This is a genomic window from Enterobacter sp. JJBC (assembly GCF_036936505.1).
Taxonomy (GTDB): domain Bacteria; phylum Pseudomonadota; class Gammaproteobacteria; order Enterobacterales; family Enterobacteriaceae; genus Enterobacter; species Enterobacter hormaechei_C.
This window is the reverse complement of record NZ_CP136935.1, coordinates 1,209,301-1,265,898: the sequence shown is the minus strand read 5'-3', so window position 1 is coordinate 1,265,898 and position 56,598 is coordinate 1,209,301. Positions and strand designations below refer to the sequence as shown.

At 56.8% G+C, this 56,598-nt stretch carries 55 protein-coding genes and 1 tRNA gene (2 of these 56 cut by a window edge); 27 read left to right on the top strand and 29 right to left on the bottom strand.

What is annotated here, in order from left to right:
* Nucleotides 1-996, bottom strand: the 5' portion of a protein-coding gene (locus tag RY075_RS06055; protein WP_058659366.1) for a cation-transporting P-type ATPase. 1,713 nt of this gene lie to the left of the window's left edge; 996 of the gene's 2,709 nt are visible here — the first part of the coding sequence; its start codon is at nt 994-996; its stop codon lies off the left edge, out of view.
* A gap of 488 nt (nt 997-1,484) precedes the next feature.
* Between RY075_RS06055 and RY075_RS06050 the strand changes: the two genes are divergently transcribed.
* On the top strand, nt 1,485-1,733 hold the full coding sequence (locus RY075_RS06050) for a DUF1158 domain-containing protein (protein WP_003858875.1): 249 nt from the start codon (nt 1,485-1,487) through the stop codon (nt 1,731-1,733).
* Here RY075_RS06050 and RY075_RS06045 read toward each other — a convergent pair.
* A complete protein-coding gene (locus RY075_RS06045; RefSeq protein WP_170851300.1) occupies nt 1,719-3,287 on the bottom strand; it encodes an alpha/beta hydrolase-fold protein in 1,569 nt (522 codons plus the stop codon). The genes RY075_RS06050 and RY075_RS06045 overlap by 15 nt on opposite strands.
* 123 nt (nt 3,288-3,410) lie before the next feature.
* On the opposite strand from RY075_RS06045, the gene RY075_RS06040 reads away from it, so the two are divergent.
* Entirely contained in the window at nt 3,411-5,555 is a 2,145-nt protein-coding gene (locus tag RY075_RS06040; protein ID WP_022650540.1) for a TonB-dependent siderophore receptor, read from the top strand.
* A gap of 106 nt (nt 5,556-5,661) precedes the next feature.
* On the opposite strand, the gene RY075_RS06035 is transcribed toward RY075_RS06040, so the two are convergent.
* Both RY075_RS06035 and RY075_RS06030 read right to left on the bottom strand, forming a co-directional pair.
* Nucleotides 5,662-6,003, bottom strand: coding sequence for a RamA family antibiotic efflux transcriptional regulator (locus RY075_RS06035; protein WP_003858880.1), 342 nt, complete (start codon nt 6,001-6,003; stop codon nt 5,662-5,664).
* Between the two features lie 32 nt (nt 6,004-6,035).
* Complete coding sequence (locus RY075_RS06030) at nt 6,036-7,139, bottom strand: RomA family MBL fold metallo-hydrolase (protein ID WP_050870367.1); 1,104 nt, start codon at nt 7,137-7,139, stop codon at nt 6,036-6,038.
* Between the two features lie 191 nt (nt 7,140-7,330).
* On the opposite strand from RY075_RS06030, the gene RY075_RS06025 reads away from it, so the two are divergent.
* From RY075_RS06025 to nfsB, 3 genes are all read left to right on the top strand, one after another.
* Entirely contained in the window at nt 7,331-7,921 is a 591-nt protein-coding gene (locus tag RY075_RS06025) for a TetR/AcrR family transcriptional regulator (protein WP_003858882.1), read from the top strand.
* Entirely contained in the window at nt 7,911-8,279 is a 369-nt protein-coding gene (locus RY075_RS06020) for an MmcQ/YjbR family DNA-binding protein (RefSeq protein ID WP_063864144.1), read from the top strand. Before RY075_RS06025 ends, RY075_RS06020 begins: the two co-directional genes overlap by 11 nt.
* Before the next feature lie 120 nt (nt 8,280-8,399).
* Nucleotides 8,400-9,053 (top strand): oxygen-insensitive NAD(P)H nitroreductase, encoded by a 654-nt coding sequence (gene nfsB, locus RY075_RS06015; protein WP_023324270.1) that lies wholly within the window; start codon nt 8,400-8,402, stop codon nt 9,051-9,053.
* Between the two features lie 36 nt (nt 9,054-9,089).
* Here nfsB and RY075_RS06010 read toward each other — a convergent pair whose 3' ends face one another.
* Genes RY075_RS06010 through RY075_RS06000 form a run of 3 tightly spaced genes read right to left on the bottom strand, consistent with a single transcriptional unit; the run spans nt 9,090 to nt 10,482 of the window.
* Nucleotides 9,090-9,377, bottom strand: a complete 288-nt coding sequence (locus tag RY075_RS06010) for a helix-turn-helix transcriptional regulator (RefSeq protein ID WP_015571209.1) — start codon at nt 9,375-9,377, stop codon at nt 9,090-9,092.
* Nucleotides 9,358-9,564 carry a hypothetical protein gene (locus RY075_RS06005; RefSeq protein ID WP_045329167.1) on the bottom strand — a complete coding sequence of 69 codons (207 nt, stop codon included), beginning with the start codon at nt 9,562-9,564 and terminating at the stop codon, nt 9,358-9,360. The genes RY075_RS06010 and RY075_RS06005 overlap by 20 nt, the downstream gene beginning before the upstream one ends.
* Before the next feature lie 48 nt (nt 9,565-9,612).
* Nucleotides 9,613-10,482 carry a helix-turn-helix transcriptional regulator gene (locus tag RY075_RS06000; RefSeq protein WP_063864143.1) on the bottom strand — a complete coding sequence of 290 codons (870 nt, stop codon included), beginning with the start codon at nt 10,480-10,482 and terminating at the stop codon, nt 9,613-9,615.
* Nucleotides 10,483-10,589: 107 nt separating this feature from the next.
* Between RY075_RS06000 and RY075_RS05995 the strand changes: the two genes are divergently transcribed.
* Together RY075_RS05995 and RY075_RS05990 are read left to right on the top strand one after the other, a co-directional pair.
* The gene (locus RY075_RS05995; RefSeq protein WP_061855933.1) at nt 10,590-12,026 is read left to right on the top strand and encodes an MFS transporter; all 1,437 of its coding nucleotides are present in this window, start codon (nt 10,590-10,592) and stop codon (nt 12,024-12,026) included.
* Nucleotides 12,027-12,093: 67 nt separating this feature from the next.
* Entirely contained in the window at nt 12,094-13,338 is a 1,245-nt protein-coding gene (locus RY075_RS05990; RefSeq protein ID WP_058652745.1) for a mechanosensitive ion channel family protein, read from the top strand.
* Here RY075_RS05990 and RY075_RS05985 read toward each other — a convergent pair whose 3' ends face one another.
* From RY075_RS05985 to RY075_RS05945, 9 genes are all read right to left on the bottom strand, one after another.
* A complete protein-coding gene (locus RY075_RS05985; RefSeq protein WP_003858889.1) occupies nt 13,339-14,310 on the bottom strand; it encodes a LacI family DNA-binding transcriptional regulator in 972 nt (323 codons plus the stop codon).
* 75 nt (nt 14,311-14,385) lie between these two features.
* Nucleotides 14,386-15,528: a Gfo/Idh/MocA family oxidoreductase gene (locus RY075_RS05980; protein WP_338628296.1), complete on the bottom strand. Its 1,143-nt coding sequence runs from the start codon at nt 15,526-15,528 to the stop codon at nt 14,386-14,388.
* A complete protein-coding gene (locus RY075_RS05975) occupies nt 15,521-16,546 on the bottom strand; it encodes a sugar phosphate isomerase/epimerase family protein (protein WP_109948477.1) in 1,026 nt (341 codons plus the stop codon). The genes RY075_RS05980 and RY075_RS05975 overlap by 8 nt, the downstream gene beginning before the upstream one ends.
* Nucleotides 16,547-16,561: 15 nt before the next feature.
* Nucleotides 16,562-17,797 carry an MFS transporter gene (locus tag RY075_RS05970; RefSeq protein WP_063864141.1) on the bottom strand — a complete coding sequence of 412 codons (1,236 nt, stop codon included), beginning with the start codon at nt 17,795-17,797 and terminating at the stop codon, nt 16,562-16,564.
* A 253-nt stretch (nt 17,798-18,050) separates the two neighbouring features.
* On the bottom strand, nt 18,051-19,439 hold the full coding sequence (gene pheP, locus RY075_RS05965) for a phenylalanine transporter (RefSeq protein WP_023324264.1): 1,389 nt from the start codon (nt 19,437-19,439) through the stop codon (nt 18,051-18,053).
* Nucleotides 19,440-19,541: 102 nt separating this feature from the next.
* Nucleotides 19,542-21,515, bottom strand: coding sequence for a PhoX family phosphatase (locus RY075_RS05960; RefSeq protein ID WP_045896324.1), 1,974 nt, complete (start codon nt 21,513-21,515; stop codon nt 19,542-19,544).
* A 127-nt stretch (nt 21,516-21,642) separates the two neighbouring features.
* On the bottom strand, nt 21,643-23,826 hold the full coding sequence (locus RY075_RS05955; protein ID WP_109948476.1) for a TonB-dependent siderophore receptor: 2,184 nt from the start codon (nt 23,824-23,826) through the stop codon (nt 21,643-21,645).
* A gap of 200 nt (nt 23,827-24,026) precedes the next feature.
* A complete protein-coding gene (yahO, locus tag RY075_RS05950) occupies nt 24,027-24,302 on the bottom strand; it encodes a DUF1471 family periplasmic protein YahO (protein ID WP_003858898.1) in 276 nt (91 codons plus the stop codon).
* Between the two features lie 225 nt (nt 24,303-24,527).
* Nucleotides 24,528-24,604: transfer RNA gene (locus RY075_RS05945), tRNA-Arg, on the bottom strand.
* Between the two features lie 303 nt (nt 24,605-24,907).
* On the opposite strand from RY075_RS05945, the gene RY075_RS05940 reads away from it, so the two are divergent.
* From RY075_RS05940 to fimZ, 3 genes are all read left to right on the top strand, one after another.
* Nucleotides 24,908-25,570: an EAL domain-containing protein gene (locus RY075_RS05940; RefSeq protein ID WP_032608685.1), complete on the top strand. Its 663-nt coding sequence runs from the start codon at nt 24,908-24,910 to the stop codon at nt 25,568-25,570.
* A gap of 24 nt (nt 25,571-25,594) precedes the next feature.
* Entirely contained in the window at nt 25,595-26,311 is a 717-nt protein-coding gene (locus tag RY075_RS05935; protein WP_302378215.1) for a DNA-binding response regulator, read from the top strand.
* 809 nt (nt 26,312-27,120) lie between these two features.
* Entirely contained in the window at nt 27,121-27,753 is a 633-nt protein-coding gene (fimZ, locus tag RY075_RS05930; protein ID WP_003858901.1) for a fimbria biosynthesis transcriptional regulator FimZ, read from the top strand.
* Between the two features lie 50 nt (nt 27,754-27,803).
* On the opposite strand, the gene sfmF is transcribed toward fimZ, so the two are convergent.
* The 6 genes from sfmF to fimA form a co-directional block, all read right to left on the bottom strand.
* Nucleotides 27,804-28,325 carry a fimbria assembly protein gene (gene sfmF / locus RY075_RS05925; protein WP_023315556.1) on the bottom strand — a complete coding sequence of 174 codons (522 nt, stop codon included), beginning with the start codon at nt 28,323-28,325 and terminating at the stop codon, nt 27,804-27,806.
* A gap of 9 nt (nt 28,326-28,334) precedes the next feature.
* On the bottom strand, nt 28,335-29,342 hold the full coding sequence (fimH, locus tag RY075_RS05920; RefSeq protein WP_003858903.1) for a type 1 fimbria D-mannose specific adhesin FimH: 1,008 nt from the start codon (nt 29,340-29,342) through the stop codon (nt 28,335-28,337).
* The gene (locus tag RY075_RS05915; RefSeq protein ID WP_032657435.1) at nt 29,335-31,893 is read right to left on the bottom strand and encodes a fimbrial biogenesis usher protein; all 2,559 of its coding nucleotides are present in this window, start codon (nt 31,891-31,893) and stop codon (nt 29,335-29,337) included. The genes fimH and RY075_RS05915 overlap by 8 nt, the downstream gene beginning before the upstream one ends.
* 14 nt (nt 31,894-31,907) lie before the next feature.
* A complete protein-coding gene (gene fimC, locus RY075_RS05910; RefSeq protein ID WP_022650522.1) occupies nt 31,908-32,600 on the bottom strand; it encodes a type 1 fimbria chaperone FimC in 693 nt (230 codons plus the stop codon).
* Nucleotides 32,601-32,634: 34 nt separating this feature from the next.
* The gene (fimI, locus tag RY075_RS05905; RefSeq protein ID WP_003858910.1) at nt 32,635-33,177 is read right to left on the bottom strand and encodes a type 1 fimbrial protein subunit FimI; all 543 of its coding nucleotides are present in this window, start codon (nt 33,175-33,177) and stop codon (nt 32,635-32,637) included.
* Between the two features lie 69 nt (nt 33,178-33,246).
* Nucleotides 33,247-33,810, bottom strand: a complete 564-nt coding sequence (fimA, locus tag RY075_RS05900; protein ID WP_003858911.1) for a type 1 fimbrial major subunit FimA — start codon at nt 33,808-33,810, stop codon at nt 33,247-33,249.
* 310 nt (nt 33,811-34,120) lie between these two features.
* On the opposite strand from fimA, the gene folD reads away from it, so the two are divergent.
* From folD to RY075_RS05875, 5 genes are all read left to right on the top strand, one after another.
* A complete protein-coding gene (folD, locus tag RY075_RS05895) occupies nt 34,121-34,987 on the top strand; it encodes a bifunctional methylenetetrahydrofolate dehydrogenase/methenyltetrahydrofolate cyclohydrolase FolD (protein WP_006809817.1) in 867 nt (288 codons plus the stop codon).
* A 2-nt stretch (nt 34,988-34,989) separates the two neighbouring features.
* Nucleotides 34,990-35,202 (top strand): ribosome-associated protein YbcJ, encoded by a 213-nt coding sequence (gene ybcJ, locus RY075_RS05890; RefSeq protein ID WP_022650521.1) that lies wholly within the window; start codon nt 34,990-34,992, stop codon nt 35,200-35,202.
* Nucleotides 35,203-35,435: 233 nt separating this feature from the next.
* Entirely contained in the window at nt 35,436-36,935 is a 1,500-nt protein-coding gene (locus RY075_RS05885) for a PTS transporter subunit EIIC (protein ID WP_003858916.1), read from the top strand.
* A gap of 83 nt (nt 36,936-37,018) precedes the next feature.
* Nucleotides 37,019-38,035, top strand: a complete 1,017-nt coding sequence (malI, locus tag RY075_RS05880) for a Mal regulon transcriptional regulator MalI (protein ID WP_047654105.1) — start codon at nt 37,019-37,021, stop codon at nt 38,033-38,035.
* A 73-nt stretch (nt 38,036-38,108) separates the two neighbouring features.
* Nucleotides 38,109-38,636: a metal-dependent hydrolase gene (locus RY075_RS05875; RefSeq protein ID WP_109948438.1), complete on the top strand. Its 528-nt coding sequence runs from the start codon at nt 38,109-38,111 to the stop codon at nt 38,634-38,636.
* 89 nt (nt 38,637-38,725) lie between these two features.
* Here RY075_RS05875 and cysS read toward each other — a convergent pair whose 3' ends face one another.
* Complete coding sequence (gene cysS, locus RY075_RS05870) at nt 38,726-40,111, bottom strand: cysteine--tRNA ligase (protein ID WP_022650518.1); 1,386 nt, start codon at nt 40,109-40,111, stop codon at nt 38,726-38,728.
* A 175-nt stretch (nt 40,112-40,286) separates the two neighbouring features.
* On the opposite strand from cysS, the gene ppiB reads away from it, so the two are divergent.
* From ppiB to mnmH, 5 genes are all read left to right on the top strand, one after another.
* Nucleotides 40,287-40,781, top strand: coding sequence for a peptidylprolyl isomerase B (ppiB, locus tag RY075_RS05865; RefSeq protein ID WP_000256009.1), 495 nt, complete (start codon nt 40,287-40,289; stop codon nt 40,779-40,781).
* A gap of 3 nt (nt 40,782-40,784) precedes the next feature.
* Nucleotides 40,785-41,507 carry a UDP-2,3-diacylglucosamine diphosphatase gene (gene lpxH, locus RY075_RS05860; RefSeq protein ID WP_022650517.1) on the top strand — a complete coding sequence of 241 codons (723 nt, stop codon included), beginning with the start codon at nt 40,785-40,787 and terminating at the stop codon, nt 41,505-41,507.
* A gap of 118 nt (nt 41,508-41,625) precedes the next feature.
* Nucleotides 41,626-42,135, top strand: coding sequence for a 5-(carboxyamino)imidazole ribonucleotide mutase (gene purE, locus RY075_RS05855; protein ID WP_003858921.1), 510 nt, complete (start codon nt 41,626-41,628; stop codon nt 42,133-42,135).
* Nucleotides 42,132-43,199, top strand: coding sequence for a 5-(carboxyamino)imidazole ribonucleotide synthase (gene purK / locus RY075_RS05850; RefSeq protein ID WP_003858922.1), 1,068 nt, complete (start codon nt 42,132-42,134; stop codon nt 43,197-43,199). The genes purE and purK overlap by 4 nt, the downstream gene beginning before the upstream one ends.
* A gap of 84 nt (nt 43,200-43,283) precedes the next feature.
* Nucleotides 43,284-44,354, top strand: coding sequence for a tRNA 2-selenouridine(34) synthase MnmH (mnmH, locus tag RY075_RS05845; RefSeq protein WP_022650516.1), 1,071 nt, complete (start codon nt 43,284-43,286; stop codon nt 44,352-44,354).
* A 125-nt stretch (nt 44,355-44,479) separates the two neighbouring features.
* On the opposite strand, the gene RY075_RS05840 is transcribed toward mnmH, so the two are convergent.
* The 3 genes from RY075_RS05840 to ybbA form a co-directional block, all read right to left on the bottom strand.
* A complete protein-coding gene (locus tag RY075_RS05840) occupies nt 44,480-45,625 on the bottom strand; it encodes a porin (RefSeq protein WP_022650515.1) in 1,146 nt (381 codons plus the stop codon).
* 182 nt (nt 45,626-45,807) lie between these two features.
* On the bottom strand, nt 45,808-48,222 hold the full coding sequence (gene ybbP / locus RY075_RS05835; RefSeq protein ID WP_232967600.1) for a putative ABC transporter permease subunit YbbP: 2,415 nt from the start codon (nt 48,220-48,222) through the stop codon (nt 45,808-45,810).
* Complete coding sequence (ybbA, locus tag RY075_RS05830; RefSeq protein ID WP_023315548.1) at nt 48,219-48,905, bottom strand: putative ABC transporter ATP-binding protein YbbA; 687 nt, start codon at nt 48,903-48,905, stop codon at nt 48,219-48,221. Before ybbA ends, ybbP begins: the two co-directional genes overlap by 4 nt.
* Here ybbA and tesA point away from each other — a divergent pair.
* The 3 genes from tesA to RY075_RS05815 are packed head-to-tail and all read left to right on the top strand — an operon-like array spanning nt 48,876 to nt 51,211.
* Nucleotides 48,876-49,508, top strand: coding sequence for a multifunctional acyl-CoA thioesterase I/protease I/lysophospholipase L1 (gene tesA, locus RY075_RS05825; RefSeq protein ID WP_003858933.1), 633 nt, complete (start codon nt 48,876-48,878; stop codon nt 49,506-49,508). The two genes, ybbA and tesA, sit on opposite strands and share 30 nt — an antisense overlap.
* Nucleotides 49,489-50,298, top strand: a complete 810-nt coding sequence (locus RY075_RS05820; RefSeq protein ID WP_006809829.1) for an SDR family oxidoreductase — start codon at nt 49,489-49,491, stop codon at nt 50,296-50,298. Before tesA ends, RY075_RS05820 begins: the two co-directional genes overlap by 20 nt.
* 58 nt (nt 50,299-50,356) lie before the next feature.
* The gene (locus tag RY075_RS05815) at nt 50,357-51,211 is read left to right on the top strand and encodes a co-chaperone YbbN (protein ID WP_003858935.1); all 855 of its coding nucleotides are present in this window, start codon (nt 50,357-50,359) and stop codon (nt 51,209-51,211) included.
* Between the two features lie 51 nt (nt 51,212-51,262).
* On the opposite strand, the gene fetB is transcribed toward RY075_RS05815, so the two are convergent.
* Entirely contained in the window at nt 51,263-52,045 is a 783-nt protein-coding gene (gene fetB / locus RY075_RS05810; RefSeq protein WP_017383223.1) for an iron export ABC transporter permease subunit FetB, read from the bottom strand.
* A complete protein-coding gene (gene fetA / locus RY075_RS05805; RefSeq protein ID WP_015571235.1) occupies nt 52,038-52,709 on the bottom strand; it encodes an iron ABC transporter ATP-binding protein FetA in 672 nt (223 codons plus the stop codon). Before fetA ends, fetB begins: the two co-directional genes overlap by 8 nt.
* A 142-nt stretch (nt 52,710-52,851) precedes the next feature.
* Between fetA and RY075_RS05800 the strand changes: the two genes are divergently transcribed.
* The 3 genes from RY075_RS05800 to RY075_RS05790 all read left to right on the top strand — a co-directional run bounded on the left by RY075_RS05800 (nt 52,852) and on the right by RY075_RS05790 (nt 55,224).
* Nucleotides 52,852-53,706: a hypothetical protein gene (locus tag RY075_RS05800; protein WP_023324252.1), complete on the top strand. Its 855-nt coding sequence runs from the start codon at nt 52,852-52,854 to the stop codon at nt 53,704-53,706.
* Between the two features lie 154 nt (nt 53,707-53,860).
* Nucleotides 53,861-54,775, top strand: a complete 915-nt coding sequence (locus RY075_RS05795) for an SPFH domain-containing protein (RefSeq protein WP_003858941.1) — start codon at nt 53,861-53,863, stop codon at nt 54,773-54,775.
* Nucleotides 54,772-55,224 carry an NfeD family protein gene (locus RY075_RS05790; protein WP_022650512.1) on the top strand — a complete coding sequence of 151 codons (453 nt, stop codon included), beginning with the start codon at nt 54,772-54,774 and terminating at the stop codon, nt 55,222-55,224. The genes RY075_RS05795 and RY075_RS05790 overlap by 4 nt, the downstream gene beginning before the upstream one ends.
* Here the strand turns inward: RY075_RS05790 and cueR are convergent.
* Complete coding sequence (gene cueR, locus RY075_RS05785) at nt 55,221-55,631, bottom strand: Cu(I)-responsive transcriptional regulator (RefSeq protein WP_017383222.1); 411 nt, start codon at nt 55,629-55,631, stop codon at nt 55,221-55,223. The two genes, RY075_RS05790 and cueR, sit on opposite strands and share 4 nt — an antisense overlap.
* A gap of 108 nt (nt 55,632-55,739) precedes the next feature.
* Here cueR and copA point away from each other — a divergent pair, with 108 nt between their 5' ends.
* Nucleotides 55,740-56,598, top strand: partial view of a copper-exporting P-type ATPase CopA gene (gene copA, locus RY075_RS05780; protein ID WP_109948436.1) — the 5' portion only. The gene runs 1,640 nt beyond the window's last position; only the first 859 of its 2,499 coding nucleotides appear in the window; the start codon lies at nt 55,740-55,742; its stop codon lies off the right edge, out of view.

Sequence of the window (56,598 nt, the reverse complement as noted above, 5' to 3'; positions counted from 1 at the left end):
CGCGCCCAGGGTTTCAACCGTCGGCAGCTTGCGGATAATCGCCCGCTTGCGCGCCATCGCCTGCACGCCCAGAGAGAGGATGATGGAGATAATTGCCGGCAGACCTTCCGGTACGGAGGCGACCGCCAGGCTAATCAGGGAGAGCAGCAGCTCGCCCATCGGGATCTCGCGGAACACCAGGCTGAAGACAAACAGCGCGGCCATCATCGCCAGAATGATGGCGAAGATCGCTTTGCCCAGCTTGTCCATCTGCACCAGCAGCGGGGTGCGGTGTTTTTCAATGCCCGCCATCATCTGGTTGATGTGGCCGAGTTCGGTCTCCTGGCCCGTGGCAATGACCACGCCCACGCCGCCGCCCGCGCTGACCGTCGTACCGGAAAAGACCAGGTTCGTACGGTCGCCCAGCGGTAATTCGCCGCTCAGCGGGTTCGTGTGTTTATCCACCACGGTGGATTCACCGGTCAGAATAGCCTCTTCCACGCGTAAATTATGCGCTTCGATTAAGCGCATATCCGCCGGAATACGATCTCCTGCGCGCAACACAATAATATCGCCCGGGACGATTTCCGTCGTCGGGATAGTTTCATGGTTGCCGTTACGAATAACGCGCGCCTCGCTGGAGAGCATATTGCGAATACTCTTCAGGGATTTTTCCGCGTTACTTTCCTGAATGTGGCCAATTAAGGCATTGATTACCGCCACGCCCAGAATAACCAGCGTATCAACCCAGTGTCCCATTACTGCCGTTAATACGGCGGCTGCCAGCAGGACGTAAATCAGGACATCGTTAAAATGCGCGAGAAAACGCAGCCAGCCCGGCTTGCCTTTTTTCTCCGGCAGCGCGTTCGGGCCATGTTTCTGCAAACGTGCCTGCGCCTCGGCGCGGTCCAGGCCATTAGCCTGGCTCTGCGCCTGAGCAAGCACCTGCTCTACGGTCTGCTGGTACGCCTGCCCGCCTGCGGGTGGCATATTCTGCGAGAAATTTTTTTTGGTCATGGTATTTTTCCTTCAATATCCGGTGGACGGAAGCCGGAATTCCTTTCTGGCTTTAAATAATTCATTTTTAAGTCTTGCGGGTTAAATTGATCTACCGCAATATATTGACTACCCGGTTATTCAAAACTGATTAAAATTATTTCGACGCGTTGATTTTTACAAAATATTTCTAAACCAACACTAAACGAGGAGGAAGCATGTTTGGTATTTATCGCGCACGGCGCCTGGCGTTATACATTGTCGCAGCCATTGTTATTGCGACGTTAATTGGATATAGCACCTATAGCTTTGTAAAATTATTTTCATGAGAAAGACGTTTATTTACATAACGCGATATTAATTTAATCGCCCCGAAAATATTATCTGTTTTCTGTTATTAATTCGCAGAATAACGGTGGCCTTTCACCCAATTTTGCCAGCGGGGATGATATTGCTTTACGTTTCAGGATGCCGGACAATGACATTTTTAACTGACGTTTAACATTACGATGAAACACCCGTTAGAATCGCTGCTCACCGCAGGGGGCATTTTGCTGATGGCCCTGCTCTCCTGCCTGCTGTTACCTGCGCCGTCGCTGGGTCTGGTGCTGGCGCAGAAGCTGGTTCAGACCTTTCATATGGTCGATCTGAATCAGCTGTACACCATTCTGTTCTGTCTGTGGTTTTTGGTGCTCGGCGCCATCGAATTCTTTATCCTGCGTTTCATCTGGCGCCGCTGGTTTTCACTGGCGTCGTAAGCCAGTGAGATCGCGCATCCCGTGGATCAGCGCTTCACACCAGGCCGCGTAGTCGTGGCCGCTGGATGAGGGGTGGAAGCTGACGCGGTAGCCTTTTTTCCTCAGCACCTGTTCAAAATCCTGCGTGGTGCGATAGATGCCGCCGCCCGGCCCCGCGGTTTCAAACTTCCCGGCCTGTAACCAGAAGCGCACCGGATACGGTGGAGACTGTTGGTACTGACGCGTCAGCCAGCCCGGGGCGTCACCTTCCGGCGCCCACCAGTAAGAACCGGAAAGGCTCAGCACGTTGCCAAACAGGCGCGGATAGCGCAGCGCCACCCATGAAGAGGCAATTCCCCCGTAGCTGGATCCTGCCAGTACGGTTTTCTGCCGCTGCATGCCGATGCCCTTCCCCCGCAGCCACGGCAGCAGCTCGTGCGCCATAAAGTCAGCAAAATCCGGGTTCGGCGGCAGCTCGTTGCCGCGACGGGCGTGATCGAGGCTGTCGATAAACACCACGTTAATCGGCGGCAGGTGATGCCGGGCAATCAGACCGTCCAGCACGTTGGCAAAATGGTATTCGTCCTGATAAACCTGTCCGTCGAAAAGGATGAGCGTCCAGCGTGCAGGCTGTGCGCCGCGCGGTTGGTAGATCATCACGTCGCGGGCGTTGCCAAGGATGTGGCTGGAAAAACTCTGACGGCTCAACGTCCCGTGCACCAGCGGCTTTGCCGTGGCCTGAACGGAGCAATAGCGCGCCGGGCTGAGATCGAGCAGAGAAAAGCGATTCCAGCGATCGGTCTTCTGCTCCCCGAAGGTATTCGGGTTAAGCGGATCGGCCTGCGCGCTTACCAGGATGGCGCGGCGTTGATCGCGTGTGGAACCCTCGACGATCGGCACATCGGGCGCGAGCTTGTACTGCATTACCGTATCAGCGGGGACTACATAGCTGCGGAACCAGACGTCGCTGTTGCCCAGGCGGAACAGCGGATCGTGATCCCCCGCCGGAGAGCCGAGAATGAAGACGTTATCCCGCGCGCCGCGCCACAGAAAGGTCACGCGCTTATGGCTCGCATCTACCGGCTCCACCATCGGCGTTCCCTGTCGACGCTGCGCCTGCCAGAACGCCTCGGTACTTCCACCGGCAGAAATGACGCTTGCCAGCGCCTTCAGCGTCGGGCTTTCAGGCGCCAGCATCTGCACGCGTGGTAACGGAGAGGTCTCTTTCATCCGCCACTGAAAACGCCACGGCTTACCGGCTTCTCCGTGTAGCACCAGCGAGGTGTTCTGTTTCACCGGCAGGGCAAACAGCAGCGTGTGTTCCCCGTCCGCAGGACCATTTTCGATCAGCGTGCGGATGCGGCGGTTTTGCCCATCAAGCAGGCGCGCATCCGTCACGCCATTCAGCGTGGCGGTAACGTAGTTTTCACCCAGTTCAGGCAGGGAGAAGCAGACTTCGCCGCTGGCATCAAACTTTCCCTGAATATCGCCCTGCCGGGACGTCTGCTCGCACGTTGCCGCCACGGCGGGCAGCGCGCCGATCCCCAACAGCAACCCACTCCATACCCTCTTCATTACCGCTTGTTCCCCAACGAAATTTGTTAACAACGCTAATGCAAATGGTAATAATTTGCAATATCATCAACGGCGATTTACCGGTGATTTTATGGCGATAGCAACCAAGGACGTTCAATAAAAATGTTTAAAAATAATAAGATAATGCGGCTCTGGCTACTGAGTCTGGCGACGACCAGCGTCGCGGCTCAGGCAGAAACGAAAGAAGAAACGATTACGGTGACGCAGGGCGTGAGTGAAGAGCCCACTGCGCCCGTAAAAGGCATTGTGGCGACGAAAACGCTCTCCGCCACCAAGACCAGCGCGGAGATCGTGAAGACGCCGCAGTCGGTATCGGTGATCACCCGCGATCAGATGAACATGCAGGACGTCACCTCCGTTTCGCAGGCGCTGCGCTACTCGGCGGGCGTGTTTACCGAGTACCGGGGCTCGTCTAACCGTAACGACGAGGTGTTTGTGCGCGGCTTTAGCTACGTGCCGAAATTCCTCGACGGCTTAAGCTTTGGCGCAACGGCCTCATCACAGACGGGCACAGTTGACCCGTGGCTGCTGGAGCGCGTGGAACTGGTGCGCGGCCCGGCCTCGGTCCTGTTTGGACAGGTCAATCCTGGCGGGTTAATCAGCATGACCAGCAAGCGCCCGACGGCGGAGGCCATTCACAACGTGCAGTTCCGCACCGGCAATAACGATCTCGCCGAAGGTGCGTTTGATTTCGGCGGCAGGCTGAGCGACGACGGGCGCGTACTGTATCGCGTGAACGGTATCGCCCGTACGCAGCATAATCAGGTGGACGATTATAAAGAGACGCGGATGGCGATCGCCCCGGCAATCACCTGGTACCCGAACGATCAGACCCGCTTTACGCTGCTGACCAGCTACCAGAAAGATCCGGATGCCGGATACCGCAACTTCCTGCCCGCGTATGGCACGGTGAAAAGTGCCGACGGGAAGTACATCCCGCGCGATTTTAACGTCAGCGATCCGAATTACAATCAATCCTGGCGCGAGCAGACGATGATTGGCTACGAGCTGGAACACCAGTTCGCCGACAACCTCACCTTCCGCCAGAACGCCCGTTACGCCACCATCAAGCAGAAATATCGTTATCTGGTTTACGCCAACAGCGCGGCCAACAGCACGGTGTTGACCCGTCGCGCCCAGCGTGAAGCGCGCACGACCAACGAATTTGGCCTTGATAACCAGCTGGAATATCAGCTGGAGACCGGAAGCGTCAGCCACACCCTGCTCGGCGGGTTTGATTACAAGACCAGCAAGGATAAACAGCTGCTGGCGCGCGGGAGCGGCTCACAGTATGACCTTGACTGGACAAACCCGGTTTACGGCGTGAACGTGGATGAAAGTACCTTCAAAACGGCGTCCGACGAGCAGCAAAATCTCGACCAGATGGGCCTGTATCTTCAGGATCAGATGAGCTGGAATAACTGGGAGTGGCTGGTTTCCGGGCGCTACGACTGGAGCGAAGTGCGTACCAGCGACTTCACCGATAACAGCGTTACGCAGCAGAACGACAGCAAATTTACCTGGCGCACTGGCCTGCTGTACGCGTTTGATTCTGGCCTGTCGCCGTACATCAGCTACAGCACCTCGTTTGAACCGAACCTGCAAACCAACCGTGCGCCGGGCGTTGCGCCCTTCAGGCCTACTACCGGGGAGCAGACCGAGATTGGCGTGAAATATCAGCCGGTCGACACCACGCTGATGACCCTGGCGCTGTACGATTTAACTCAGAACAACGTCGCGACCTATAACAGCGCTGAAGGCTGGTTCGAAAATGCGGGCAAGGTGCGTTCGAAAGGCGCTGAAGCGGAAATCCACGCCACGCTGATGGATAACATCAACCTGATTGGCTCCTACACTTACACCGATGCAAAAACCGAAAGCACCACGGTGGCGGGAACTGAAGGCAAAACGCCTGCGCGCATTCCGGCACATATGGCATCGGCGTTCGCCAGCTATACCGTTCCGGGCGGCGCGCTGAAGAGCCTGACCGCTGGCGTGGGGATGCGCTACATCGGCACCAGCTACGGCGATGCGAAGAATACCTTCAAGGTGCCATCGGTGGATCTGTATGACGCGATGCTGCGCTACGACCTGGGCGAGATGAACCGCAGCCTGAAAGGGGCAAGCGCGCAGTTCAACGTCAATAACGTGGCAGACACAAAGTATGTGGCGTCGTGCGCAAGCGATACGGCGTGCTTCTACGGGATTGGCCGGACGGTGACGGCGACGGTGAATTACAGCTGGTAAGCATGGTGCGGTCTGATCCCCTCACCCTAACCCTCTCCCCAAAGGGGAGAGGGGACGATTACGCCCTCGCCCCTTTGGGGACAGGGCCGGGGTGAGGGGATGTTTTTCAGTGCGCCCGACCGTGATTTTCTTTGCGGTACGCCCCGGGCGGCTGGTTGAAGGTGCGGGTAAAGATGCGGGTAAACGTCTGCTGCGAGTCAAACCCGTAGCGCAGGCAGATATCGTACACGCGCTCGTCTGACTCACGCAGATCGCGCGCCGCCATCAGCAGCTTGCGTTCGCGGATGTAGCGCCCCAGACTTTCGCCTTTGTACTGCATAAACAGCCGCTGTAAATGCCATTTTGAGTAACCCGCATGGCGGGCAATCTCTTCGATGCGTAACGGCTGGTGTAGGTTGTCATCGATCCATTCGACAATCGTATCAATGACCTGAGCGGAAATCGTCATACTGCTCTCCCCCTCTGCTTCTCGCTTAAACATTATTCCCACCACTCGCGAAATTGTTGCGTGGTATCACTCACCCGCACGGGCTCGCCCAGCTCCGGCGTCAGCAGCCGGTAGTTTTTATCCTTGCTGGCTTTCGCCAGCTGGATCAGTGGATCGTTCCAGGTATGTTTCGCCAGCACAAAACGCCCGTTATGTCCCGGTACGACCGCTTTGGCATTGAGATCTGCCGAGGCCTGCGCCGTTTCCGCCGGATGCATATGGATGTACTTCCAGTCCTGGTCGTACTGCCCGTTTTCCATAATGGCTAAGTCCACTCCGCCAAACTGCTCGCCAATAGCCTTGAAGTGCGGGCCGTAACCGGAGTCTCCGCTGTAGTAAATCTTTCGCTCTGGGGTGACAAACATAAAGCTCCCCCACAGGGTCTGGTTACGCTTAATGCCGCGCCCGGAAAAATGGCGCGCGGGCAGAACATGTACCGTCAGCGCATCGCTGATATGCACCGATTGGTTCCAGTCCCGCTCGTCGATTATCTCCGGGGTCATCCCCCAGTAGCGCAGATGCGAACCCACGCCCAGCGGCGTGACCACGCGCTTAACCTTCGGCAGCAGCGCCTTGATGGTGGCGTAATCCAGATGGTCATAGTGATCGTGGGAGATAATCAGCAGGTCGATCTCCGGCATGCTCTCCGCACGCCACGGGTACTCCCCCGCAAATGCTTTATTGAGAAACGAGAACGGTGCGGCGTAGCTACTCAGAACCGGATCGATCAGGATGCGTTTCCCTGCAAGCTGCATATACCAGGAGGAGTGGCCGAGCCACACCAGCGTGTCCTGTTCAGGCGACAGGCTCGCCAGATCGGTTTTCACCAGCGGCAGCGGCTGCGCAGGACGGGCGTTTTCGGTTTTACGGGTAAGGAACTGCCACCACGCCACCAGCATATTTTGTTGCCCGGTAAAGCCCGGCGTAGGGAGCGTGTTATGGAATTGCCCGTCGCGATAGTGCGGAGAGGCTTCCACTTCAGAGAGCTGCGCACCCTGCGGTGGCTGGCCAAATCCGGCATTCAGTACAAACGGTAAACTGGCAGCTGAAGCAATAATCATGACTAACACCACGCAGATGAATAGAGGCTTTTTCATTTCCTGACCCGCCTACGCGCCCCATCCGATGGTTTGCGTGGGTGATACTTGATTATGAGTGAGTAAGCACTCATTATAGATAGGATGATTACGCCGTCAAGAAGGTTTTCGATCTTTGACATTCCGCGTTGCAGCGTATCAAGGCTCGTGTTTCAATCAGGGCTTTTACAATTGACGGGAGGAAAAATTTAGTGGCACGTCCGAAGAGTGAAGATAAAAAACAGGCCTTACTGGAAGCAGCAACGGCTGCGTTTGCGCAGTCAGGTATTGCCGCCTCAACGGCGTTAATTGCCCGTAATGCGGGCGTCGCTGAAGGGACACTGTTTCGCTACTTTGCTACCAAAGACGATCTGCTGAATGCCCTCTACCTGCATCTGAAGCAGGATCTCTGCCAGACCATGCTGGCGAATCTCGATCGCACCATCACCGAGCCAAAAGAGCATACCCGCAATATCTGGAACAGCTATGTGGACTGGGGCATTCGTAACCCCCTGGCGCATGCGGCTATCCGTCAGATTGGCGTCAGTGAAAAGCTGAACGCCGAAACCGAGCAGGCGGTGAAAGACATGTTCCCGGAACTGCATGAACTGTGTCGTCGTTCGATCCGCCCGGTGTTTATGTCTGACGAGTTTAAGACCTTCGGTGATGCAATGTTCTTATCGCTGGCTGAAACCACCATGGAGTTTGCCGCCCGCGATCCGTCCCGTGCCGTCGATTTTAAAGCGCTGGGCTTTGAAGCCATGTGGCGCGGGCTTGCTGAGGAAGATAACCATGGACAGTAAATCCTTGCAGGAACATGCCAGACGCGTCGCGCTGGAGATGCCTTTTACCGAACATTGCTGGCCGTTTGGCCCGGAGTATGACGTGTTTAAGGTGGGCGGGAAAATTTTTATGCTGATGGCGACCGCACACGGTCGGGCCCACGTCAGCCTGAAATCCGATCCGGAAAAATCGCTGCTCAATCAGCAGATCTACCCTGGCGTGGAGCCCGGTTACCATCTGAATAAAAAACACTGGATCTCCCTTTATGGCACGGACGACATCACGCCTGAACTGGTCACCGACCTGATTACGGATTCGTGGAATCTGGTCGTTGATAAACTGCCGAAAAAAGATCAGAAGTGGATTCGCCCAGCCTGATTGTTCGTCTCAGACGAACAGAATAAGCGCTCGAATCGCACTTATCTTTTCCCGCTTCGCGCGGTAATCTGCTTTCCTTTCACGCCCGCCCGCGGGCGAATTTCATTACCAGGAGTTGTTATGGATATTATTTCTGTCGCCCTGAAACGCCACTCTACCAAGGCGTTCGACCCAGCCAAAAAACTGACCGCAGAAGAAGCGGAAAAAATCAAAACGCTGCTGCAATACAGCCCGTCCAGCACCAACTCCCAGCCGTGGCACTTTATTGTTGCCAGCACTGAAGAGGGTAAAGCGCGCGTGGCAAAATCCGCGGCGGGCACCTATGTGTTTAACGAACGCAAAATGCTGGATGCCTCTCACGTAGTAGTGTTCTGCGCGAAAACCGCGATGGACGATGCCTGGCTTGAGCGCGTTGTCGATCAGGAAGAAGCCGATGGCCGATTCAACACGCCAGAAGCAAAAGCCGCGAACCACAAAGGCCGCTGCTATTTTGCCGACATGCACCGCGTGGATCTGAAAGATGACGACCAGTGGATGGCGAAGCAGGTTTACCTGAACGTCGGCAACTTCCTGCTGGGCGTGGCCGCGATGGGCCTGGATGCGGTACCAATCGAAGGGTTTGACGCCGCGATCCTCGACGAAGAGTTTGGCCTGAAAGAGAAAGGCTTCACCAGCCTGGTGGTGGTCCCGGTCGGGCATCACAGCGTGGAAGATTTCAACGCCACGCTGCCGAAATCTCGCCTGCCGCTGAGCACGATTGTAACTGAGTGCTAAGCGCTTCTGGCACGCCGGCTATCGGCGTGCCCGTTTTCAGTAAAGCGTTATCTGCGGATGCTTTACCCCGCACACCAGCGCATAACGCGTTAATGTATCGAGACTCGCCCGGGTAATATTTGCTTCCATTCTTGATACCGTCGGTGCGCTGACGCCCATCCGCTCCGCCACCTGGGCGCGCGTCAGACCAGCATGATTGCGCCATTGCGCCAGCATCTCCCGCAGGCGTTCCTTGCGCTCTTCTGCATCAAAGGAAGCCTGAACTTCTGAATCGCTTAACAGTTCAGCTCTGAGTTCGTCCCAGTCAATAATCTTTTTGCTCATCCAACATCTCCTGTTGTCGTTTCAGTGCCAGACGGAGTTCAGCAGAGGGCGTTTTTTGCGTCTTCTTGATAAATATCCCCATCGCCGTCGGGTTAGCGAGAAATTTATCAAGCTGGCGGTCAGCTTCGCCTGTACTCCTGAAGGCAGAAAAAGGCTCCCTGATATTAGCATATAAGGCAATTTGCATTAAAGGCTAAGTCACGCGTTGATTCCCTGAAAGCCTCTCGCAAAAAACTTACTTCCCCTGCTCCGCCAGCCACGCCATCGCCCTCTCCCCTGCCTCATCCACGGGTAAATAGACCAGCAGCCGCGATCCGTTTCGCGGGGCGGAGTACCAGTACATCTGCTGGAGATGAAAATCCCCCAGCTCGGGATGGGTGAACAGCTTGAGCTGGTTCTCCACGCCGCGCACGTCGTTACGCTGGTGCCACAGGGTTTTGAACTCTTCGGACACCGCAAAAAAACGCGCCAGCTTCGCTTCCCAGAGCGGGTCGCCACGGTGCTCAGCCATTGCCGCGCGGAAGTAGGAGACGAAAATCGGCAGCACGTCGTCACGTTTGCCGAGCCGCGCGCGCCACGCCGGATGGGTGAGGAACAGGTAAATACAGTTGCGATCTTCCGGCGGAATACCGTTGAAATCGACGCCCATCAGGTGTCCGAAGCTGTCGTTCCACGCCACGATATCAAAGTTCGGTTTCTGAATGCTGGCGGGTTTCGGCATCAGGGTATCCAGCAGGCGACGCGTGCCTTCGCTGATCCCCTCGCAGCACACCGCCTGCGGGGCTTCGCCCGGCGGCAAACCGGCAAGCACAAAAAGATGCCGGGCTTCGGTCGGGGTGCATTGCAGCGCTTTTGCGATGGCGGCCATCACCGCGCTGGACGGATTGACGTCCCGGCCCTGTTCCAGCCAGGTGTACCAGGTCACGCCGACATCCGCGAGCATCGCCACCTCTTCCCGGCGCAGGCCCGGCGTGCGGCGGCGGCCGCTGCGCGGTAAGCCGAGGCGCTGCGGATCGAGGCTTTCGCGCCGGGCACGCAAAAACGCGCCCAGCTGCTTGCGGGTGTCATCCTGGAGAGAGGTGACAGGTTCAGACATCAGCGCCATAACATCTCCTGCATGGTAGTGCCAGTACCAGTATAAGTAAGAACTGGTACCCGTTTATCAGATGATTGATGCTACGACTCTACGCTGTTTGACGCAATGGAGTCACCATGAATACGTCAGTTGTTTCACCGGGTCGTGCGGGCCTGATATTGCTGTTAACCGGCCAGATGCTGCCGCTGATTGATACCTCAATCACCAACGTGGCGCTGGATTCCATCACCCATTCGTTACACGCCACCGCCACCGAACTGGAGCTGATCGTCGCCCTCTACGGCGTGGCCTTTGCCGTCTGCCTGGCACCCGGCAGCAAGCTGGGCGATAACCTTGGCCGCCGTCGCCTGTTTATGTGGGGCGTGGCGTGTTTTGGCCTGGCCTCACTGCTGTGCGGCATGGCGGGCAATATCGAACAGTTGCTTGGCGCGCGCATTATTCAGGGTGCGGGCGCCGCGCTGATCATGCCGCAAATTCTCGCGACGTTGCATGTGACGTTAAAAGGAACGGCACACGCCAAAGCGATCAGTCTGTTCGGCGGTATCGGCGGAATTGCGTTTATCGTCGGCCAGATGGGTGGCGGCTGGCTGGTGTCGGCGGACATCGCCGGGCTTGGCTGGCGTAACGCCTTCTTTATCAACGTGCCGATTTGTCTGGTGGTGCTGGCGCTGAGCCGTCGCTACGTACCGGAAACCCGCCGCGACACGCCGTCGCGCATTGACTGGACCGGGACTGTCCTGCTGACGGCAATACTGTGCTGTCTGCTGTTCCCGATGGCGCTCGGCCCGCAGTGGCACTGGTCGTGGCCGCTGAAGGCCGCACTGCTGGCGATTGTGCCGCTGGTCTGTGTAATGGTGCTGAACGCGCGCAAAAAAGAGCGTGAGAATGCCCACCCGCTCATCGCGCCGCGCCTGTTGCAGCTGCGCAGCATCCGCTTTGGCGTGCTAATCGGGATACTCTTTTTCAGCGTCTGGTCCGGGTTCATGTTCTGTATGGCGCTGACCATGCAAAGCGGTCTGGGGATGGCGCCGTGGCAGTCCGGGAACAGCTTTATCGCGCTTGGCGTCACCTATTTTATTTCTGCCTGGTTCGCCCCACGCCTGATTGCCCGCTACAGCACCAGCGCCATCCTGCTGACCGGACTTGCGATTCAGCTTGTCGGTCTGGTGGCGTTGATTGCCACGTTCCGTCACTGGGGAACGCAGAATACCGCGCTGACGCTGGCCCCGGCCACCGGGCTGGTGGGTTACGGGCAGGCGCTGATTGTAAACAGCTTCTACCGTATCGGGATGCGTGATATTCAGCCTGACGACGCGGGGGCCGCGAGCGCGATTTTAAGCACGCTGCAACAGGCTGCGCTGGGGCTTGGCCCGGCCATTTTCGGCGCGATTTTGCTGCACGGGCTGCAAAATCATCACGGAGATTACACCCAGGCGGTCAATGTCTTCCTGATGGTGGAAACGGCCATGATGGTGGTGCTGGCGCTGGCCACGCTGCGTATGCGCCATCGTCTGTGTTTACCGGTCGTCAAGGCCTGTCCGGCGACAAAATAAAACTGCCTGAATTTGCATAATAGATCCGCAGCCGCCATTATGGGGCTGCATCAATACAGGAGACGTTATGCAGGAATTAATTGCTCAGGTTGAAGAGTTAGGGATTGAAATTAATCACACCACCTCTTTAGTGATTATCTTTGGTATTATTTTTCTTACGGCCATTATCGTTCATTTTATTCTGCACAAAGTGGTGCTGCGCGCATTCGAGAAACGCGCCCAGGCCAGCAGCCATTTATGGTTGCAAATCATTACGCAGAACAAGTTATTTCACCGTCTGGCGTTTACCCTCCAGGGGATAATCGTCAACGTTCAGGCGGTTCTGTGGCTGCAAAAAGGCAGCGAAGCGGCGGAATTACTTACCACCTGCGCGAAATTGTGGGTGATGGTTTATGCCCTGCTCTCCTTCTTCTCGTTGCTGGACGTGATTTTCAATCTGTCGCAGAAAATGGCCACCGCGTCACAGCTGCCGCTGAAGGGGATATTCCAGGGCATCAAGCTGGTGAGCGCCATTCTGGTGGGGATACTAATTATCTCCCTGCTGATCGGTCAGTCACCCGCCATTCTGATAAGCGGCCTGGGTGCGATGGCTGCCGTTCTGATGCTGGTCTTTAAAGACCCGATACTCGGCCTGGTGGCCGGTATTCAGCTCTCCGCCAACGACATGCTCAAGCTCGGCGACTGGCTGGAGATGCCGAAATACGGCGCCAACGGCACGGTGACCGACATCGGCCTGACCACCGTTAAAGTGCGCAACTTCGATAACACCATCACCACCATCCCGACCTGGGCGCTGGTGTCCGATGCGTTCATCAACTGGAGCGGCATGTCCGCCTCCGGTGGTCGCCGCATCAAGCGCAGCCTGAATATCGATACCACCAGCATTCATTTCCTCGACGAGCAGGAGCAGCAAAAACTGATTCAGGCGAAACTCCTGAAGCCTTATTTGGCCGCACGCCATGAGGAAATTAGCCTGTGGAATCAGAAAAACGGTGAAGGGGAATCGGTATTAAACCTGCGCAAGATGACCAATATCGGCACCTTCCGTGCCTACCTGAATGAATATCTGCGTAACCACCCGCGTATTCGTAAAGATATGACGCTGATGGTGCGCCAGCTCGCGCCGGATGCCAACGGGCTGCCGATTGAAATATACGCCTTCACCAACACGGTGGTCTGGGCGGAATATGAGGAAATTCAGGCCGACATCTTCGACCATATTTTCGCGGTGGTGGATGAATTTGGTCTGCGTATTCACCAATCGCCAACCGGAAACGATATTCGCTCGCTGGCTGGCGTCATCGCCAGATAATCAGGTGCTGGCGCGGGAAATAAAGCGCCAGTCCATCATGACCCTCTCCGTGGGCGCATCCGGGTTGTCGATCTTATTTAACAGCAAATTGACTGCCTTGCGCCCGATATCCCGCGACGGTTGTTCAATGGTGGTGAGAGAAACCATCTCCGCCAGCTCGGTGCCGTCAAAGCCGACCACGGCAATATCCTCCGGCACCCGAAGACCTGCCTGCTGAATGGCGCGCAGCGCCCCCGCCGCCAGCGTATCGGAAACGGCAAACACCGCATCCGGCGGGTTTGCTTTTAGCAGGTTTTGCATCGCCGCCATGCCCGCCCCGGAGCTGAGCTCACTGGCGTACTCCACCGCCTGATAGTCCAGATCCCGCAGGTGTATGACGCTCTTATAGCCGCGTTCGCGCAGGCGGGCATATTTGTAGCTGAGATCGTGGTTGATCATCGCGATACGCTTGCGGCCGCCGTCGGCCAGCTGGCTGACGGCATGCTGTGAAGCGTCCACATCATTGATGCCGACGCAGGAGACCGCGCCCGCATCGGCATATTCGGCGCACTGCACCCACGGTGCAGAACCAATCAGCGCGGCAAGTTCCGGCAGCTTCGAGAAGGCGTCCATGGTGATAATGCCGTCGACGATTTTGCCGGAGAGCAGGCTTAAGCCCGAGCGGGAGCGCTCAATATCCGAGCCGGAGTTGCACAGCAGAATGCGATAGCCGTTCTTTTCCGCCTCGGCTTCGATGCCCTTCACCACTTCGGCGCAGAACGGGTTGGCGATGTTCGAGACCATCACCAGGATCATATAGCTGCGGGCAGTGCGCAGCTGACGCGCCAGCAGATTGGGCTGGTAGTTACTCTCCTGGATCGCCTGCAAAACGCGCTCGCGGTTTTTCGCCTTTACGGTATCGCTGTTATTCAGTACGCGGGAGACCGTTGCCACGGATACCCCGGCCAGTTGAGCGATTTTCTGAATTGACATAGCGACGATACATCCTGCGGTTAGCGTTTTGTGCAGGCTACCATAAATTGATTGCCCGGCGAACCGGGCAATGCGTCAGTATTCCACGCGCACCCAGCGCTGCTGCTGATGACTTTTCACAATTGCATCAATGATATACATCACACTGGCGCCATCGTAAAAGGTGGCAAACTGCGGATTATCCGGCATCGCGCCCGCCTGCACGGCACGGTAAAACTGCGCCATCATATTTTTAAAGGCATCCGGCCACCCTTCAATGTGCCCGCCGGGGAAGTGGGCGCTGTCGGCCACGTCAGGGTTCATCAGGCCTGGATCGTCGGTGAGCGTCTGGTTTGCCCGGGCGCGATGGCCGATCCACAGCTGCTGCGGGATTTCCTGATCCCACGCCACCGACTGCTCGCTGCCGTTAATTTCAAAGGTCAGGCGGTTTTTTCGCCCCGCGCTCACCTGCGAGACGCTAAAGCTGCCCTTGCTGCCGTCGTCAAAACGGAACAGCACCGAGCCAAAATCTTCGGTGGTGACCGGTTTGACTTCATACTCCGCCTGCTCGTCATGGGAGAAGGTCTGGTGACCACCCGCGCTGGCCTTGCGCCTCGGCCAGACGGTGGATAAATCAGCCATCACCTCGGTAATGCGCCTGCCTGTCACATACTGTACCGTATCGCACCAGTGGGAGCCGATATCCGCCACCGCGCGCGATGCGCCGCCGAGCGCGGCATCCACCCGCCAGTTGTAGTCGGTTTCCAGCAGCATCCAGTCCTGCAAATAGCTGCCGTGCGAGGCGAACAGCCGCCCGAGGGTGCCCGCGCGCATCATGCTCGCCGCCTGTCGCACCATCGCAAACTGACGATAGACAAAGCTCACGCCATGCACCACGCCCGCCTGCTCCGCCAGCGCCACCAGCTCGCGCGCCTCGTCCGGCGTCATGCACAGCGGCTTTTCGGAAAACACGTGCTTGCCCGCGCGCAGGATCTGGCGGTTAATCTCCGCGTGCAGGTGGTTCGGCGTGCAGTTGTGCACCGCATGCAGATTGGGGTGCGCGAGCAGTTCTTCCACGCTGGCGTAAGCATGCGGGACATTTAGCTGGCGCGCCTTTTCCTGCGCCTTAACGAGCGAACCGTCGCAGAGCGCGACCACCTGCACAAACCCGAGACGCCTGAGCGCCTCGATGTGTGCCGGGCCAATAAACCCGCTGCCGATAATCCCGACGTTAATCATGGCTGCCCCCTGCGGCGAAATCATCAAACGCCCGTCCGGAAACGGGAATAATGTGGCGGCGGATAAATTCGCTGCCTTCACTCGCCCCGGTATCGCCATCCTTCAGGCAGCACTCCCACTCCAGCACCGCCCAGCCGTCATAGTCGTACTGGGTCAGCTTGCCGAAAATGCCTTTGAAGTCGATCTGCCCGTCGCCGGGCGAGCGGAAGCGTCCGGCGCGGTTGATCCACGGCTGGTAACCACCGTAGACGCCGCTGCGCCCGCTGGGGCGAAACTCGGCATCCTTCACGTGGAACGCTTTAATACGCGCATGGAAGATGTCGATAAAGGTCAGATAGTCCATCTGCTGGAGCAGCATATGGCTTGGATCATAGAGAATGTTGCAGCGCGGATGGTTGTCCACCAGCGCAAGAAAACGCTCGAAGGTGACGCCGTCGTGCAGATCTTCCCCCGGATGCAGCTCAAAGCAGACGTCCACGCCCTGCTCGTCGAAGGTATCCAGAATCGGCCGCCAGCGGGTCGCCAGCTCCTCGAACGCCTCCTGAAAGCGCTGCTCGTTATGCGGCGGCCACGGATAGAAAAACGGCCACGCCAGCGAGCCGGAGAAGGTGGCGTGTGCTTTCAGACCTAATCTTGCCGAGGCGACCGCCGCCTGTTTCAGCTTCTCCGTGGCCCACGCCCGGCGCGCCGCATCGTTACCGCGCACGGACGTGGGCGCGAAGTGATCAAACGCGTCGCTGTAAATCGGGTTTACCGCGACAAGCTGCCCTTCCAGATGGGTCGACAGTTCGCTGATAACCAGCCCGTGCGCGGCCAGCTTAGCGGTGATGTCATCGCAGTAGGCCTGGCTCTCAGCCGCTTTCTCGACGTCAAAAATATGCGGATGGTTGCAGGGGATCTGCACCGCTTTATAGCCCTTTGAAGCCGCCCACCCTGCAAGCCCGTCGAGCGTGTTGAACGGTGCTTCCTCGCCGATAAACTGCGAGAGAAAAATGCCGGGTCCTTTTATCGTCCTCATACCACCTCCTGAACATTACGCCTTGTCATCGTCATACTTAAACGTGAGAAGGAAAATCAGCGCGATCGCCGCGGCCGCTACCGCCGGGATCCACCAGAATGTGACCCACGCCTGCGGCACGGTCTGCCCTGCCACCAGGCGGTTATAGAGCGCGCCGGAAATCTGCGAGCCGAGCAGCATGCCGATGCCGTAGGTGAACATCACGATCATGCTCTGGGCCTGGCCTTTCACCTTTTCGCCCGCCACGCGGTCGGTGTAGATAAAGCCGACGACAAAGAAGAAATCGTAGCAGACGCCGTGCAGCAGGATGCCGAGATACAGCAGAATGCGCCCCTCCTCGCTGACGCCCAGTGCGAACATGGCGTAACGCACAAACCACGCCAGCATGCCGATCAGCAGCATGACCTTCACGCCCAGACGGCGGAACAGCAGCGGAATAACCAGCATGAAGACGATCTCGGACATCTGCCCGAAGGACATGGCGGTGCTGACGTCGGCAATTCCCGCATCCGCCAGATACGAGGCGGTGTAGGCGTAATAGGTGCCGAGCGGGACGGAGATCAGCATCGCGCAGACGGAGAAGACGAAAAAGTGGCGGGTTTTGAGCAGCGCAAAGGCATCCGCGCAGAAAAGATCGCGCACCTTCACCGGCAGGCCTTTCGCCGGAGCAGGCGTGTGCGGCAGCGTCAGGCTGTAAAGCGCCAGCAGCACGGAGCTGGCCGCCGCCACCTGGAAAATGGTCACGCTGGACGCCACGCCGGTCACGCCGATGAAAATGCCCGCCACGATCCAGCCGATGGTGCCGAACACGCGCACCACCGGGAAGGTTTTATCCACGTTTGCCAGGCTGTGAAACGCGATGTTGTTGGTCAGCGCCAGCGTCGGCATGTAGCAGAGCGTGTAGCCAAACAGCAGGCCAATCAGCAGCGCGCCGTTCTCGGCAATCAGCGCCCCCGGCACGAACCAGAGGATCGCCGCGCCCGCCAGGTGCATCACCGCCATCACCTTCTGCGAGGCGAAGAAGCGGTCCACCAGCATGCCGAGCACGAACGGCGAGAGAATGGAGGCGATAGGCCCGGCGGAGAACGCATCGCCAATCAGCAGAGACATGTTGTGCTGGGTCATCACCAGGCCGAGCGTGACCGACCAGCTACCCCAGATAAAAAATTGCAGAAACATCATCAGCGACAGCCGCGGCACCAGCAGCCGGTGTTGCGTTATCGCCTTTTCACTACTCTCAGTTGACACCATGATAAGCCTCACCCGGAAAAAGTAATCGATTACAAATTAGTTCAAATAAAAAGTAATCGATTACAAAATAAAGATCCTGTGGATCGAAACGGAATTGGGAGGGGGGTCACGATAAAGGTGGAGTGATACTTTGTAGGCCCGGTAAGCGCAGCGCCACCGGGCGTGAAGGCGGGGCAGTGTGGTGCGGTCTGGTTTGGTGCGGTCTGGTGCCCTCACCCCGGCCCTCTCCCACAGGGAGAGGGAGAAAACCGCGCTACTTTTTGCGCGAGAGCTTAAATGCAATAAACAGGAACACCACCCACACCGGCAGCAGCATCGCTGACAGGCGCATCTCATCCATGGTGCACATCAGCACCAGAATCAGGCCGAGGAAGGCGATACAGAGGTAGTTCCCCGCCGGATAGAGCAGCGCTTTAAACTGCGTCTCGCGCCCCTTGCGGCGCATCGCCGCGCGGAAGCGCAGGTGCGCCAGGCAGATCATGATCCAGTTAAGCAGCAGCGTGGCGACAACCAGCGCCATCAGCAGGCCAAATGCCTCTTTCGGCAGCAGATAGTTGATCAGCACCACCAGCGAGGTGATAGCGCCAGAAAGGAACAGCGAGTTGACCGGCACGCCGCGACGGCTGACGCGAGTGAGGAACTTCGGCGCGTTGCCCTGTACGGAGAGGCCAAACAGCATGCGGCTGTTGGAGTAAACCCCGCTGTTGTAGACCGACAGCGACGCCACAAGAATGACGAAGTTAAGCGCCGAAGCGACCACGTTGCTGTTCAAATTGTGGAAGATCATCACGAACGGGCTACTGTCAGATTTCACTTCCACCCACGGGTAGAGCGCCAGCAGCACCACCAGCGAGCCGATGTAAAACAGCAGGATACGGTACACCACCTGGTTGACCGCTTTCGGAATGCTTTTGTGCGGATCGCGCGCTTCAGCCGCGGTGATGCCAATCAGCTCCAGCCCGCCGAAGGAGAACATAATGACCGCCAGCGAGAGGATCAGCCCTTTCCATCCAGTCGCCAGGAAGCCGCCGTGCTGCCACAGGTTATCGATCGTGGCGCGCTCGCCGCCGTGGCCGGAGAACAGCAGCCACAGGCCAAAGCCGATCATGCCGATAATCGCCAGCACCTTGATCAGCGCGAACCAGAACTCGGTCTCGCCATACAGGCGGACGTTCACAAGGTTAACGGCGTTAATGATGATGAAGAAGGCCGCGGCCCAAATCCACGTTGGCACGTCCGGGAGCCAGTACTGCATATAGATGCCGGCGGCGGTCAGCTCGGCCATGCCCACCAGCACGAACATCACCCAGTAGTTCCAGCCGGAGAGGAAACCTGCGAACGGCCCCCAGTATTTATAGGCAAAGTGTGCGAAGGAGCCGGACACCGGCTCTTCAACGACCATCTCGCCGAGCTGGCGCATGATCAGGAAGGCGATAATCCCGGCGATACCGTAACCCAGCAGAACCGCCGGGCCAGCCATTTGAATGGCGGGGCCGATGCCGAGAAAGAGCCCGGTACCGATCGCGCCGCCAAGGGCAATTAACTGAATATGTCGATTTTGCAAACCACGTTGCAGCGTCGGACTCTGATCCGACGAAGCTTCAGCGCTACCATGGCCTGAAGCGGATGACGCGTCTTTCACGCCCTACCCCTGTCTCTTTTTTAGAAGGGGCACGTTTTAACACTTCATGCTGGTGGTAGCAAGCTTAACGCCGGGCCAGCGCATGCGCCCGGCGGATAAACGTCACGACCCGATGATCCCGCCGTCCGCTTTGGTAATCACCACCGTTGACGATCGCGGACGCCCGTTCGGGCTGGCGTCTGGCCAGTTGGAAACAGCGCGCGGATTGGCCGGGTCGGTAATATCATCCCCGCCCTCCCCCGGATGCTGAATGTTGATAAACAGCGTGCGGTTGTCCGGCGTAAACGCAATGCCGGTGATTTCACATCCGCGCGGCCCGGTCAGGAAACGGCGATACTCGTTGGTGCCCGGAATGGTGGCCACCATCTGGTTATTGCCCATCCCCTCGTAGGCTTTCTTATTGATGGTGCTGGAAGAGACGTCGGTCTGGATCCACAGCACGCCCTGGTGATCGAACGACAACCCATCCGGGCTGCCAAATGCCGCGCCCTGCATCGAGCCTTTGGCTTTGGGATCGTCGCCGTCGGTGCGCCCGGCCATGACCAGAATATCCCACTTAAAGCGTGCGGCGGCAGGATCGGCACCCTCTTCGTGCCAGTGCATGATGTGCCCAAACAAGTTGTTGGCACGCGGGTTAGCGGCGTCGACCGGTGCCTTGCCCTCTTTACCGCGATCGCTGTTGTTGGTCAGCGTACAGTAGACGCTGCCGCTGGCGTGCGGATCGACCGCTATCCACTCGGGGCGGTCCATTTTCGTCGCTCCCACCACGTCGGCCGCCAGACGGGTTTTAATCAGCAGATCGCCCTGGCTTGCAAAACCGTTGCTTTTATCCAGGCCATTTTGCCCGAAGATCAGCGGCAGCCAGTCGCCGCTGCCGTCCTCGTTGAACCTGGCGACGTACAGCGTGCCGGACGTCAGCAGCTGCATATTGGCTTCCCGGTTCGCGGGATCGTATTTTTTGTCGGAGACAAACTTATAGATGTACTCAAACTTCTGGTCGTCCCCCATGTAGACCACCACGCGATTATCGGCGGCGAGCGTGACGGCGGCCCCCTCATGCTTGAAGCGGCCGAGCGCGGTGTGCTTGCGCGGGGTGGAGGTCGGGTTGTAGGGATCGATCTCTACCACCCAGCCGAAACGGTTGGGTTCGTTAGGGGTTTTATCAACGCTGAACCGCTCATCCACCTCGTTCCAGCGGTACGATTCATCGCTGTCGCTGATGCCGTAGCGTTTTTCCAGCGGGTTGAGATCGGCTTTTTTGACAAAAATGTCCGACCAGTTCTCCTCGCAGGTGAGATAGGTGCCCCACGGCGTGTGGCCGTTGGCGCAGTTCTGCATGGTGCCCAGAACGCGTTCCCCCTGCGGGTCGGCGGCGGTTTTCATTAAATCCTGATGCCGCGCCGGGCCGGTAAGCTGCATCGGCGTATTGACGGTAATACGCCGGGCGAAGGAAGACGGACGCACTACCTCCCAGCCGCTGCCCGTTTTTTTCACTTCCACCACCGACACGCCCATCGCGTTCTGCCCCTTGCGGGCCTTGTCGAGACTCCAGTTCGCCGTACCGTCGGTAAACAGCATTCCGTTGTCGATGTACTCATGGTTCAGCGCCAGCAGGCCATGCTCCGGGTTTTGCGCCCCCTGCGGCAGGCTAAACCACGCCATGCCGTCGTGGTGCATGCCCGCCTGCACAGCCTGTTCGTCTGTGGTATTGCTGGCGTCCGGCTTAAAGGCCGGCATGTTGTCCTTGATCCCCGTCGGATCGCCCCAGCGATAGAACGGGCGGGCGATATAACCTTCCGGCACCCTGACCGTGTCTTCCGTAGAGACGTCGATGCTGGTAAAGCCCAGGGAAACCGCTTTTGCCAGCGCGGAAGGCTTCGATACCGCGGCAATGGCATTTTCGGGTGTGATCAGATACGGGAATGATACGGCAGCCCCCGCTACGGCCCCCATCTGGAGAAAACGGCGGCGCGAGAGGAACACTTCTGCAACCTCGGAGAATACCGGGTTAGCGCTGCGGTTACTGATATCGTCGCGATGTTCTTTTTTAAATACGGATTTGAGGGGTCTGCCCATAGCGGCTTCCTGTCATTGGCCAAGAGGTAAGGTTGTGGCGACCAGTGTAAGAAGCTTTTATTACAATTTTATAACACGACAACGAAGGGATTGGGGCGTCCCTGCCCCGGATAACGAGGTGGAACGCTTAGAACTCGTAGCCAACCGAGACCTTAAAGGTACGCGGCTCGCCCTGAGTAATGTAAGTACCGGAATCGTCCACGCTTGACCAGTAGTTCTCGTTGGTCACGTTGTCGATACCTGCCCGTACGGTCATCTGATTTTCATTGTGGTTCACCGCGAAGCGATAGCGCATGCCCAGATCCAGCGTGGTGTAGCTGTCCAGCTTTTTGCTGTTCGCAAGATCGGCATACTGCGTGCCGGAGTGGTTAACGCGCGCGGTCGCCGTCAGGCCTTCAATCGGCTTGATATCGTACTCTGCGCCCAGCACGGCGTAGAAGCTCGGAATACCGATCGCATCGTTGCCCTGATTGACGCCGTTTTTGGTTTTGGTCAGCTCGGCCTGCAACCAGGTGGCGCTGGCGTTCAGACGCATCCCGAGCATTGGCTCGCCGAAGACGTTCAGCTCCACGCCGCGGTTACGCTGTTTTGCATCCAGACCATAGTGACCGCTGTCGTCAAGGATCGCCGACGGCATTTTGATCTCAAACAGCGCCAGGGAGCCGCCCACGCGGCCAAAGTCCGCCTTTACGCCCACTTCGTTCTGCTTAGAGTGAACGATACCGGTGCTCTGGCCGTAGTTGTTTGCTGAGCGAGGCGCGGTTTCACCGGGCTGTAACGCCTCGGTGTGGTTGGCGTAGAGGGAAATTTCCTCCCACGGTTTATAGACTACGCCGTAGGTGGGCATCCAGCGGCTGCCGTCGAAACCGTCCGCGTCGTTTTCCGCACCGGTGATTTTGTTGTACCCGCGAATCACCACCTTCTGATGGCGCGCGCCTGCGGTGAACAGCAGCTTGTCATCCAGCACGCCCAGGGTATCACTCAGCAGCCAGCCTTGCGTGCGGGTGCGCCCGCTGGTCAGCGGATCGCTGTATTTGCCGCCTAAGCCGTTGAGGTTGGAGCTGTCCGGCATATCGACGCCGGTGTTGTGGTAGATGTTGGTGGTCGGATTATCCTTCGTCGCCGACATTTTCCACGCGATCTTTTCGTTTTTGGTCATCGCCGAATAGCCAACATTGACCTTGTGCGAGACGAATCCGGTAGTGAAGTTACCGCGAATGCCCGCCATGCCGCTGACAGAATCGCTGATGCGGTTGGTATCAAGACGGCTGACCACCGCATTACCGCTCTTATCGAGGAGCTTCGGCGCGCTGTAGATCCCTTCTTCGTGCGCGTGCTGCGCGCCGAGACCGGTATACGCCGTCCAGCTATCGGTGATGTCATACTCGCTGCGCCACATCCCGAACTCGTTTTCGATATCGCTGTAGGCCCACTTCTGCGAGAAGTTGCGATCGTTCTTCGGCGGTTCAGGCACAAAATCCACCGCCGAGATGTTGACGCTGGTCGGGCTGCCGTGGAAGGTTTTTTTCTGGTAGCCCAGGTCCAGCGAGGTGCGGAAACGGTCGCCTTTGTAATCCAGACCAGTAGAAAGCAGCGTGGTGCGGCGGCGGTCGTTCGGCACGCCGGTTTCGCCTTCACGATGCACAAGGTTCACCCGCGCGCCAAACTGGTCGTTATCGCCAAAGCGGCGGCCCGCATCCAGCGTGGTGCCAATCTGGGAATCCGAGGTGTAGTCCACACCCACTTTCGCCTGCGGGGTGTCGCCCGCGTGTTTTGGCTCAAGGTTGATCATCCCGCCCACGCCCGAGCTTGCGGCGCCGTTCATCAGGGAGTTGGCCCCTTTGAAGATCTCGATGCGGTCGACCATCTGGGCATCCACCACCTGACGCGGCAGTACGCCGGACAATCCGCCAAAAGTCATGTCGTCGCCGTCAAACTTCAGGCCGCGAATACGGAAGGTTTCCGCGCTGTTGCCGTAACCCTGAACGAACTGCACGCCCGCGTCGTTGGCAACCACGTCAGCAATGGTTTTCGCCTGCTGATCTTCCACCAGCTTCGAGGTGTAGCTGATGATATTGAATGGCACGTCCATGGCGTTCTGCTGACCGAGCATACCCATGCGTCCGCCGTTCGCCACCTGCCCGTCAAGGAAGGCGGGCACCAGCTGGTCGCCGCCGGGTTTGAAATCACTCCCCGCCGTGGACTGGACGACGATGGTGTCCTCTTTTTTCTCATCCGCCGCAAAAGCGGAGTGGGTTACCGCGCCGATGGCAATCGCCAGCAGCGTTTTGTGCATTGTGGTGTTGTTCATAATGAGCTCTTAACGTGCGCGCAAAAATGACCCGTTGTCGGGCCTTAAAAGTTATTAAAAGAAATGCAAATGAGAACTATACGCATTATGTATACGTAATCAAGTGTAAACGGCCTCTCTGAGCGAGAAGCGGCAAGAAACAATGTTGGGAGGGAGGTAGGGCGCGCAACCACCCCGAAACAGGGGTGGTTACTAAGGTATTATTTTTTCTTGTAAATATCGGCGGTGCCGTGAATTTTGTTGTTTGTATTACCGGAAGTCAGCACCAGTACATCAGCACCTTCTTTATCGGCCTTTTCGACCAGCTCTTTTTTCGCATCGTCGACAGAGACTTCGTTAGCCGTGCTCACGGTACCGATTTTTTCATACTGAGACTCAACTTTCTCAAACTCGTTTTTCGTCAGCAGTTCAGCCGCAAAGGTATTGGTGGTAAACAGAAATGCAGCGCCCATCAAAATAGCAGTCGTTTTTTTCATAACCTTTTTCCTTGAGATTAATCAGCAACTACAAAAAGCCCCACGAGTGAGAGTGAGGTGATATGAGCATGGTAGAGGAATAACAAAATTGCCACAGCGTAAGAAAAATACTGTTATAACAGTCAATTGTGCTGTGAAAAATGTGCGTTAACGCTACTTTCGCGATGGGTGTTTCATGAAGAAAATCAGGCTGGCTTGAAACTGGCGTAAGCGCCTGTTTTTAAATGGCACGCCCTGTAGGATTCGAACCTACGACCTACGGCTTAGAAGGCCGTTGCTCTATCCAACTGAGCTAAGGGCGCACGGAGAAGAGTGTACTTCGCGGTGGTGAAACGCCTGGAATTATACGGTCAATGCGTAGTGAGTCAATGCCTTTTCCGCCTTCTCTGGCGATAATGACTAGCTGATTGTAAATACGGCTGTTTTTTCAACATTTATCCCTCTTTTACGGGCTGCGAAAAGGCTTAGCCGCTTTTAAGTAACGCCTGCTGTTTTCCTGTTTACTTCACCTTCACACTGTCCTGCGGTATCCCGGCCGCCTGGAGGCTGGAAGTGAACAGGACGACGGAGTGACAGCGCCAGAGCAGACAGGTTTTCCCGCGTGCGTGCAGCACATCTCACACGACATTACAGGCATTAAGCTTGAACCTATTGTCGCCCTCTCCTCTTCACGCGCGGTGGGAGCCGAAGTGCTCAGCGTGCTGTCGCCGCATCAGCAAAGCGAAAGCTTTTTCCAGGACTGGTCAGCCACCCGGGCGCTTGTGTTGCTGGAAGCACAGATCGCCGCGTTAAAAAACCCCTTCCCTTGTGACAACCTTTTCATAAATTTGCCGATAACCGTTCTGACCATACCGGAAATGTTCCAGCGTTTACTGCAACTTAACAGCCCACCGCTGAACATTGAACTCGTGGAACCTGCCTCGTTCTTTTCACTCTCAGACCCGGTACGTCAGAGGGTGAGTTGTGCGCTTCAGCAGTTGACCGCGCGGGGACACCGGATCTGGCTGGACGATATTGATGAAGCGTCAGGGCAAGCATTTTTATCCTGTCGCCTGCCGTTATGCGGAATAAAAATCGATAAGATCGCTTTCTGGCGTTTACGTGAAACGCCGGCGCTGACACAGCTGGTCACCCTTTGTTCAAAAATTGCTGCGAATGTGCTTATTGAAGGCATTGAAACAGAACGGGACCGTACATGCGCGCTTCATGCTGGCGCGCGCTTCGGTCAGGGATATTATTGGCCATCCTGGAGATGGCAGGAGGACTGAACGGTCATCGCCAAGAGGGAAGCTATGCGAATGACAGTACGCCGTTACCGGCGTCGTCGGACAGGAAGTGATTCACTGGGTTCTACGCACTCGCCTTTTGCTCTCCCATTTTTTGATCGTCTCGAATATTTGAGCCAGTCAATCAACCAGACCCGCAAAACCGATGCTCCCTTTATCATTCTGGTCACACAGGATAATTATTTCCGTTCCGGTTTTCTGAGCGGGCAGTCGCCCCTGAGCAATTGCTGCGACTATTCCACGCTTGATGCCGCTCTCAGTGATTTAAATCACTGGCCTTCATCGCGTCTGGTAGTTGACATTGAAAGCCGCGCCTCGCCGCTCATTGACCTGCTGGACCGATTACGCCGCCACAGCCTGTTCGCCCCCTACCTGACACCCTACCTGCTCGTCCGCGCCGATGATTATGATGCTCGCCTGTTTTGTAAAGCGGCTGGCCCTTTTCATGTGCTTGAACGCCAGCTTACGGCGTTGGCTATGCAACAAACCTTGCTGGAAGCACCGGCACCCGCCGGCAACCGCAAAGAGTGGTTTTCACGGGATGAATGGCCGATCTTACAGGCGCTGTCGCAGGGTAGCTCCTTGCGTCAGATCGCGCAGTTACAGAACCGCCCATATAGCCGCATTATTTACCGTCTCAGCTGCATCCTGGCGAAACTTGGACTGAATCATCGTCATGAGTTGCTACATATTCTCAACAACCTCTCAGATTTCACGTATTAACGTATTCAGTAACTTCTTAATTCCTAAAGACCTTTAGGAAATTACTTAGGAAACATGTTAAATTTTTGTGTTTTTTAACAAAACTTTCGATTTTATAACTATTCCTAATTCTTGACCTTAAACCATGCGAAATGCTGCTGGTACGCTCAACGAGAGTGATTTTATCCATGCGTTAAGGTTCTGGCGCTTCCGTTAACAGGATGATAATGGTGTAAAAACAAGCGATTTACCTGTAAAAGAATGCGATGAGAGGTGAAGAAAACAGCAGATAGTGCTGTTCTGTTGTTGGGAACGGCAATTTGCCAGGAGACGTTTGAAACGGAGAGATGACGCACGAAATGGCGGATTTCAGGGATGGCGGGCAGGCGGGATGCTGGTTGTCACAGCCCACTCACTGTTAACATTCATTTAACATACAGTAAAATCGTTTATTTTTTGTTATTACATAAAGATGAAAGTGTGTGGTAAATGCAATATCAGGACATTTTTGCTAATTTTAAAAAGTTAGTGATTCAGATCCAGAACATAATAATCAGCAATATATGGATATTAATTTACAGGCTTTTCGGACAATACTTAAACGGTATAATAAGACGTGTTTGACACGCGAATAAGAAAAATCATTTTGCCATAACCAGCCTTATGAGATAACTGCGCTGAGGCATTGATATCACCACTACGTAAACAAGGATGCTTTCGCTCTTCCCAGGGACATTTACCGTACAAGGATCTGCGCAATTATCCTTCCGGCTTTTCGAGAGTTTTAACAAAACTCAGCATAACGCTTTTAACAATCTGAGGCATAAAAAATGAAACCGGCATCCGTTATCATTATGGACGAACACCCTATCGTCAGAATGTCGATAGAAGTCCTGCTACAGAAAAATAAAAACATCCAGGTCAAACTGAAGTCAGGCGACAGCCACGAAGTGCTTGACTGTATACGCAACCACCCCATTGACCTGGTCATTCTCGATATTGAAATGACGGGCACGGATGGGTTCGTATTACTGAAAAGAATCAGGAACTTAAATAAAGACATTAAGGTTCTTTTCCTCTCTTCAAAATCTGAAGCCTTCTACGCAGGACGCGCCATCCGCGCCGGGGCAAATGGTTTTGTCAGTAAGCGAAAAGATCTGGGGGAAATTTATAACGCGGTGGAAATGATACTGACGGGCTATTCTTTCTTCCCTTCAGAAACATTAAGTTTTATAAACCATCTGGGGTCGCGGACGGGCGCCGCTGTGGATATGCCATTATCGAATCGTGAAGTGACGGTTCTGCGATATCTGGCGAACGGATTATCTAATAAGGAGATTGCGGATCAATTATTACTTAGCAACAAAACAATTAGTGCCCATAAGTCTAATATCTTTTCCAAGCTGGGCGTGCAAAGTATCGTTGAATTAATTGATTACGCGAAAGCGCACGAATTACTGTAATCCCTCTCTCTCCCTGCAACATATAATCGTCACAGGGAGAGTGGATACGATTAATTATAATTGATCATGAACGTTGCATCGGCGTCAGCCCGGCCCGGCTGCGGATTATCCGCCGTGGCGATATAATTGGCATAAAACGACAGTTCTGCATTTCCCTGCGCATCCACCGCCACCGTCTGGCTGGCCTGCTGCAACGCGAGGCGCGTTTTATCCCGGTCAAGGATCTCCACGGCCACGTTGCTGGCCGCGCTGGCATCATTCAGCGCCAGCAGGCTGTTATCATGCCCGTCCATCTTCCCCGTAAATGTGACCGAAGCTGCCCCCGGCGGGCATCCGGTCAGCTTCAGGGTGAACGGCACAGGCTGCGTCCGGCTCCCCGTTGTGCGGAGCTGTTTCGTGGGCCAGGTGCCGAGCGTGACGGTTTTATTGCTGTCGTCCCCCTCCGCCACGCAGGTAAAATCCACGATATTGCCGTAGAGCTGAATGTTAATTTCCCCAAGCGCCGTCTCTGCGTGTGCAGGGGAGCAAAGCGCAAAGAGCGCGACGGCTAAATACCGTATTCCGTTTCGCATATCTGCTCCTTAGTCGTAGTCGACGCGTAAATAGCCGCGAGAGGTAAAACGCCCCTCGGCAGGTTTTTTACCGGTCACGCTGACGGGCCACGCGCGGATCCCCACCTGTGCCTGAGCGCTGTCGTCCAGACGGAACGGGATTTTGCTGGTCAGGTTGTTGGGCGTCAGCGGCACGCCATTACTGTTGGCAATCACAAAACCCACATCCGCGTTATCGGAAACCAGCGTACTGCCTGAAACCTTCTCCGCTTCAACACGCATCGTGAGCATGGCGTTCGCCTCGACGTTGGTGCATTTTATGCCGATAGTTTTGCTTTGCGCTGAGATCCCCTCCGGCTTATTCCCGATGCCCGCTTTACTGAACAGGGAGGCGCCGATGTCTCCGAAATCGAACTCCACCACATTCCCGGCATTAATTTCACAGCTCTGAGGCACCTGAATGGTCCCGCTGTAGCTGATGGTATAAACCGGCGTGGTGAGCGGATCCGAGGAGGTCGTGGTGACGTAAACCCGGAACATGGTCGCCCGGGGGATCACCACCATATTAATAAAGCGTCGGGTCACCTTAAGCCGGAAGACGAGGCTGGAATCCTGTACACCAAACGGTTTGTTTTTAGACACGTTCGGATGGCTCCCCATCTGAATGTACTTTCTGGGTGGATAGAAGGTGCCAGCGTAGCTGTCGGTGATTTTCATCGCTCCGTCCAGATAGTCGTTAAGCTTCAGATACTGGTAGCCATCGCTGGTGCCCGTGACCGGGAAATCGGTAACATAGCTGCGCTTGGTGGTGTTCCCGGACGTTCCCTTAGGACAGACGGCGTTAACACCCACCCACTGAGACTTCTCGCTGAGTGTGACAATCTGCCCCACCTGGTTATTGGAGCTGTTGAATTTATCCGTCAGGTCGTAATACACCTCCGTCGGCACGCCATTTTCATTGACGCAGACGGTGGCGAACGCCTGAGATAGCGGCAAAAATGCCAGCAGGGATAGCCCCAGATAATGGATTTTATTCACAGCGGATCCCCTTAAGTGTGATCGCCTGTTGCAGGCTCTGTTCTGGCAGGCTGTAGGGCGCACGACACTGGGACTGCTTCCCGTCTCCCCACTGAATCAGCAGCTCCCCGCTCAGTGGCAGCCCGCTCAGGTAAATCTGACCGTCATCTCCCACCATGCTGGTTACGCCGCTCTGCGTCTCACGCACCACCGCCCCAAACGGCACAGGCTGGTTATCACGCTTAACGGTGAGCAACGCGCGCACGCCGATGCGGGTGTCAAAACTGGCGCGCACCAGCGCACCGTTCGTCGGCACGACGCTGGAAACGTTATTTTCAATGTCGGTGTTGTTGCTCATGGTGTTAGTGTCGAGCGCCACGCGGTTGTAACGGTACACCGTGGCGTACGGCATCACCGCATAGCCACGCCAGTCGGTTTTGACACCGGTCTGGTTTTCGACGCTCACGCCTGACGCGCCCGGCGCTTTGATCAAGACGTTGGTATCGCCCAGCGGCTGACTGAATGTGATGCCGTCTGAATGCCCTACCACACCGCCGGAAAGCTGCCAGTTGAGGTCGTGCTGATCCCGCGTGTAGTTGTAGCCCACGCCCAGCGTACCGTACGTTGCCTGCCAGTTAGCGCTGGCGCTGCCGCTGGCACCGTTATTGCTGGTGTGGCCCTGCGTAACGCTGTAGTTCAGGTTACGATCTTTTAGCAGCGTTCCGCTGATCCCGGTCTGCCAGCTGGTATCACCGTCGCTGTTACGGCTGGCAGAGGCCGTGGCATAGGCCCGATCGATCGCGTTATCGCGACGGTAGCCGTGACGGGTGAACAGGCTGAACGGGACGGAGACGTTGAACGAGGCGATCCGGTCGGTTCCATCAATGCCGACGGCCTTGTTCCACGACCAGGATAAGGCGTAGCTGACCCCTTTCACCCCGCCCGCGTAGCCGAGCTGATACCAGACGTTGGATTCGCTGGTGCCCCAGTAATTTTGCTGGCTGCCCGACACGTACACCGAGCCGTAATCGCCAAGAGACTGGGAGATATTGAGCTGGAAACGCCCTTTTTTATTCAGCGTCAGGTTGTGATAGCTCTGCACGTCCGGCACGCCGTCATCGTCCTGATCGTCGCCATACTGGTAGCCTTCCATTGTGCGCCAGGCCACATCGTCGAGGGTGTAGAAGCCTTTGGTCGAGTAGCGATAGCCCAGCAGCTGGAAGTTGGTGCCGAATCCGTTAAGGGATTTTGCGTACAGGAACCGCAGGGACTGCCCTTCATGGCGGCTGTCATCGGCAAGCTGGCTGCGGGCATGGGTGAGATCAAGTGAAACCGCCCCCCAGTCACCGAGGTTTTTACCCGCGCCAATGGCGATGGCGGTATAGCGCGAGGCCAGCTGCGTTCCGCCGTACAGCGTGTAGCCGTCGGCAAGACCCGCAATCATCGTACCCTGAGTAAAGAACGGCGTGTCCTGCTCGCTGTTGCCGCTGCGATAGTCCCCTGCCACCAGATCGTATTTCCAGCGTCCTTCACGCTGGAGCAGCGGAACGGTGGAATACGGGACGGTGTAGCGCTGCTGGCTGCCGTCCTTCTCTTCCACCGTCACCTCCAGGTCACCGCTTGAGGAGGTCGGGTTAAGATCAGTTATCGCAAAAGCCCCCGGCTGCACATAGCTCTGGTAAATCACGTATCCGTTCTGGCGGATCACCACTTTGGCAGGGGTGCGGGCGATTCCGCGCACGGTAGGCGCGTAACCTTGCAGACTGTCCGGGTACATACTGTCGGACGAATAGAGGCGACCACCGCGAAAACCGACGCTGTCGAAGACATCGTTTCCGGTGTTGCTGTCGCCAAGCACCAGCTCGCTTTTCAGCGGGATGATCGTACGCTGCGCCCAGGTACCAATATTTTGCCAGCTGCTGTGCCGCTGGCCGTTGCTTTCGGTATAACGCCACGCGCCGTTATTGCGTAATCGCCAGGCGCCATAGTTCAACCCGCTTTGTAGGTTCAGATAGTAGCTGTCGTCGTCGCTGCCCCGGTTGCCGGTAAAGCTGTAGTTCAGCAGCGCGGCAGGGATGCCTTCATCCCACTGTTCAGGCGGAATATATCCGCGGGCGCTGTTTTGCATCGCCACCTGAGGCAGGCTGACGTTCAGGCGCAACGAGGCGAAGTTGAACGCCGCTTCGCTGCCCGGAATAGCCGTGGTGAGCGGAACGCAGGTATCGCCCTGCACGTTGCTCAGTTCCGGGAAGGCGGCGATATTGACGCCAAAGCGATCGAGCATCGCGCGCGTAATGCACGGCGACAAACCGCCTGCGACCGGCGGCGTGTTGTCAGCTTGCTCAAACCGCACGTCCTGCGTGCCGATAAACTCATCGTTACGCCAGATATCGACGCGATAGACGCCCGGTGCCTGCTGGTGGCCTTTTTCAAAACGCGACAAATCCGCGACGTTCGCCGTGTCATCGGAGAGAAACGCCGGGTTAAAGTAGCTTTCGCCCCAGCCAGCGAGTGGCCAGAGCGTTGCCATCAGTGCCAGCGCAACCGGGCAGTAACGCCATTGAGTGTTCATCGCCCTGTCTCTGCTCACAGGCTGACGCTACGCGCCGGCGTAATGGCGCCATAGTCATTCACACTCTGCCAGGAGAGCGTGCCGCTCGTAGCGGCAGGCAGCACCTGCTGCGCCGAGCTTTTAGGAGCAACCATCAGGTTATCCAGCGTCTGTCCGCCGAGCTTCAGATTGACCAGCGTGACGTAATACGGTGAGGCATTGCTCACCTTAAGATGGTTGCCGACGCGCTCAAAGCGCAGCTGTGAGAGCGCCTCTTCCGGCGGCATCGCCAGGTTAGCCGGGCGAACAAACAGCTTGATACGTGACAGAATAGCCAGTTGCAGGACGTTGTTGCCGTCCTGATGTTTTTTGCTGACGGAGGGAATCGCTTTGACGTTCATGTAAAAGAGCGATTCGCGATCGGCAGGCAGCGCCGGGCCTGCGTAGATAATGCGCAGGGTGTTTTCGCTGGCCGGCTCGCTGACAAACAGCGGCGGCGTGACGGCAAAGGTTTTTTCCTTTTGCCCGTTGGCATTTTCTATCCACGCGTTAATTAAATAGCGCTCTTGCTTATTGCTGTTGGTGATCGCCAGCGACGTTTGTTTGGCATCGGCCGGATAAATAACGCGCGTCGCGCCCAGCGCAATTCCGCCGGACGCATTCGCGCTGGCAGAAACCATCATCAAAATAAAAGATAAAAACAGTCCAGGTTTAATCAGGGTGTTCATCACAACCGTACCTTTAATAATTAGTTCGCAGGCGTCAGGGATAAATCAACGTAAACCAGACATTCGACTGAATAGTGCCTGGTACAAGGTGTTCGGAAATTGCCCGGTAGCGGGCGCTGAAATGAAATACCAGCTCGCGGGTGTTAATGGGTAACCAGCTCACCGCCGTCGCGTTCGGGATGATCTGACGTTGCTGTTCGTCAAAAAGCGCCAGCCCGACACCACTGCTGACCGCATTTTCCCCCGGCCGCGATGTCGCCAGGAAAACCTGCGGGTCTTCTGCCGGTGTCACTCCCTGGAACTGGATCCCCACGGTGCGGGAGACGTCCACGCTGCAATCCAGCAGACGTACGGTGAAAGGCACATTAACCGTGGAAAAGCTGCCGACGCCGGAAAAGGCGTTTGTGCGGTATTGCCCCATATCCACGCGCATATTCTGGCTGTCCGGAGCCACGGCGCAGCCGCCGTTAACCAGCTCTCCCCTGAGGTGTACTTTGCCGCCGTCAATAACCACGGTATGTGCGTTTACCGCTGGGGCAATCGCAAGGGCGCACAGCAGTATCCCAGTCCTTGTCATCCTTCGCTCCCGGTATAGGCGATCAAAAGACCTCTTCCCTGAGGCCAGCCACATCCCTGTACTCAGGCATTACTCGTATTTCATTACGAATGTTGCGTCCGCGTTTGCCTGGCCTGGCTCGGTGGTCGCCGCCGTGGCTTTATAGCGTGCGGTGAAGTTCAGGGTGTTAGTCCCTTCAATCAGGTTCTGCGCCGCAGAGAAGGTTGCGCCGTCCGGGGTCAGCGTGGAGGATTTGCTGTCGAGGATCTCAATACCTACGCCCTTCGCGGAGTTGTCGTTGTTACCGGAGCTTACCGCCAGCAGCGTTTTGTCGGTGGCGTCGATCTGGCCGGTAAACGCGACAGCAGCGGTTTTCGCTACCGCAGGATCGCAGTCGTTCAGTTCGATGGTGAACGGAATATTGGAGGTGGTGTCACCCACTTTAGTGAATTTCGCGGTACGGTACTGGCCAAGATTAACCGTCTGCTCTGAAGAGTCAGTATTCACTGAACACGCGGCATTCACTAACTCACCTTTAAAATGCACCGTACCACCGTTTACAGATACAGGCGCTACCGGATCTTCTGCGTGAGCGGCACCCGCGACCAGGGCCAGAGTTGCAATAACAGTAGAAGCAATGTTGCTGAGTTTCATGTCTATTCCTTTAAAATGTAAATAACCCTTCCCGCGCATATTCGGGAATAAGAAATACGTTCAATTAAAAAATTGAAGGCTTATTTCGGAGAGGACAAAGTAGCTCAGGAATCTATTTTGTAATATGTCAAAACGCTGCCATTTAGCCAGGTCACATCCTAATCACCTCTAAGAAATTGACCATGCCCTGAGAAGGGATTTTGCGGGACATCGATGAAATCTCGTAAAGGGTGACTGACAGCGGCGCTCGCTTCTGACAAAATACAGGCAATCCCCCCTTTCTAACGTTACAGACGGAATCTTCTCTCTGATGGCAGCAAAGATTATTGACGGTAAAACGATTGCGCAGCAGGTGCGCTCTGAGGTTGCGGAAAAAGTGAAGGCGCGTAAAGCCGCCGGATTTCGCGCCCCCGGGCTGGCCGTTGTGCTGGTTGGCAGCAACCCGGCTTCGCAAATTTATGTCGGCAGCAAACGCAAAGCGTGTGAAGAGGTGGGGTTCGTCTCCCGCTCTTACGATCTGCCGGAAACCACCAGCGAAGCGGAACTGCTGGAACTGATCGACACCCTGAATGCCGATAAAGAGATCGACGGTATCCTGGTTCAGCTGCCGCTGCCTGCGGGCATCGACAACGTGAAGGTGCTGGAGCGTATCGCGCCGGACAAAGACGTTGACGGTTTCCATCCGTATAACGTAGGCCGCCTGTGCCAGCGCGCGCCGCGCCTGCGTCCATGCACCCCGCGCGGCATCGTGACGCTGCTGGAGCGTTATAACATCGATACCTATGGCCTGAACGCCGTGGTGATTGGCGCCTCCAACATCGTGGGCCGTCCAATGAGCATGGAGCTGCTGCTGGCGGGCTGCACCACCACCGTCACCCACCGCTTCACCAAAAACCTGCGTCATCACGTCGAAAACGCCGATCTGCTGATCGTTGCGGTCGGCAAGCCGGGCTTTATTCCGGGCGAGTGGATCAAAGAGGGCGCAATCGTCGTGGACGTGGGTATTAACCGCCTGGAAAACGGCAAAGTGGTTGGCGACGTGGTGTATGAAGATGCCGCAGCGCGCGCATCCTATATTACTCCGGTCCCGGGCGGCGTTGGCCCGATGACGGTAGCAACACTGATTCAGAATACCTTGCAGGCGTGCGAGGAGTATCACGACGTAGAGGACGCGTAATCATGGCAACTTTTTCTTTAGGTAAACACCCGCACGTTGAGCTGTGCGATCTGCTGAAGCTGGAAGGCTGGAGCGAAAGCGGCGCGCAGGCGAAAATCGTCATCGCCGACGGGCAGGTAACAGTAGACGGCGCGGTGGAAACCCGCAAGCGCTGCAAAATTGTCGCGGGTCAGACCGTGAGCTTCGCAGGTCAGAGCGTGACCGTGACGGCCTGAGCTGTCTGATGCCCTCACCCTAACCCTCTCCCACAGGGAGAGGGGATAAACATCCCCTCACACCCATCACGGTTAATTATCGATCAACTTCAAATAATCACTATTCCCTCTGGCGAAATGTGAAATTTAAGTTGCGCGATTTTCAGACTTTCCCCACGATAAGTAGAACGTTCTACTAAAACGTTCTACTTACAATAACAGCGCAAAAAAAGCGCTACTCGGGGGAAATCAGCATGAGCCTGATATCAGGGTTTGTTAAATCGCTGTCTAAGTTATCGATGATTGGTCGCGCCTTAATGCTGCCAATTTCACTGCTTCCCGCTGCGGGCCTGTTGCTGGCCTTCGGCGATAAGTTCCACTTGCCGCTGATGATGAACGCAGGCGGGGTTATCTTTGATAACCTGCCAATGCTCTTCGCCATCGGCTCTGCCGTCGGACTGGCTTCGGAATCCGGCATTGCCGCTCTCTCTGCGGCGGTCTCCGTGTTTGTCACTAATATCACCATCAGCACCGTGCTGAGCATTACGCCGGAAATGGCCTCCCAGGGCGGGAAATACGCCATGGTCGTCGGCATTCCGACGTTACAGATGGGCGTCTTTGGCGGCCTGATCTGCGGTATTCTTGCGGCCTGGTGTTACAACCGCTTCCACACCATGCAGCTGCCGGAATTCCTCGGCTTCTTCTCCGGCAAGCGCTTTGTGGCGATTGCGACGGCGTTTCTGTCGTTCCTGCTCGGCCTGCTGCTGCCGTACGTCTGGCAGCATATTCAGTCCGGCATCGACGCCCTGTCCGTGGTGGTGAACGGCGATAACCAGGCGGCCTCGACCTTTATCTTCGGGCTAGTGGAGCGCGCGCTGATCCCGCTCGGCCTGCACCACATCTGGTATCCCTCCTTCTGGTATTCGTTCGGGGATTACACTACCCAGGCGGGTCAGGTGATCCACGGCGACCAGACCATCTGGTTCAAGATGCTGGAAGAGGGAGTGAAATCCTTCAGCAGCGACACCTACCAGAACGCCGGGAAATTCATGCAGGGCGAGTTCCCGCTGATGCTGTTCGCACTGCCCGCGGCGTGTCTGGCGATGTACCACGAAGCGCACACGAAGAATAAGAAAATCGCGGCCGGTATTCTCTTCTCCGCCGCCCTCACCTGCTTCCTGACGGGCATCACCGAGCCGGTAGAGTTCACCTTTATCTTCGTGGCGCCGATCCTTTACGTCTTCAACGCCATCATGGCAGGCCTGGCGTACATGACCATGTACCTGCTGCATGCGCATATCGCCAAGTCGTTCTCGGCGGGCTTTATCGACTACCTGTCGTTCGGGATCCTGCCGTCGTTTAACGGCTATCAGACCAACTTCCTGAGCGCCATTATCATCGGCATTCCGATGGCATTAATCTACTACTTCACCTTCCGCTTCGTGATCCGCCGTTTCGACGTGAAAACGCCGGGCCGCACCGAAGTGACCGCCAGCGCGAATGACAAGTCCGATTCCGAACTTGCCACCGAAATCATCGGCCTGCTGGGCGGTGCGCAGAACATTGATTCCGTCGGCTCCTGCATCACGCGTCTGCGTCTGGAAGTGGCGAAGAGCGAAGCGGTGGACCGGGACGGGCTGAATGGGCTTGGCGCGCGCGGCGTGGTGTTCGTGGGCGATAACGGGATACAGGTGATTTTCGGGGCCAGAGCACAGTTTATCGCCCAGACGATGTCCACGATGATTGGCAAATAATAAGATGCCTGAAGGAGGCGTCTCCTGTACGCTGGGGGTCGCCTCTTATCTGGCTGATAATCGGTAAATTTCAGGGAGCGGTTTTGAAGAAAGTCAGCATCATTGATGTCGCAAAGCATGCGGGCGTGTCGGTTTCTACCGTTTCGCTGGTGCTGCGCCAGAAAGGGAAGATCTCAGAGGCGACGATCGGGAAGGTCAATGCCGCCATCACAACGCTGGGCTATGTTCATAACGTCGCCGCTGCCAATCTTCGCGCCAACACCTCCAACTTAATCGGCCTGATCCTGCGCGACTTCAGCGACAGCTTTTCCATCAAGGTGATGGCGAGTATCGTTCAGGAGCTGGAGAAGCAGGGTTATATGGTTTTTCTCGGTCAGCCGCTGAATGACGGCGAACATCTTGAGCGTACCCTGCTCTCGTTTAAGCAGCAGGGCGTGGCGGGCGTCATCTACCTGGCGTCGGACACCCGCACCGCCTCTCTCCCGGAACACATTCGCCACTGCCCGCTGCCGCTTGTGGCGGTTTCGCAGTCGTTGCTGGAAGAGAAATGCAATCTGGTGATGCGCGATAACCGCCAGGCGGCGCACCTGGCCGCGCGTTATCTTATCGAGCGCGGGCACCGCACCATCGCCTACATTGGCGGGCGCGACGGGTGCCGTATCCGCGAGCAGCGCCTGCTTGGTTTTCGCAGCGCGATGACGCAGAACGGGCTGGTCTGGCGTGAGGAATATTCTCCCGCCTGTACCGATGACACGCAGGCGGCGGCCATGGCGACCCGCCAGCTGCTTGAGAAGAACAATACGATTACCGCCCTGCTCTGCCATTCACCGGACGCGATGATCGGTTCGATCTCAGGTATTCACCAGGTGGGGCGCACGGTGGGTAAAGACGTGTTTTTAACCCAGCAGGTGGCGCTGATTGGTTTTGAAGATATGCTCCACGTTAATCTCACGTCGCCGTCACTGACTTACGTTTCGTCTGCCAGCGAAGAGACCGGCCGCCAGGCGGCAGGGCTGATGATCCGCAGGCTGAAAGAGCCGGACCTGCAAACGCAGCGCATAACCCTCTCCGGGCAGCTTATCGCGCGGGAATCGGCGTAAAATCAGAATTTAGCATGGGTCTTTTAGCGCGAGATGACTGCTATATTTCCATGATTTGCCATGGATAAATGCAATGCCTACCGTTATCACCCACGCTGCCGTACCTCTGTGTCTGGGCTTAGGGCTCGGAACTAACGTCATCCCACCCCGCCTGCTGTTTGCCGGGATCGTCCTCGCCATGCTGCCCGATGCCGATGTACTGGCGTTTAAATTCGGTGTTGCCTACGGGAATATTTTCGGCCATCGCGGTTTCACTCATTCGCTACTGTTTGCCCTGGTGGTGCCGATACTCTGCGTGCTGGCAGGCCGACGATGGTTCAGGGCCAGCCTGACGCGCTGCTGGCTGTTTTTAACCGTGTCGCTGCTGTCGCACAGCCTGCTGAATTCGATCACCACCGGCGGGAAAGGCGTCGGCTGGCTGTGGCCCTGGTCAGATGAGCGCTTCTTTGCGCCGTGGCAGGTGATCAAAGTCGCGCCGTTTGCGCTGTCGCGCTATACCACGCCATACGGGCATGAGGTCATTATCTCGGAACTGCTGTGGGTGTGGCTGCCGGGGATGGTGCTGATGGGGATGTTATGGTGGAGAAAACGTGCGCGCTGATGCCCTCACCCCGGCCCTCTCCCACGTAAAGAGGGAGAAAACCTAACAATTCCCTCTCCCTGTGGGAGAGGGTTAGAGTGAGGAGAAAATTACTTACGACGCCAGGTGGTTCCCTGCGGGCCATCTTCCAGAATAATGCCCATCTCGGTCAGACGGTTACGCGCCGCATCCGCCGCCGCCCAGTCTTTCGCCTGACGCGCTTCCAGACGCGCTTTAATCAGTGCTTCAATTTCCGCCACTTCGCCGTCGTCCGCCTGCGCGCCGCTTTGCAGGAACACATCCGGCTCCTGCTCCAGCAGGCCGAGCACGGAAGAGAGCTTACGCAGATGAGACGCCAGCGCATTGGCCGCCGCCATATCTTCTGACTTCAGGCGATTCACCTCACGCGCCATGTCGAACAGCACGGAGTAGGCTTCCGGGGTGTTGAAGTCGTCGTTCATCACCTCAACGAAGCGGGCTTCGAACGCCTCGCCGCCTGCGGCTGGAACAGACTTGTCGGTGCCGCGCAGTGCGGTATACAGACGCTCCAGCGCAGCGCGCGCCTGCTTCAGGTTCTCTTCGCTGTAGTTCAGCTGGCTGCGATAGTGGCCAGACATCAGGAAGTAGCGCACGGTTTCCGCGTCGTAATACTTCAGCACGTCGCGCACGGTGAAGAAGTTACCCAGCGATTTCGACATCTTCTCGCGGTCAACCATCACCATCCCGGAGTGCATCCAGTAGTTCACGTACTCGCCGCCGTGAGCACAGGTGGACTGCGCGATTTCGTTTTCGTGGTGCGGGAACATCAGATCCGAACCGCCGCCGTGGATGTCGAAATGGTTTCCCAGCTGCTTGCAGTTCATCGCGGAACATTCAATGTGCCAGCCCGGACGCCCTTCGCCCCACGGGGATGGCCAGCTCGGTTCGCCCGCTTTGGACATCTTCCACAGCACGAAGTCCATCGGATTACGCTTCACGTCAACCACGTCCACGCGCGCACCGGCCTGGAGCTGGTCCAGATCCTGGCGGGAAAGCGCACCGTAGGTTGGGTCCGTCGGCACCGAGAACATCACGTCGCCGTTGTCCGCCACATAGGCGTGACCACGCTCGATCAGCTTTTGGGTGATATCAATGATTTCATGGATATGGTGGGTCGCACGCGGCTCGCTGTCCGGGCGCAGAATATTTAAGGCATCAAAATCCTTGTGCATTTCGGCGATCATGCGATCCACCAGCGCGACAAAGCTTTCGCCATTTTCATTAGCACGTTTAATGATTTTGTCGTCGATGTCGGTGATATTGCGCACGTACTTCAGGTTGTAGCCCAGGAAGCGCAGGTAGCGTGACACCACGTCGAACGCGACAAAGGTACGGCCATGGCCGATGTGACAGAGATCGTAAACCGTAATACCACACACGTACATGCCGACTTCCCCGGCATGGATAGGTTTAAATTCCTCTTTTTGGCGCGTCATTGTATTAAAGATTTTTAACATCGAAGATTCCATGTAAACACGTGTGTGGATTGTTTGTTCCTTATAATACCCATAATTCGGAGTACGGTCAGCACACAATGCAAGGTGATCGTGTCCTGTGGTTATGCTATAACAAGCCCCTATATGTGACCCGAGCACGGGTCGACGCACCACAATAACGGAACAGGATGCAAAAATGGTTACTTTCCACACTAATCATGGCGATATCGTAATCAAAACCTTTGATGACAAAGCGCCTGAAACAGTTAAAAACTTCCTGGACTACTGCCGCGAAGGTTTCTACAACAACACTATTTTCCACCGTGTGATCAACGGCTTTATGATCCAGGGCGGCGGTTTCGAGCCTGGCATGCGCCAGAAAGAGACGAAAGAAGCGATCAAAAACGAAGCGAACAACGGCCTGAAAAACACCCGTGGTACGCTGGCAATGGCCCGTACTCAGGCGCCACATTCTGCAACCGCACAGTTCTTCATCAACGTAGCGGACAACGACTTCCTGAACTTCTCTGGCGAAAGTCTGCAAGGCTGGGGCTACTGCGTATTCGCAGAAGTGGTTGAAGGGATGGACGTGGTCGACAAGATCAAAGCCGTTTCTACTGGCCGCAGCGGTATGCACCAGGACGTTCCTAAAGAAGACGTTGTGATTACAAGCGTGACCGTCAGCGAGTAATTCGTGGCGACACTCTTTATTGCGGATCTACATCTGCAAACAGAAGAACCGGCGATAACCGCCGGTTTTCTGCGTTTTTTACGCGGTGAAGCGAAAAACGCCGACGCGCTGTACATTCTGGGCGACCTGTTTGAGGCCTGGATTGGCGACGACGATCCGAACCCGCTGCACCGTGAGATGGCTGCGGCCATTAAAACGCTGGTGGATTCCGGCGTCCCCTGCTATTTCATTCACGGCAACCGTGATTTCCTGATCGGCCAGCGCTACGCCCGCGAGAGCGGCATGACGCTGCTGCCGGAAGAGCAGGTGCTAAACCTCTATGGCCGCAATATTCTGATCATGCACGGCGACACGCTCTGCACTGACGATACCGGCTACCTGGCGTTTCGCGCCAAAGTTCACACCCCGTGGATCCAGAAAGTGTTCCTCGCCCTGCCGCTGTTTATTCGCAACCGCATCGCCGCCAGAATGCGCGCGGGCAGCAAGGCCGCCAACAGCAGCAAATCGATGACCATCATGGACGTCAACCCGCAGGCGGTGGTGAAGGTGATGGAGAAGCATCGCGTTCAGTGGCTGATCCATGGCCATACCCATCGTCCCGATGTTCATTCCCTTATCGCCAACGGCGAGCCCGCCCATCGCGTGGTTTTAGGGGCCTGGCACAGCGAAGGATCGATGGTCAAAGTCACGCCGGAAGGTGTTGAACTGATCGCCTTCCCGTTTTAACCCTCCCCGTCTTTTCGCCCATTTCCCGACCACGCAACCGTTTTCCTTGCCGGTATTACATGCTATTCTCTGTGCCCTCGAAAGCAGTGTGTTCCGCACCACAGGAGTTTTAAGACGCATGTCTTCCCGCAATAATCCGGCGCGTGTCGCCATCGTGATGGGGTCCAAAAGCGACTGGGCTACCATGCAGTTCGCCGCCGAAATCTTTGAAATCCTGAATGTTCCGCACCACGTCGAAGTGGTTTCCGCGCACCGTACGCCGGATAAACTGTTCAGCTTCGCCGAAAGCGCCGAAGAGAACGGTTACGAGGTGATCATTGCCGGTGCGGGCGGCGCAGCACATCTGCCGGGCATGATTGCCGCCAAAACGCTGGTGCCGGTACTGGGTGTTCCTGTGCAAAGCGCCGCGTTAAGCGGGGTTGATAGCCTTTACTCTATCGTCCAGATGCCGCGCGGTATTCCTGTCGGTACGCTGGCGATTGGTAAAGCGGGTGCGGCAAATGCCGCCCTGCTGGCCGCGCAGATCCTGGCGACGCATGATAAAGAGTTACATCAGCGTCTGGCGGAGTGGCGTAAAGCCCAGACCGACGAGGTGCTGGATAACCCGGATCCGCGGGGTGCAGCATGAAGCAGGTTTGCGTTCTTGGTAATGGTCAGCTTGGCCGGATGCTGCGTCAGGCCGGTGAGCCGCTGGGTATTGCCGTCTGGCCCGTCGGGCTGGATGCCGAGCCGGAAGCCGTGCCGTTCCACCAGAGCGTGATCACCGCCGAAATTGAACGCTGGCCGGAAACCGCCCTGACCCGCGAGCTGGCGCGCCATAACGCCTTTGTAAACCGCGACGTGTTTCCGATCATTGCCGACCGCCTGACGCAAAAGCAGCTGTTCGACAAGCTCGGCCTCGCGACCGCGCCGTGGCAGCTGCTTTCCGATAAGCGCGAGTGGGATGACGTTTTTGCGATGCTGGGAGACCTGGCGATTGTGAAGCGTCGCGTCGGCGGCTACGACGGCCGCGGGCAGTGGCGCCTGCGCGCGAACGACACCGCCGAGCTGCCGGATGACTGCTACGGCGAGTGCATCGTTGAGCAGGGCATTAACTTTAGCGGTGAAGTGTCGCTGGTTGGCGCGCGCGGGCATGACGGGCACACCGTTTTTTACCCGCTAACGCATAACCTGCATCAGGACGGGATTCTGCGCACCAGCGTCGCCTTCCCGCAGGCCAATGCTGACCAGCAGGCGCAGGCGGAAGAAATGCTCTCTGCCATCATGCATGAGCTGGGCTATGTGGGCGTAATGGCGATGGAGTGTTTCGTCACGCCGTCGGGTCTGCTGATCAACGAACTTGCGCCGCGCGTGCACAACAGCGGTCACTGGACGCAAAACGGCGCCTCCATCAGCCAGTTCGAGCTGCACCTGCGCGCCATCACTGACCTGCCGCTGCCGCAGCCGGTGGTGACCAGCCCGTCGGTGATGATCAACCTGATCGGCACCGATCTGAACTACAACTGGCTGAAGCTGCCGCTGGTGCACCTGCACTGGTACGACAAAGAGGTACGTCCGGGGCGTAAGGTCGGCCACCTGAACCTGAACGATACTGACACGGACCGCCTGAGCGCTACGCTGGAAGCGATTGTTCCCCTGCTGCCGCCAGAATACGCGAGCGGCATTGTCTGGGCGCAGTCAAAACTGAAGTAAGTATCCCCCGCCGGGGAGTTGACCTTCCCCTTCCCCGGCGTACAATTCCCGCCCATTGCTGCTCAGTTTTCTTCTGGAATCACCATGAACGATGGAACGGACTATCGCGCGATCCTCGCGTCCGATACCCCTTTAATCGACGTTCGCGCGCCGATCGAATTTGCCCAGGGTGCGATGCCCGCCGCACTCAACCTGCCCTTAATGAACGACGACGAGCGTGCCGCCGTCGGCACCTGCTATAAACGCCAGGGTCCGGACGCCGCGCTGGCGCTCGGCCATAGCCTGGTCAACGGCGAGACGCGAGAGGCGCGCATCAACGCCTGGCGGGAAGCCAGCCTGGCCCATCCTGAGGGCTACCTTTGCTGCGCGCGCGGTGGCCAGCGCTCACACATCTCCCAGGCCTGGCTGAAAGAGGCGGGAATCGATTATCCGCTGATCCGCGGCGGCTATAAGGCCCTGCGTCAGACGGCGATTCAGGTGACCATTGAGCAGTCACAAAAACCGATGGTGCTTATCGGCGGCTGTACCGGAAACGGTAAAACGCTGCTGGTTAAGCAGCATGCGCAGGGCATCGATCTGGAAGGGCTGGCGCACCATCGCGGCTCATCATTTGGTCGCACGCTCACCCCGCAGCTTTCCCAGGCCAGTTTTGAAAATCACCTTGCCGTCGAACTGCTAAAAAAAGACGCCGCGCGCTGGGTGCTGGAAGATGAAGGCCGGATGATTGGCTCTAACCACCTGCCGGAATGCCTGCGCGACCGCATGGTTGACGCCCCTGTCGTTGTCGTCGAAGACCCCTTTGAAGTCCGCCTGGAGCGCCTGCGCGAAGAGTATTTCGACCATATGTGGGCCGATTTTTCTGCTGCCTACGGCGAGAAAGCGGGCTGGAAAGCGTATAGCGAATATCTGCATCACGGCCTGTACGCCATTCGTCGCCGTCTGGGGCTGCAACGCTTCGCGGAATTTACCGCCCTGCTGGATGCCGCGCTTGTCGAGCAACAGCGTACTGGCAGCACTGACGCGCACTTCAGCTGGCTTGTGCCGCTGCTGAAGGATTATTACGACCCGATGTACGGCTATCAGCTGGAGAAAAAGGCGGAGAAGATTGTGTATCGCGGGACGTACGAAGAAATTGCTGAGTGGCTCGATCGCTGAAAAATAAAGCCGGGTGGCGAGGTAAAAGCAAAACGGCAACCTGGGTTGCCGTTTTTAATGTTTTTTCCCTCTCCCCGTGGGAGAGGGTCAGGGTGAGGGCATCAGGCCGCACCCTACATGACAACTTAGAAGTCGTAACGCAGACGCACCAGGTTCATGTCGCCCAGGTTGTCGGTGCTGGAGGTGAACACGTGTTCGTAATCCACGCGGAAACCGTAATCCAGCTGGAAGCTGATACCCACACCGTTGTCGATGCGCTGGTAGTTACGGCCATTCACGTACTCGATACGGTCGCCCATGAAGTACGGCTGGATGGATTTCACCGCATACTGACCAACAGGGAACTTGTAACCCGCAAAGTATTCAATACCCCATGCATCACCGGCGAAGTAGTCGTTAACGGACACTTTTTTGGTGGTCAGGAAGTTTTGATACCAGCCGCCGCCTGCGGAGAAGGTCCAGTTATCCGGCGTCCAGCTCAGGGCGGTACCAAGGATGTTCTGGTCGTAGGATTTGCTGTCGCCGTTGTCCGGGTTACGCATGTCCGCGCGGGTGTAGTTCCACGCTGCGCCCCAGGTCAGATCGGTGGTCAGGTGATAATCGATACCCAGTGAACCGCCGCCTTTACGCTTGTAGCGCAGGCCGTTGCCCGGCAGGTATTCGCTGTCTTCAAACAGGTAAGAGGCGTAGATGTCAGCATCGCCCACGGTTTTCTTGTACTTCAGCATCTGGCGTGAACGGTAAGAGCCGTCGTAGTCGCCATTAATCCCGTTACCTGGCGCCTGACCGATCATGTCGTAGTCCCAGATATCGGTTTTTGCGCCCACCACGTCATAGTACACGCTGTTCTGCTGGCCGAAGGTCAGCGTACCCCAGGTGTCGCTCTTCAGACCGGTGTAGAGCATACGGCGTGAAGTATCGTGCGCGCCGTCGGCGTAGTGGTTATCCCAGTTAAACTGCGCCGGAATGTTCACACCCAGCTCGTAGTAAGTGATCCAGCTGATGTCATCGAACAGGTAGTAGTCTGCCGCGAAACGGAAGCGGGTACCGCCGTCAAAGCCGTTGCGCTTGTAGCCGTTTTTGCCGTCATCGCCGGTCATGTTCTGGAACTGAGGACGAATACTACCGCCAACGGTGAAGTTCAGGCGGCTCAGCGGGTTACCCGCCTGCGGATCCTGTTTCAGAAGAGTGATTTCCGCCTGGGATGCGAAAGAAGCCAATGCCACTGCTGCGCCGATCGTTGTCGCCAGCGCTGTTTTTCTTATAGTCATTCTTTTTCCTTGATAGACACGCTGCTAAATATTTAGCTGGTGAATATTAACCGGAAAAATTCGGGCTGTGTGGGCGGGTTTTTAATGTTTTGTGCTACTAAATGCAGGGGCATTAACGATTTGTGCCGTTAAGCAATGACGCACCAGCAGAAATGCCGGTGCGTCATCATCACGTCAGTAAACTAGCTAACAAACTGGCGGAATAGCGCTTTACCTTTCAACAGCCGGGATCCGAGCCAGCCGCCGCACAGGGACAGCAGCACGGCGCCGCAGACGGGCAGCGTGAACCACAGCCGCCAGTCGGGCTCCCACGGGAAGTCGAAGACTTTGCTCTGGAGTACCGCCAGCGCCGTTTCCGCCCCGATGGCCGCCACCAGGCCCGCCACCAGCCCGAGCAGGGCAAATTCGCTCCACAGCGTGGCGCGCAGCAGCCGTTTACTGGCCCCCAGCGTGCGGTAGACAACCAGCTCCTGATGACGCTGACGCATGCCGACCTGCACCTGCGCCAGCAGCAGCAATATGCCACAGATCGTCACCAGCACCACCATCACCTCCAGCGCGCGGCTTACCTGCTCCAGCACCTGCCCGACCTGTTTAAGGATCGCGCCGATATCCAGCAGGCTCACCGTCGGAAATTCCCGGTTAAGCTGCGTCAGCATGCCGTTGCCGTTTTCCCAGCGGAAGCTGGTGAGCCAGCTCTGGGGCTGTCCGTCCAGCGCACCCGGCGGGAAGATGAAGAAGAAGTTTGGCCGCAGGCTTTCCCAGTCCACTTTACGCAGGCTGGTAACTTTGGCGGTGAAATCCTGGGTATCACCGGTGAAGGTCACGCTGTCGCCGAGGTTCACGTTCAGGCGTGTCGCCAGCCCCTCCTCCATCGACACTTCCCCCGCTTTCGGCGGCCAGGTGCCAGCAACGATCGGGTTATGGTCCGGACGTTTCGCCTGCCAGGTCAGGTTGAGTTCGCGGTTGAGCGATTCATCCTTATTTCCCTCCGTCGACTGGCCGTTGATCTGCGTCAGTCGGGCGCGCACGATCGGATAGAACGACTCGGGAATAATGTGATGCTCGGACAGGAAGCCCTTCAGCGGCGTCACCTGCTCGGGCGCGATGTTGATCAGGAAATAGTTCGGGCTTTCTGGCGGAAGCTGCTGCTGCCAGCGATCCAGCAGATCCCCGCGCAGCACCAGCAGAAGCGCCAGCAGCATAAACGACAGCGAAAATGCCGAGAGCTGGCTGAGGGTAGACCACGGCTGGTGCAGCAGTCGGTTAACCGCTAACCGTATGGAAAGTGATTTAACTGTCAGCTTTCTCAGCACATTAAGCAGTATCCAGCCCACTACGCCGCACAGCAGCGCCAGCACCACCGCGCCCGCCAGCACCGCCCACAGCAGCGTACTGCCGCCCATCAGCCAGGCCAGCAGCCCGACCGCCACCGCAATAATCACCGGCAGGTAGAACTTCAGCGGCCAAACGCTGGCCACCACATCGCGGCGCAGCACGCGCAGCGGCTGGGTGGCGAGTAGCAGCCGGTACGGGCGTAACCCCACCAGCAGGGAGATCGTCGTCATCGCGCCGATTGCCCACAGCCACGGCCAGAGGCTGGCAGGCGGTAATGCGGCGGGCAGTACCGGTTTGAGCAGCACCATCAGAAGCTTTTCAAACAGCAGCCCTATCGCCCCGCCGGTCAGAGCCGACAGCGCCAGCACCATCAGCCACTGGCCGACAATCAGCTTGCGCAGTTGCGCGCGGCCCGCGCCGAGGGTTTTGAGGATCGCCACCAGATCGTAACGGCTGCGGCAGTAGTGCCCCATCGCCACGGCAACCGCCGCAATGGCAAGCAGCAGGGTTAACAGCGCCGACAGCAGCAGGAACTGCTGAGAACGCTCAAGAGATTTGCCGAGCGCCCCGTCATCCTGCTCCAGTCCGTACCAGCGGTGTTCCGGCTTGAGCTGCGGCAGGAGCCATTTTTCGTACGCCTCCAGCTGAGCTGGCGTTCCGCCAAACTTATACCGCCAGGTGACACGGCTTCCCGGCTGGACGACGTGGGTTTTCGCCACATCCGCGGTGTTCATCAGCAGGCGCGGCGCAAGCTGGAACGGATTAAATCCGGAGTCGGGCTCCTGCACCACTTCCCCGGCAATTTTGAGTGTCGCGTCGCCGACGTCGATACTGTCGCCGGGTTTCAGGTTCAACAGCGCCATCAGTCGCGATGCCAGCAGGACCGTACCGGCCGTCGGTTTTAGCCCCGGCGGGCTGGTTTGTAAATCACCGTACATCGGGTAGATGTCATCCACGGCTTTTACGCTGGCAAGCTGCGGCGTGTCGCCCGCAAAGGTCATGGTCTGAAAGGTGATCTGCTCCCCTACTTTCAGCCCCTCTGTGCGCGCTTCCTCAATCCAGCCCGGCGGCACGGGGCGAGAACTTTGCAGAGCCCGGTCCCCGGCCATAAATTCCCGACTCTGCTGGCTAAGCCCTTTCTCCATACGATCGCTGACGCTACCGAGCGCCAGCACGCAGGCCACCGCCAGGCTCAACGCCAGCCAGACAATCAGCAGCGAGGGCGAGCGCCACTCGCGCCAGAACCAGCGGGCAATCATGCTTCCTCCTGAAGAATACCGTTCACCAGCCGCAGGCGGCGGTCGCAGCGGGCGGCCAGCTGCGGGTCGTGGGTAACCAGAATCAGCGTGGTGCCGTGCTCGCGGTTGAGGGAAAACAGCAGATCGGCAATTTTGTCCCCGGTTTTACGGTCGAGATTGCCCGTTGGCTCATCGGCAAACAGCACTTCCGGGCGCCCGTTAAACGCCCTGGCCAGCGCCACGCGCTGCTGCTCACCGCCGGAAAGCTGTGCCGGAAGGTGGTCGAGACGTTTTCCCAGCCCCAGCTGTTCCAGCAACGCCTTCGCGTGATCGCGGCTTTCACGGGTATTTTCACCGCGCAGCAGGCCAGGTAGCTCAACGTTTTCCAGCGCGTTCAGCGTCGGGATCAGCATGAATGACTGAAAGACAAACCCGATATGCCGGGCTCGCAGCGCGGCGCGGGCCTCTTCATCAAGCGCGTGGAGGGGCTGGCCGACCAGGTTCACTTCCCCACTGCTGCCATCGTCCAGACCGGCGAGAATGGCCAGCAGCGTGGACTTACCGGAACCGGATTCACCAATCAGGGCGATGGTTTCGGCACGTTTGACAACGAGTTCAACTCCGGTGAGGATGGAAAGCTCGTGTTCCCCCTGACCGACGGACTTCTTAAGACGATGAACTTCAACAATGTTTTCCGCTGGCATTTGCCCTTCCTGTTTTTGATGCTGATGACCTTCCGCGCGGCGGCTGCGGACACGTTATTGATTCTGGGCGACAGCCTGAGCGCGGGCTATCGTATGGCCGCCAGTGCGGCCTGGCCCGCCCTGCTCAATGATAAATGGCAGTCCCGGGCCTCTGTCGTGAACGGCAGCATCAGCGGCGATACGTCGCAGCAAGGCTTATCGCGCCTGCCTGCCCTGCTTAAGCAGCATCAACCGCGTTGGGTGCTGGTCGAACTGGGCGGTAATGATGGTTTGCGCGGCTTCCAGCCTCAGCAAACGGAGCAAACGCTGCGGACCATTTTGCAAACCATTAAGGCCGCCAATGCCCAGCCGCTGCTGATGCAAATTCGCCTGCCCGCTAACTACGGCCGTCGGTATAATGAGGCGTTTAGCGCGATCTATCCTAAGCTTGCCAAAGAGTTTGATATTCCGCTGCTGCCATTTTTCATGGAAGAGGTCTATCTGAAACCCCAGTGGATGCAGGATGATGGCATTCACCCCAATCGCGATGCCCAGCCGTTTATTGCCGACTGGATGGCAACCCGGCTGGCTCCTTTAGTAAAACATGACTCGTCAAACAGCTGAGAACCTGACAGGTAAAGTTATGCAAAAATCGGTCTTAATAACAGGATGTTCCAGCGGAATTGGCCTTGAAAGCGCCCTTGAACTGAAACGTCAGGGGTTTTGGGTGCTGGCAGCCTGCCGCAAACCCGAGGATGTCGAACGCATGCGAGGGCTGGGATTTACCGGCATTCTGCTGGATCTTGATTCGCCAGAGAGCGTAGAGCAGGCCGCCGATGAGGTTATCGCCCTGACCAACAACCGTCTTTACGGTCTGTTCAACAATGCGGGCTACGGCGTGTACGGCCCGCTACAGACTCTCTCACGGGAACAGCTGGAGCAGCAGTTCTCCGCAAACTTTTTCGGGGCGCATCAGCTTACCATGCGCCTTCTCCCGGCCATGCTGCCGCACGGCGAAGGGCGGATTGTCATGACCTCCTCGGTGATGGGCCTGATCTCCACGCCGGGCCGCGGGGCTTACGCTGCCAGTAAATATGCGCTTGAAGCCTGGTCCGATGCGTTGCGCATGGAGCTGCGCCACAGCGGTATTAAGGTCAGCCTGATTGAACCCGGCCCGATCCGCACCCGCTTTACGGAAAACGTTAACCAGACGCAGGCGGACAAACCGGTCGAAAATCCCGGCATCGCGGCGCGTTTTACGCTTGGGCCAGAAGCCGTCGTTGCCAAAGTGCGCCACGCGTTTGAGAGCGATACCCCTAAAATGCGCTATCCGGTCACGCTGGTGACCCATGCCGTCGGCTGGTTGAAACGCCTGCTGCCGGGGCGGATGATGGACAAAATTTTGCAGGGTTGAGTTGAAGCGACCACGCTTACCCCCATGTAAAGAGTAAACCGATAAAAGAGAATGCCGCATGTCCGTACAGAATATCGTCAACATAACTGAAGCTAACCTGCAACAGACGCTCGAACAGTCAATGACTAAACCGGTGCTGTTCTACTTCTGGTCTGAACGCAGCCAACACTGCCTGCAACTGACGCCGGTCCTGGAAAGCCTTGCCGCGCAGTACAATGGTCAGTTCATTCTGGCGAAGCTGGATTGTGACGCCGAACCGATGGTGGCTTCCCAGTTTGGCCTGCGTGCGATCCCAACCGTCTACCTGTTCCAGAACGGTCAGCCGGTGGATGGCTTCCAGGGGCCGCAGCCCGAAGAGGCGATCCGCGCCCTGCTGGATAAAGTCCTGCCGCGCGAAGAAGAGCTGAAAGCGCAGGAAGCCATGGCGCTGATGCAGGAAGGCAAGTACGACGAGGCGCTGCCGCTGTTAAAAGACGCGTGGCAGCTGTCGAACCAGAACAGCCAGATTGGTCTGCTGCTGGCAGAGACCCAGATTGCACTGCACCGCCCTGAAGACGCGGAAGCCGTGCTGAAAACGGTGCCGATGCAGGATCAGGATACCCGTTATCAGGGTCTGGTGGCGCAGATTGACCTGCTTAAACAGGCGGCCGATACCCCTGAAATTCAACAGCTTCAGCAGCAGGTTGCGGACAACCCGCAGGATGCCGCGCTGGCAAGCCAGCTGGCGCTTCAGCTGCATCAGGTGGGGCGTAACGAAGAGGCGCTGGAGCTGCTGTTTAGCCATCTTCAGAAGGACCTGGGCGCCGCAGACGGACAGGCGCGGAAGATGTTCCAGGAGATCCTGGCCGCGCTGGGTACCGGTGACGCGCTGGCGTCGAAATATCGTCGTCAGCTGTACGCGTTGCTCTACTAGCAAAAAAATGCCCGGTGGCGCTAACGCTTACCGGGCCTACAAAAGCAGATATTACCCCGTCTTTTTCAACTGCGTCACCACCAGCTGGTGGCGCGCGTTGTAAAACTTCCGATAGGTCAGGTAGCAGGCAATGATGGTGGACAGGCTCGCCGTAGAGAGCAGCATAAACGTCACCATAATCTGGTATTTAATGGCTTTTACCGGATCGATACCGGCAAAAATCAGCCCCGACATCATGCCCGGCAGGCTCACCAGACCCACTGTTTTGGCGGAATCCACCGTTGGGATTAGCGAAGAGCGAATGCTGTCGCGGATCAACCTCGCCGAGGCCACCTTCGGCGTCGCGCCAAGGCTTAGCTTCTCCTGAAGCTGCTGCTGTTCACTGCTGAACCGTTGCCCCAGATTGTTGTAGCACAACCCGACCGCCACCATCGCATTGCCCGCAATCATCCCGGAAATGGGGATCACCTGCATCGGCGTAAATTCTATCGAGCCGGAAAGCACCAGCACAGCCAGCGTTAACGCGGTCCCGGTAGTGATGGCGATCAACGACGAAATGAACGCTTTATCGATGTATTTACTGCGTTTCTGCGCGTTCCATGCCGCGTTAAAGCAGATAAACAGCACCATCAACAGGGTCAGCACGGCATGATTGACGTTGAAGATGTATTTCAGCACATAGCCGACGATGATGAGCTGAATAACCGCGCGGGCGATACTCCAAAGAATATCTTTTTCCAGCCCCAGCTTTTCCCGGTAGCTGACCACAATCGCCACCAGCACCAGGACCATTGACAGCGCCAGCGATTCGTTAGTTATGTTATGTTCACCCACGGTGAGCCTCCTCCATTTTCCCGCCCTGCGGCCTGAGCGTGATGACATCATCCGCATGGGTAATTTCATTTGAATCATGCGTCACCCACAGCACGGCAATATTCTGCTCCCGGGCGTAGCGATGGATAATGTCATTGACGTTGCGCTTGTTAGCGTCATCCAGCGCGCTGGTGATTTCGTCCAGCAACAGCGCCTTCGGCAAGAATTGCAGGTTACGGATCAGCGAGACGCGCTGCTTTTCCCCGCCCGACAGTTCGGCGATCGATTTGGTCAGCGTCTCCGGCGAAAGCCCGAACCGGGTCAGATCGTCGGTAAACTTTTTCGGATCAGGCGTTTGGTTGCGGATGTGCCAGGGGAAAACCAGATTGTCGTACACCGTGTCGCCAAACAGGGACGGCGTTTGCACGCAGTATGACACCTGCTGGCGATAGCTTTCCGGTGAAAGCGTGGCGATATCTTTTCCTGCAAACAGGATGGTTCCCTCCGTTGGGCTCAGTAGCGAAGCCACGATTTTCAGGAGGGTGCTTTTGCCGCAGCCGGAGGGACCGGTTATCAGTTTAAATTCGCCCGGGGAGAGACAAAAATCGACGTGCTGAAGGATGGTGTTATCACCCACACGAAAGCCAACATCCCTGATATCCAGAAGATTTTTTTTATTATTCATTCCGATTCCATTAACCGCTGTGATAAGAAGAGCCTTTAGCATAATCCTTTCCGCTACGCAGCGCGAATAGCCTTAACCTATAGCAAGTGTTAAACTTTTTGCCTGTTTATTGTCACCTCTATAACTACAGGAAGTCAGCAACATGACACATATCTTTTATGAGTTCTCCTCCCTGAAGCCTGGTGTTCCTGATGTGGAAACATTAATGGAAGTCATCAATTCTTCTGAACTCACGCGTTTTGTCATGGGTGCAGAGGTGGTCGATTTTGTTAAGAAGGCGCTCATCGTTAACACCACAATCGGTAGCTTTAAAAACTGCTATTTTGCTTTCGATGATGGGGCTTACTTTCTCGAGTTTGACGGCAAGGGTAAATCCAGACGCTTTACTGAGGTGCCTGACTGGTTCGTTTCCCCTGCGGAATTTGCCCGCTCGCAATGGCTGATTAACCATGACCTGGCCGATGTGAAGGCGACGGCGTTTATTGACGTGCTGATGTCCTACCCGCTTAAAGAACGCCGGGCGCACTGCAATCTGCTGTTTGGTCTGGATCTGCATAAGGTCAATGTGGTTCCGGCACCTACAGCCCCTGCCGGAAAAATGGGCAATAAAAACGGAAAAACTACCAAGCCTCGCGTTACGGATCTCGGCTCTTTTGAGCTTTTTACCGCGTTCTTTGCGCGTATGAAAACCGCCGTCAATGCTAATGAATTCCCTACCCTACAGGTGCTGACCGGCCAGGAGGATCTTACAAAAGCGCCGCACAACTTAAAGCAAGGGATCAGAACCTGGTTTAAAGCGATTACTGGCGATCTGCCGCCGAACAACAAACGTGTCGGAGCGGGCAATGCGGTGCTGTTCTGCGCTCCCGTTCGCGAGCAGATCCAGCAGATAGAGGCCATCGGCCTGGAAAAATACTATCAGGGATTATCAAAAGCCATCGCTGACGCCGGGGATGGGTTTATCACTGACTTCAGCTATACCTGGTCTGAAAAGTAACGCTTTGCGCCCCGCATCCCGAACGGGGCGTTTTATTTCTGCCAGTCCGGTTCCCACCTCTTTACAGGGGCGAAATCCTGTTCGTTAGCCGATATACTTACGTTCAACAAATACGCAGTTTTTCTCGTTACGGCATGCAAAACAGGAGGTTTTTATGCTCATCGTTGTTCCTGTCCTTATTTTCGTTGCGCTGGTTATCGTGGGCGCAGGCGTCAAAATTGTCCCGCAGGGTTACCAGTGGACCGTCGAACGCTTCGGTCGCTACACCAATACCCTTCAGCCGGGTTTAAGCCTGATCGTCCCGTTCATGGACAGAATTGGGCGCAAGATCAACATGATGGAGCAGGTGCTGGATATCCCTTCTCAGGAAGTCATCTCCAAGGATAACGCCAACGTCACCATCGATGCGGTGTGCTTTATTCAGGTGATTGATGCGCCAAAAGCGGCCTATGAGGTGAGCAACCTGGAGCTGGCGATCGTCAACCTGACCATGACCAACATCCGTACCGTGCTTGGCTCGATGGAGCTGGATGAAATGCTCTCCCAGCGCGACAGCATTAATACCCGCCTGCTGCACATTGTGGATGAAGCCACCAATCCGTGGGGGATCAAAGTGACACGCATTGAGATCCGCGACGTGCGCCCACCGGCAGAGCTGATTGCTTCCATGAACGCGCAGATGAAGGCCGAGCGTACCAAGCGTGCCTATATTCTTGAAGCCGAAGGGGTGCGTCAGGCTGAAATCCTGAAAGCGGAAGGGGAAAAACAGTCGCAGATCCTGAAAGCCGAGGGCGACCGTCAGTCTGCCTTCCTCCAGGCGGAAGCGCGTGAACGTTCGGCAGAAGCGGAAGCCCGCGCGACGCAAATGGTCTCCGAGGCGATTGCCGCCGGGGATATCCAGGCCGTGAACTACTTCGTCGCACAAAAATATACCGATGCGCTGAAGGAGATCGGCTCTGCGAACAACAGCAAGGTGGTGATGATGCCGCTGGATGCCAGCAGCCTGATGGGGTCTATCGCCGGAATTGCCGAACTGATCAAAGACGGCGGAAACGAGCGTAAAAAATGATTGAGCTCATCGTTGCACATCCTCATGCGTTCTGGCTAAGCCTTGGCGGACTGCTGCTGGCCGCCGAGATGCTTGGCGGCAACGGTTATCTGCTGTGGAGCGGGGTTGCCGCGGTGATTACCGGGCTGGTCGTCTGGCTGCTGCCTGTCGGCTGGGAGTGGCAGGGCGCGCTGTTTGCCGTGCTGACGCTGCTGGCCGCCTGGCTGTGGTGGCGCTGGCTGAACAAACGGGTGAAGGCGCAGAAGCCGGTCGACGCGCATCTCAACCAGCGTGGGCAGCAGATCGTGGGTAAACGCTTTACGCTTGATAACACGCTAATAAACGGACGCGGTCATATGCGCGTGGGGGACAGTTCGTGGCCGGTGGTGGCCGATGATGACCTCAGCGCCGGCACGCGGGTTGAGGTCATCGCGGTGGAAGGTATTACCCTGCGGGTTAAAGCCTGTTAGGCGTGGGTTTTACGGTGGCAGCAGCCGGAAAGATTGTCGATAATCGGGCACTCGGCGCTGTCATCTCCCGGGCAGGATTCTGCCAGCTGTAACAGTTGCTCACGCATCGCCTGTAATTCGATGATATGGCGTTCGATCTCCGCCACTTTTTCCAGCGTACGTTTTTTCACGTCGGCACTGTGGCGTTTCGGATCGTTAAACAGGTTAACCAGCTCGCCGCACTCCTCAAGGTTAAATCCTACCTGTCTTGCCTGGCGCAGTAACGTCAGTTCATCAAGATGCAGCTGCGTATAGCTGCGGTAGCCGTTCTCACTGCGCAACGGTGGCGTCACCAGCCCTTTTTCCTCATAAAAGCGAATCGCTTTGCTGGTTAAACCGGTTTTTTTCGCAACATCGCTGATATTCACATTTCCCCCTTGACCTTCCCCTTGATGGAAGGTTTAACCTTCATAACAGTTAGCGAAAAGCAGAGTGAAGGTCAACAATTGACCAGAACATTATACGGGAGTTTTGTTATGTCTCACACTATTGACCTGACACTGGACGGCCTCTCCTGCGGCCACTGTGTCAAACGCGTTAAAGAAAGCCTGGAGCAGCGTCCTGACGTGGAAAGCGCTGAGGTGACTATCGATCATGCCGCCGTGACCGGCAGCGCCAGCGCCGACGCGCTGATTGATACCATTAAACAGGCCGGTTACGGGGCGGAGTTAAGCCACCCAAAGGCTAAACCGCTGGCAGAGTCATCATCCCCGTCGGAAGCACTGACAGCGGCCACTCCTGAGCTTCCGGTAGCTGATGACATTGATGACAGCCAACAGCTGCTGATCAACGGCATGAGCTGCGCCAGCTGCGTTTCCCGGGTACAAAACGCCTTACAGGCGGTACCGGGTGTAGCACAGGCACGGGTAAACCTGGCGGAGCGTACTGCGCTGGTGATGGGCAGCGCCTCCGCCGCAGAGTTAGTGCAGGCCGTGGAGAAAGCGGGCTACGGGGCGGAGGCCATCGAAGATGATGCCGAGCGCCGCGAGCGCCAGCAGGAAACTGCTGTCGCCACCATGAAGCGCTTCCGCTGGCAGGCGATTGTCGCCCTGCTGGTCGGTATTCCGGTGATGGTGTGGGGCATGATGGGTGACAACATGATGGTCACCGCTGACAACCGCACCCTGTGGCTGGTGATTGGTCTGATTACCCTTGCGGTGATGGTGTTTGCAGGCGGGCATTTCTATACCAGCGCCTGGAAGAGCCTGAAAAACCGCACCGCGACGATGGATACCCTGGTCGCCCTCGGGACCGGCGCGGCGTGGCTCTATTCGATGAGCGTTAACGTCTGGCCGCAGTGGTTCCCGATGGAGGCGCGCCATCTCTATTATGAAG

Excerpts from the sequence above, each read along its gene's own strand:
- RY075_RS06050 (WP_003858875.1), top strand. The coding sequence starts at position 1,485 with ATGAAACACCCGTTAGAATCGCTGCTCACCGCAGGGGGCATTTTGCTG.
- RY075_RS06045 (WP_170851300.1), bottom strand. The coding sequence starts at position 3,287 with ATGAAGAGGGTATGGAGTGGGTTGCTGTTGGGGATCGGCGCGCTGCCC.
- RY075_RS06040 (WP_022650540.1), top strand. The coding sequence starts at position 3,411 with ATGTTTAAAAATAATAAGATAATGCGGCTCTGGCTACTGAGTCTGGCG.
- RY075_RS06035 (WP_003858880.1), bottom strand. The coding sequence starts at position 6,003 with ATGACGATTTCCGCTCAGGTCATTGATACGATTGTCGAATGGATCGAT.
- RY075_RS06030 (WP_050870367.1), bottom strand. The coding sequence starts at position 7,139 with ATGAAAAAGCCTCTATTCATCTGCGTGGTGTTAGTCATGATTATTGCT.
- RY075_RS06020 (WP_063864144.1), top strand. The coding sequence starts at position 7,911 with ATGGACAGTAAATCCTTGCAGGAACATGCCAGACGCGTCGCGCTGGAG.
- nfsB (WP_023324270.1), top strand. The coding sequence starts at position 8,400 with ATGGATATTATTTCTGTCGCCCTGAAACGCCACTCTACCAAGGCGTTC.
- RY075_RS06010 (WP_015571209.1), bottom strand. The coding sequence starts at position 9,377 with ATGAGCAAAAAGATTATTGACTGGGACGAACTCAGAGCTGAACTGTTA.
- RY075_RS06005 (WP_045329167.1), bottom strand. The coding sequence starts at position 9,564 with ATGCAAATTGCCTTATATGCTAATATCAGGGAGCCTTTTTCTGCCTTC.
- RY075_RS06000 (WP_063864143.1), bottom strand. The coding sequence starts at position 10,482 with ATGGCGCTGATGTCTGAACCTGTCACCTCTCTCCAGGATGACACCCGC.
- RY075_RS05995 (WP_061855933.1), top strand. The coding sequence starts at position 10,590 with ATGAATACGTCAGTTGTTTCACCGGGTCGTGCGGGCCTGATATTGCTG.
- RY075_RS05990 (WP_058652745.1), top strand. The coding sequence starts at position 12,094 with ATGCAGGAATTAATTGCTCAGGTTGAAGAGTTAGGGATTGAAATTAAT.
- RY075_RS05985 (WP_003858889.1), bottom strand. The coding sequence starts at position 14,310 with ATGTCAATTCAGAAAATCGCTCAACTGGCCGGGGTATCCGTGGCAACG.
- RY075_RS05980 (WP_338628296.1), bottom strand. The coding sequence starts at position 15,528 with ATGATTAACGTCGGGATTATCGGCAGCGGGTTTATTGGCCCGGCACAC.
- RY075_RS05975 (WP_109948477.1), bottom strand. The coding sequence starts at position 16,546 with ATGAGGACGATAAAAGGACCCGGCATTTTTCTCTCGCAGTTTATCGGC.
- RY075_RS05970 (WP_063864141.1), bottom strand. The coding sequence starts at position 17,797 with ATGGTGTCAACTGAGAGTAGTGAAAAGGCGATAACGCAACACCGGCTG.
- RY075_RS05960 (WP_045896324.1), bottom strand. The coding sequence starts at position 21,515 with ATGGGCAGACCCCTCAAATCCGTATTTAAAAAAGAACATCGCGACGAT.
- RY075_RS05955 (WP_109948476.1), bottom strand. The coding sequence starts at position 23,826 with ATGAACAACACCACAATGCACAAAACGCTGCTGGCGATTGCCATCGGC.
- yahO (WP_003858898.1), bottom strand. The coding sequence starts at position 24,302 with ATGAAAAAAACGACTGCTATTTTGATGGGCGCTGCATTTCTGTTTACC.
- RY075_RS05935 (WP_302378215.1), top strand. The coding sequence starts at position 25,595 with ATGCGAATGACAGTACGCCGTTACCGGCGTCGTCGGACAGGAAGTGAT.
- fimZ (WP_003858901.1), top strand. The coding sequence starts at position 27,121 with ATGAAACCGGCATCCGTTATCATTATGGACGAACACCCTATCGTCAGA.
- sfmF (WP_023315556.1), bottom strand. The coding sequence starts at position 28,325 with ATGCGAAACGGAATACGGTATTTAGCCGTCGCGCTCTTTGCGCTTTGC.
- RY075_RS05915 (WP_032657435.1), bottom strand. The coding sequence starts at position 31,893 with ATGAACACTCAATGGCGTTACTGCCCGGTTGCGCTGGCACTGATGGCA.
- fimC (WP_022650522.1), bottom strand. The coding sequence starts at position 32,600 with ATGAACACCCTGATTAAACCTGGACTGTTTTTATCTTTTATTTTGATG.
- fimI (WP_003858910.1), bottom strand. The coding sequence starts at position 33,177 with ATGACAAGGACTGGGATACTGCTGTGCGCCCTTGCGATTGCCCCAGCG.
- fimA (WP_003858911.1), bottom strand. The coding sequence starts at position 33,810 with ATGAAACTCAGCAACATTGCTTCTACTGTTATTGCAACTCTGGCCCTG.
- folD (WP_006809817.1), top strand. The coding sequence starts at position 34,121 with ATGGCAGCAAAGATTATTGACGGTAAAACGATTGCGCAGCAGGTGCGC.
- ybcJ (WP_022650521.1), top strand. The coding sequence starts at position 34,990 with ATGGCAACTTTTTCTTTAGGTAAACACCCGCACGTTGAGCTGTGCGAT.
- RY075_RS05885 (WP_003858916.1), top strand. The coding sequence starts at position 35,436 with ATGAGCCTGATATCAGGGTTTGTTAAATCGCTGTCTAAGTTATCGATG.
- RY075_RS05875 (WP_109948438.1), top strand. The coding sequence starts at position 38,109 with ATGCCTACCGTTATCACCCACGCTGCCGTACCTCTGTGTCTGGGCTTA.
- cysS (WP_022650518.1), bottom strand. The coding sequence starts at position 40,111 with ATGTTAAAAATCTTTAATACAATGACGCGCCAAAAAGAGGAATTTAAA.
- ppiB (WP_000256009.1), top strand. The coding sequence starts at position 40,287 with ATGGTTACTTTCCACACTAATCATGGCGATATCGTAATCAAAACCTTT.
- purE (WP_003858921.1), top strand. The coding sequence starts at position 41,626 with ATGTCTTCCCGCAATAATCCGGCGCGTGTCGCCATCGTGATGGGGTCC.
- purK (WP_003858922.1), top strand. The coding sequence starts at position 42,132 with ATGAAGCAGGTTTGCGTTCTTGGTAATGGTCAGCTTGGCCGGATGCTG.
- mnmH (WP_022650516.1), top strand. The coding sequence starts at position 43,284 with ATGAACGATGGAACGGACTATCGCGCGATCCTCGCGTCCGATACCCCT.
- RY075_RS05840 (WP_022650515.1), bottom strand. The coding sequence starts at position 45,625 with ATGACTATAAGAAAAACAGCGCTGGCGACAACGATCGGCGCAGCAGTG.
- ybbP (WP_232967600.1), bottom strand. The coding sequence starts at position 48,222 with ATGATTGCCCGCTGGTTCTGGCGCGAGTGGCGCTCGCCCTCGCTGCTG.
- tesA (WP_003858933.1), top strand. The coding sequence starts at position 48,876 with ATGAACTTCAACAATGTTTTCCGCTGGCATTTGCCCTTCCTGTTTTTG.
- ybbA (WP_023315548.1), bottom strand. The coding sequence starts at position 48,905 with ATGCCAGCGGAAAACATTGTTGAAGTTCATCGTCTTAAGAAGTCCGTC.
- RY075_RS05820 (WP_006809829.1), top strand. The coding sequence starts at position 49,489 with ATGACTCGTCAAACAGCTGAGAACCTGACAGGTAAAGTTATGCAAAAA.
- RY075_RS05815 (WP_003858935.1), top strand. The coding sequence starts at position 50,357 with ATGTCCGTACAGAATATCGTCAACATAACTGAAGCTAACCTGCAACAG.
- fetA (WP_015571235.1), bottom strand. The coding sequence starts at position 52,709 with ATGAATAATAAAAAAAATCTTCTGGATATCAGGGATGTTGGCTTTCGT.
- RY075_RS05800 (WP_023324252.1), top strand. The coding sequence starts at position 52,852 with ATGACACATATCTTTTATGAGTTCTCCTCCCTGAAGCCTGGTGTTCCT.
- RY075_RS05795 (WP_003858941.1), top strand. The coding sequence starts at position 53,861 with ATGCTCATCGTTGTTCCTGTCCTTATTTTCGTTGCGCTGGTTATCGTG.
- RY075_RS05790 (WP_022650512.1), top strand. The coding sequence starts at position 54,772 with ATGATTGAGCTCATCGTTGCACATCCTCATGCGTTCTGGCTAAGCCTT.